At 37.2% G+C, this 57,671-nt stretch carries 50 protein-coding genes, 1 other RNA gene and 1 pseudogene (1 of these 52 running past the window's edge); 26 read left to right on the forward strand and 26 right to left on the reverse strand.

Annotated features, from left to right (window positions below; translation table 11 throughout):
- The 3 genes and pseudogenes from BMW42_RS12175 to rimI form a co-directional block, all read left to right on the forward strand.
- Positions 1 to 264: pseudogene (locus BMW42_RS12175) on the forward strand (elongation factor Tu); the annotation flags it as partial.
- Positions 265 to 472: 208 nt separating this feature from the next.
- Positions 473 to 1,354, forward strand: a complete 882-nt coding sequence (locus BMW42_RS12180) for a metal-dependent hydrolase (protein WP_035267371.1) — start codon at positions 473 to 475, stop codon at positions 1,352 to 1,354.
- Positions 1,355 to 1,458: 104 nt separating this feature from the next.
- Positions 1,459 to 1,917 (forward strand): ribosomal protein S18-alanine N-acetyltransferase, encoded by a 459-nt coding sequence (gene rimI / locus BMW42_RS12185; protein ID WP_092768276.1) that lies wholly within the window; start codon positions 1,459 to 1,461, stop codon positions 1,915 to 1,917.
- 14 nt (positions 1,918 to 1,931) lie between these two features.
- Here the strand turns inward: rimI and BMW42_RS12190 are convergent, their stop codons facing one another.
- The 3 genes from BMW42_RS12190 to trxB all read right to left on the reverse strand — a co-directional run bounded on the left by BMW42_RS12190 (position 1,932) and on the right by trxB (position 4,559).
- On the reverse strand, positions 1,932 to 2,747 hold the full coding sequence (locus BMW42_RS12190; protein WP_092768168.1) for an arginyltransferase: 816 nt from the start codon (positions 2,745 to 2,747) through the stop codon (positions 1,932 to 1,934).
- Positions 2,748 to 2,764: 17 nt separating this feature from the next.
- Positions 2,765 to 3,496, reverse strand: coding sequence for a leucyl/phenylalanyl-tRNA--protein transferase (aat, locus tag BMW42_RS12195; RefSeq protein WP_092768170.1), 732 nt, complete (start codon positions 3,494 to 3,496; stop codon positions 2,765 to 2,767).
- A 115-nt stretch (positions 3,497 to 3,611) separates the two neighbouring features.
- Positions 3,612 to 4,559 (reverse strand): thioredoxin-disulfide reductase, encoded by a 948-nt coding sequence (trxB, locus tag BMW42_RS12200; RefSeq protein WP_035267378.1) that lies wholly within the window; start codon positions 4,557 to 4,559, stop codon positions 3,612 to 3,614.
- Between the two features lie 261 nt (positions 4,560 to 4,820).
- Here trxB and BMW42_RS12205 point away from each other — a divergent pair, with 261 nt between their 5' ends.
- Positions 4,821 to 7,973: a DNA translocase FtsK 4TM domain-containing protein gene (locus tag BMW42_RS12205; protein WP_092768172.1), complete on the forward strand. Its 3,153-nt coding sequence runs from the start codon at positions 4,821 to 4,823 to the stop codon at positions 7,971 to 7,973.
- Between the two features lie 45 nt (positions 7,974 to 8,018).
- On the opposite strand, the gene BMW42_RS12210 is transcribed toward BMW42_RS12205, so the two are convergent.
- Positions 8,019 to 9,116, reverse strand: coding sequence for a helix-turn-helix transcriptional regulator (locus BMW42_RS12210; RefSeq protein WP_092768174.1), 1,098 nt, complete (start codon positions 9,114 to 9,116; stop codon positions 8,019 to 8,021).
- A 239-nt stretch (positions 9,117 to 9,355) separates the two neighbouring features.
- On the opposite strand from BMW42_RS12210, the gene BMW42_RS12215 reads away from it, so the two are divergent.
- Positions 9,356 to 11,716, forward strand: a complete 2,361-nt coding sequence (locus BMW42_RS12215) for a YadA-like family protein (protein WP_171260726.1) — start codon at positions 9,356 to 9,358, stop codon at positions 11,714 to 11,716.
- 112 nt (positions 11,717 to 11,828) lie between these two features.
- Here the strand turns inward: BMW42_RS12215 and BMW42_RS12220 are convergent, their stop codons facing one another.
- From BMW42_RS12220 to BMW42_RS12245, 6 genes are all read right to left on the reverse strand, one after another.
- On the reverse strand, positions 11,829 to 12,116 hold the full coding sequence (locus BMW42_RS12220) for a PA4642 family protein (RefSeq protein ID WP_035267385.1): 288 nt from the start codon (positions 12,114 to 12,116) through the stop codon (positions 11,829 to 11,831).
- Positions 12,117 to 12,304: 188 nt separating this feature from the next.
- Positions 12,305 to 12,577 carry a cell division topological specificity factor MinE gene (minE, locus tag BMW42_RS12225; RefSeq protein WP_035267388.1) on the reverse strand — a complete coding sequence of 91 codons (273 nt, stop codon included), beginning with the start codon at positions 12,575 to 12,577 and terminating at the stop codon, positions 12,305 to 12,307.
- A gap of 2 nt (positions 12,578 to 12,579) precedes the next feature.
- Complete coding sequence (gene minD / locus BMW42_RS12230) at positions 12,580 to 13,392, reverse strand: septum site-determining protein MinD (protein WP_035267390.1); 813 nt, start codon at positions 13,390 to 13,392, stop codon at positions 12,580 to 12,582.
- Positions 13,393 to 13,453: 61 nt separating this feature from the next.
- Positions 13,454 to 14,167 carry a septum site-determining protein MinC gene (minC, locus tag BMW42_RS12235; protein WP_092768178.1) on the reverse strand — a complete coding sequence of 238 codons (714 nt, stop codon included), beginning with the start codon at positions 14,165 to 14,167 and terminating at the stop codon, positions 13,454 to 13,456.
- A gap of 116 nt (positions 14,168 to 14,283) precedes the next feature.
- Entirely contained in the window at positions 14,284 to 15,321 is a 1,038-nt protein-coding gene (locus BMW42_RS12240) for a preprotein translocase subunit SecA (RefSeq protein ID WP_416224329.1), read from the reverse strand.
- Positions 15,322 to 15,356: 35 nt separating this feature from the next.
- Positions 15,357 to 16,286 carry an acyltransferase gene (locus BMW42_RS12245; protein WP_092768182.1) on the reverse strand — a complete coding sequence of 310 codons (930 nt, stop codon included), beginning with the start codon at positions 16,284 to 16,286 and terminating at the stop codon, positions 15,357 to 15,359.
- Between the two features lie 244 nt (positions 16,287 to 16,530).
- On the opposite strand from BMW42_RS12245, the gene BMW42_RS12250 reads away from it, so the two are divergent.
- The 8 genes from BMW42_RS12250 to BMW42_RS12285 all read left to right on the forward strand — a co-directional run bounded on the left by BMW42_RS12250 (position 16,531) and on the right by BMW42_RS12285 (position 24,921).
- Positions 16,531 to 17,184, forward strand: a complete 654-nt coding sequence (locus tag BMW42_RS12250; protein ID WP_092768184.1) for an OmpA family protein — start codon at positions 16,531 to 16,533, stop codon at positions 17,182 to 17,184.
- A gap of 139 nt (positions 17,185 to 17,323) precedes the next feature.
- Positions 17,324 to 19,363: a UvrD-helicase domain-containing protein gene (locus tag BMW42_RS12255; RefSeq protein WP_092768186.1), complete on the forward strand. Its 2,040-nt coding sequence runs from the start codon at positions 17,324 to 17,326 to the stop codon at positions 19,361 to 19,363.
- A gap of 24 nt (positions 19,364 to 19,387) precedes the next feature.
- Positions 19,388 to 19,840, forward strand: a complete 453-nt coding sequence (gene dut / locus BMW42_RS12260) for a dUTP diphosphatase (RefSeq protein ID WP_092768188.1) — start codon at positions 19,388 to 19,390, stop codon at positions 19,838 to 19,840.
- A gap of 195 nt (positions 19,841 to 20,035) precedes the next feature.
- Entirely contained in the window at positions 20,036 to 21,460 is a 1,425-nt protein-coding gene (locus BMW42_RS12265; RefSeq protein WP_092768190.1) for a phosphomannomutase/phosphoglucomutase, read from the forward strand.
- Between the two features lie 22 nt (positions 21,461 to 21,482).
- Entirely contained in the window at positions 21,483 to 22,388 is a 906-nt protein-coding gene (argB, locus tag BMW42_RS12270; protein WP_092768192.1) for an acetylglutamate kinase, read from the forward strand.
- 172 nt (positions 22,389 to 22,560) lie between these two features.
- The gene (locus BMW42_RS12275; RefSeq protein ID WP_092768194.1) at positions 22,561 to 23,409 is read left to right on the forward strand and encodes a class II glutamine amidotransferase; all 849 of its coding nucleotides are present in this window, start codon (positions 22,561 to 22,563) and stop codon (positions 23,407 to 23,409) included.
- 109 nt (positions 23,410 to 23,518) lie between these two features.
- On the forward strand, positions 23,519 to 24,601 hold the full coding sequence (locus BMW42_RS12280) for a hypothetical protein (protein ID WP_213032619.1): 1,083 nt from the start codon (positions 23,519 to 23,521) through the stop codon (positions 24,599 to 24,601).
- On the forward strand, positions 24,598 to 24,921 hold the full coding sequence (locus BMW42_RS12285; RefSeq protein ID WP_092768198.1) for an RnfH family protein: 324 nt from the start codon (positions 24,598 to 24,600) through the stop codon (positions 24,919 to 24,921). The genes BMW42_RS12280 and BMW42_RS12285 overlap by 4 nt, the downstream gene beginning before the upstream one ends.
- A 45-nt stretch (positions 24,922 to 24,966) precedes the next feature.
- Here the strand turns inward: BMW42_RS12285 and BMW42_RS12290 are convergent, their stop codons facing one another.
- Positions 24,967 to 25,365, reverse strand: a complete 399-nt coding sequence (locus BMW42_RS12290) for an outer membrane protein assembly factor BamE (protein ID WP_092768200.1) — start codon at positions 25,363 to 25,365, stop codon at positions 24,967 to 24,969.
- 112 nt (positions 25,366 to 25,477) lie between these two features.
- Between BMW42_RS12290 and fur the strand changes: the two genes are divergently transcribed.
- Complete coding sequence (gene fur / locus BMW42_RS12295; protein ID WP_035267453.1) at positions 25,478 to 25,915, forward strand: ferric iron uptake transcriptional regulator; 438 nt, start codon at positions 25,478 to 25,480, stop codon at positions 25,913 to 25,915.
- A gap of 55 nt (positions 25,916 to 25,970) precedes the next feature.
- Here fur and BMW42_RS12300 read toward each other — a convergent pair whose 3' ends face one another.
- Both BMW42_RS12300 and BMW42_RS12305 read right to left on the reverse strand, forming a co-directional pair.
- The gene (locus tag BMW42_RS12300; protein WP_092768202.1) at positions 25,971 to 27,095 is read right to left on the reverse strand and encodes a PilT/PilU family type 4a pilus ATPase; all 1,125 of its coding nucleotides are present in this window, start codon (positions 27,093 to 27,095) and stop codon (positions 25,971 to 25,973) included.
- A 32-nt stretch (positions 27,096 to 27,127) separates the two neighbouring features.
- Positions 27,128 to 28,165 carry a type IV pilus twitching motility protein PilT gene (locus tag BMW42_RS12305; protein WP_092768204.1) on the reverse strand — a complete coding sequence of 346 codons (1,038 nt, stop codon included), beginning with the start codon at positions 28,163 to 28,165 and terminating at the stop codon, positions 27,128 to 27,130.
- A 122-nt stretch (positions 28,166 to 28,287) separates the two neighbouring features.
- Between BMW42_RS12305 and BMW42_RS12310 the strand changes: the two genes are divergently transcribed.
- Positions 28,288 to 28,974, forward strand: coding sequence for a YggS family pyridoxal phosphate-dependent enzyme (locus BMW42_RS12310; RefSeq protein WP_092768206.1), 687 nt, complete (start codon positions 28,288 to 28,290; stop codon positions 28,972 to 28,974).
- A 116-nt stretch (positions 28,975 to 29,090) separates the two neighbouring features.
- Positions 29,091 to 29,888: a thioesterase family protein gene (locus tag BMW42_RS12315; RefSeq protein ID WP_092768208.1), complete on the forward strand. Its 798-nt coding sequence runs from the start codon at positions 29,091 to 29,093 to the stop codon at positions 29,886 to 29,888.
- Between the two features lie 45 nt (positions 29,889 to 29,933).
- On the opposite strand, the gene BMW42_RS12320 is transcribed toward BMW42_RS12315, so the two are convergent.
- From BMW42_RS12320 to BMW42_RS12330, 3 genes are all read right to left on the reverse strand, one after another.
- Positions 29,934 to 33,530, reverse strand: a complete 3,597-nt coding sequence (locus BMW42_RS12320; RefSeq protein ID WP_092768210.1) for an AAA family ATPase — start codon at positions 33,528 to 33,530, stop codon at positions 29,934 to 29,936.
- A 9-nt stretch (positions 33,531 to 33,539) separates the two neighbouring features.
- On the reverse strand, positions 33,540 to 34,793 hold the full coding sequence (locus tag BMW42_RS12325) for an exonuclease SbcCD subunit D (RefSeq protein WP_092768278.1): 1,254 nt from the start codon (positions 34,791 to 34,793) through the stop codon (positions 33,540 to 33,542).
- A gap of 95 nt (positions 34,794 to 34,888) precedes the next feature.
- Positions 34,889 to 36,022, reverse strand: coding sequence for a hypothetical protein (locus BMW42_RS12330; protein WP_092768212.1), 1,134 nt, complete (start codon positions 36,020 to 36,022; stop codon positions 34,889 to 34,891).
- Between the two features lie 364 nt (positions 36,023 to 36,386).
- Between BMW42_RS12330 and BMW42_RS12335 the strand changes: the two genes are divergently transcribed.
- On the forward strand, positions 36,387 to 36,839 hold the full coding sequence (locus tag BMW42_RS12335; RefSeq protein WP_092768214.1) for an ABZJ_00895 family protein: 453 nt from the start codon (positions 36,387 to 36,389) through the stop codon (positions 36,837 to 36,839).
- Positions 36,840 to 36,903: 64 nt separating this feature from the next.
- On the forward strand, positions 36,904 to 37,815 hold the full coding sequence (locus tag BMW42_RS12340) for a TIGR01777 family oxidoreductase (protein WP_092768216.1): 912 nt from the start codon (positions 36,904 to 36,906) through the stop codon (positions 37,813 to 37,815).
- On the opposite strand, the gene thiO is transcribed toward BMW42_RS12340, so the two are convergent.
- Together thiO and hemB are read right to left on the reverse strand one after the other, a co-directional pair.
- Positions 37,812 to 38,918, reverse strand: coding sequence for a glycine oxidase ThiO (thiO, locus tag BMW42_RS12345; protein ID WP_092768218.1), 1,107 nt, complete (start codon positions 38,916 to 38,918; stop codon positions 37,812 to 37,814). The genes BMW42_RS12340 and thiO overlap by 4 nt on opposite strands.
- 200 nt (positions 38,919 to 39,118) lie before the next feature.
- On the reverse strand, positions 39,119 to 40,129 hold the full coding sequence (gene hemB, locus BMW42_RS12350) for a porphobilinogen synthase (protein WP_092768220.1): 1,011 nt from the start codon (positions 40,127 to 40,129) through the stop codon (positions 39,119 to 39,121).
- Positions 40,130 to 40,237: 108 nt separating this feature from the next.
- On the opposite strand from hemB, the gene BMW42_RS12355 reads away from it, so the two are divergent.
- The gene (locus tag BMW42_RS12355) at positions 40,238 to 40,735 is read left to right on the forward strand and encodes a thioesterase family protein (protein ID WP_035266285.1); all 498 of its coding nucleotides are present in this window, start codon (positions 40,238 to 40,240) and stop codon (positions 40,733 to 40,735) included.
- Between the two features lie 52 nt (positions 40,736 to 40,787).
- On the opposite strand, the gene glpK is transcribed toward BMW42_RS12355, so the two are convergent.
- Positions 40,788 to 42,272, reverse strand: a complete 1,485-nt coding sequence (gene glpK / locus BMW42_RS12360; protein ID WP_092768222.1) for a glycerol kinase GlpK — start codon at positions 42,270 to 42,272, stop codon at positions 40,788 to 40,790.
- Positions 42,273 to 42,404: 132 nt separating this feature from the next.
- On the opposite strand from glpK, the gene ssrA reads away from it, so the two are divergent.
- Positions 42,405 to 42,765: a transfer-messenger RNA gene (gene ssrA, locus BMW42_RS12365) on the forward strand.
- A gap of 171 nt (positions 42,766 to 42,936) precedes the next feature.
- Entirely contained in the window at positions 42,937 to 44,154 is a 1,218-nt protein-coding gene (locus tag BMW42_RS12370) for a tyrosine-type recombinase/integrase (protein WP_171260727.1), read from the forward strand.
- 58 nt (positions 44,155 to 44,212) lie between these two features.
- On the opposite strand, the gene BMW42_RS12375 is transcribed toward BMW42_RS12370, so the two are convergent.
- The 4 genes from BMW42_RS12375 to BMW42_RS12390 are packed head-to-tail and all read right to left on the reverse strand — an operon-like array spanning position 44,213 to position 47,145.
- Complete coding sequence (locus BMW42_RS12375) at positions 44,213 to 44,893, reverse strand: hypothetical protein (protein WP_092768226.1); 681 nt, start codon at positions 44,891 to 44,893, stop codon at positions 44,213 to 44,215.
- Positions 44,886 to 45,800, reverse strand: a complete 915-nt coding sequence (locus BMW42_RS12380) for a hypothetical protein (RefSeq protein ID WP_092768228.1) — start codon at positions 45,798 to 45,800, stop codon at positions 44,886 to 44,888. The genes BMW42_RS12375 and BMW42_RS12380 overlap by 8 nt, the downstream gene beginning before the upstream one ends.
- A gap of 3 nt (positions 45,801 to 45,803) precedes the next feature.
- Positions 45,804 to 46,475 carry a dTMP kinase gene (gene tmk, locus BMW42_RS12385; RefSeq protein ID WP_092768230.1) on the reverse strand — a complete coding sequence of 224 codons (672 nt, stop codon included), beginning with the start codon at positions 46,473 to 46,475 and terminating at the stop codon, positions 45,804 to 45,806.
- A 4-nt stretch (positions 46,476 to 46,479) separates the two neighbouring features.
- Entirely contained in the window at positions 46,480 to 47,145 is a 666-nt protein-coding gene (locus tag BMW42_RS12390) for a helix-turn-helix domain-containing protein (RefSeq protein WP_092768232.1), read from the reverse strand.
- A gap of 1,774 nt (positions 47,146 to 48,919) precedes the next feature.
- Between BMW42_RS12390 and BMW42_RS12395 the strand changes: the two genes are divergently transcribed.
- A complete protein-coding gene (locus BMW42_RS12395) occupies positions 48,920 to 49,909 on the forward strand; it encodes a hypothetical protein (RefSeq protein ID WP_092768234.1) in 990 nt (329 codons plus the stop codon).
- Here BMW42_RS12395 and BMW42_RS12400 read toward each other — a convergent pair.
- Positions 49,896 to 51,254 (reverse strand): LlaJI family restriction endonuclease, encoded by a 1,359-nt coding sequence (locus BMW42_RS12400; RefSeq protein ID WP_092768236.1) that lies wholly within the window; start codon positions 51,252 to 51,254, stop codon positions 49,896 to 49,898. The two genes, BMW42_RS12395 and BMW42_RS12400, sit on opposite strands and share 14 nt — an antisense overlap.
- A gap of 10 nt (positions 51,255 to 51,264) precedes the next feature.
- Positions 51,265 to 52,647: an AAA family ATPase gene (locus BMW42_RS12405; protein WP_092768238.1), complete on the reverse strand. Its 1,383-nt coding sequence runs from the start codon at positions 52,645 to 52,647 to the stop codon at positions 51,265 to 51,267.
- A 79-nt stretch (positions 52,648 to 52,726) separates the two neighbouring features.
- Here BMW42_RS12405 and dcm point away from each other — a divergent pair, with 79 nt between their 5' ends.
- Positions 52,727 to 54,022, forward strand: a complete 1,296-nt coding sequence (gene dcm, locus BMW42_RS12410; protein WP_213032620.1) for a DNA (cytosine-5-)-methyltransferase — start codon at positions 52,727 to 52,729, stop codon at positions 54,020 to 54,022.
- Here dcm and BMW42_RS12415 read toward each other — a convergent pair.
- Complete coding sequence (locus BMW42_RS12415; protein ID WP_092768242.1) at positions 54,014 to 54,979, reverse strand: hypothetical protein; 966 nt, start codon at positions 54,977 to 54,979, stop codon at positions 54,014 to 54,016. The genes dcm and BMW42_RS12415 overlap by 9 nt on opposite strands.
- Before the next feature lie 227 nt (positions 54,980 to 55,206).
- On the opposite strand from BMW42_RS12415, the gene BMW42_RS12420 reads away from it, so the two are divergent.
- From BMW42_RS12420 to BMW42_RS12430, 3 genes are all read left to right on the forward strand, one after another.
- Complete coding sequence (locus BMW42_RS12420; protein WP_092768244.1) at positions 55,207 to 56,250, forward strand: hypothetical protein; 1,044 nt, start codon at positions 55,207 to 55,209, stop codon at positions 56,248 to 56,250.
- Between the two features lie 119 nt (positions 56,251 to 56,369).
- Positions 56,370 to 56,660 (forward strand): helix-turn-helix transcriptional regulator, encoded by a 291-nt coding sequence (locus BMW42_RS12425; protein WP_092768246.1) that lies wholly within the window; start codon positions 56,370 to 56,372, stop codon positions 56,658 to 56,660.
- A gap of 18 nt (positions 56,661 to 56,678) precedes the next feature.
- A protein-coding gene (locus BMW42_RS12430; protein ID WP_092768248.1) for a DUF3987 domain-containing protein crosses the window boundary here: on the forward strand, positions 56,679 to 57,671 show its 5' portion. It continues 459 nt past the right edge of the window; 993 of the gene's 1,452 nt are visible here — the first part of the coding sequence; the start codon lies at positions 56,679 to 56,681; its stop codon lies beyond the right edge, outside the window.

Genomic DNA, 57,671 nt, shown 5'->3' on the forward strand with positions numbered 1-57,671 from the left:
GAAGTATACGTGCTTTCTAAAGAAGAAGGTGGTCGTCACACTCCATTCCTTAACGGTTACCGTCCACAGTTCTACTTCCGTACAACTGACGTAACTGGCGCGATTCAATTAAAAGAAGGCGTTGAAATGGTTATGCCTGGTGACAACGTAGAAATGTCAGTAGAATTAATCCACCCAATCGCAATGGACCCAGGTCTACGTTTTGCGATCCGTGAAGGTGGTCGTACAGTTGGTGCTGGTGTTGTTGCTAAAGTAACTGCATAAGTATTGATTGTGTGAAAGAAACGCCCCTTTGGGGCGTTTTTTTTATGGAATCTATAAAATTGTTAGACAATAAGAGTTGTAAGCTGTCCTTAACTGATAATGATGTGACCTATAAGGCATTTATCATAAAAATAATAAATCACTAAGATGAAGTAATGAAAAGAATCATAAAACTAGATTTGGATAGATCCCGAATAGGAGTCCAGCAATGAATGCTAAAGTAAATATTACAAATCGTGCCGGTGCATCATTTCCAGTACGTCGTATGCAATTTGATTTTGATCACGTACCAGAATATTGGATGAATGGTTCAGCAGGATTAACTCATTTCATGACAGCGTTATCTGCATTATTTCCTGCAGGTGAAAAATTCTTTATCGATTCAGTCCGTGCAGTTCGCCAACATCCAGCCATTAAAGATAATGAAGATCTCCAAAAAGAGATTTCAGCATTTATTGGTCAGGAAGCAATGCATACACATGAGCATGCTGGCTTTAATGCATCAGCACAAAAATTTGGTCATGATGTTGCTGCACTTGAAAAAGCCACAGATACGGTCATTCAAACTTTTCGTAAGTCAGCTAGCACCGTTATGAAACCATTTGGTATTTCACAAGAAATGATCGATCTGATGGGAACGACTGCGCTAGAACATTTTACAGCAACCATTGCCTCAGAATTATTGCGTAACGAACATATTCAAGCATTAATGACTGATGAAACAATGGCGACGATGTGGGCTTGGCATGCCATTGAAGAAAATGAGCATAAGGCTGTCGCATATGATGTATTTGAAGGTGTGTTCGGTAAAGGAATCAAATCTTATCTTGCTCGAACATCTTCTTTAGTGGCAGCAATGGTTGTGCTATTCATGGTGCAGACTTATTTTGTAGCGCGTTTATTGAAAGACGATAAACAGTTAAATATTGCATCTTTGAAAGATATTTATACCTATGGATATAGTCCATCTAAGGGCATTATTTCTGGTATGGGTAAGGAAATGTTGGCTTATTTTAAACCGGGCTTCCATCCGAATGATTTGGATACCGTGGGTTTATTGGCAACATGGAAAGCAAAACTTGGTTTTTAAGTATTTACTTTTGTGCATTCGGGCAGCGTAAGCTGCCTTTTTTTATTTCATTTATTTTCGAACTTTCTATAATGTACTGACTTAAAAAATGCAATGTAATGATTATGATTCGACCGATGCTGACATCAGATGTTGAGGTGGTATATGAAATTGAAAGTTTGGGGCAGACGCATCCTTGGACAAAAAAACAATTTTCAGAAGCGGTTGATTCATATCAATCTACAGTGATTGAATACCAGAATCGTGTTGTTGGTTTTTGTATTTTACAGCCTGTATTGGATGAAGCGAATTTGCTGTTGATGGCAGTTCATCCGAAAATGCGTGGAAAAGGGATGGGATATCAATTGCTTGAAGCTTCAATGGCTCAACTCAATAATGATCCTGTACAAATCTTTTTAGAGGTCCGAGAAAGTAATAAGGCTGCGATTGCACTATATGAGAAATCCGGATTTCATCAAATTGATATGCGTAAAAACTATTATCCAACATTAGATGGTGGAAAAGAGCATGCCATCATTATGGTAAAGGCATGCAGTGATAATTTTGCAGATTTATTCAAGTGACAAAATTCAATACCTTACTTTACAATAAAGTTATTCCATTCAGAGGGAAGTGTCGTCATCAGCATATGACCTAATTGATCGATTTCTTCGTTGCTGAGCATTTTATTCACACGTCGCCATTGACCATCCAGTAATAATTCAAAAGGTGCATATTGGGACTTATAGTTCATCTTGAATGAATGGGGTACCCAATATCCTAAATATACAAAATCTTGATTGTGCTGCTTTACATATTCAATTTGCTTAAGGACTGCAAAAACGCCTAAAGAGCGTTTGGATTCATCTGGATCAAAAAATGTATAGACGGCGGATACTCCATCATCTAATACATCGCAGGTTGAGACACTAATGAGTCGATTATCTTTCCAAAGTTCTATAAAGAAACTATTGCTACAACTGTGAATCAAAAACTTCTCGAATTGATCATAGCTAGGGGGGAACATATCCCCATCTGAATGACGCTCATTGATATAACGTTCATAGAGTTGATAGTGTAAATCAGTAGCATCTTGAGTTTGGGTTATTCTAACTTCTAAGTCTTGATTACGTTTCCAGGCTTTCTTTTGTTGACTGTTCATTTTAAAAACATCAACAGGTACACGACATGAGAGGCATTGTCGACACAAATGACATTCAGGTCGATAGACAAAATCTCCGCTTCTTCGAAATCCTACACGAGACAATTCTGATAAAGTTACAACGTCGATTTTATGAGCAGGATCTAAAAAGACCATCCGTGCTGATTTCTCGGGAAGATAACTGCAGTCATGCGGTGGTGTAATGTAATACTGCAATTCATTTAATAGGGACTGGGGTTGATAAGAATTCATATTGTCCCTCCTATTTCTCAATCCATGAGTCGTTGATCAAATGCTATTGTTTTACTTGAAAATACACCGTCTTTATACTTTTGCCAATCAATCTGAGACTGTTTTATCACATCTTGTAACGAATTAAGGTAGTCTTGGCGAGAAATTGTGCAAGCACCTAAGCTCATGAGATGATCATTCACCAATTGACAGTCAACCCAGGGTGCCTGGTTTTCAAGGCTGATCAACATGAGGGTATAAAAAGCCATTTTTGAAACATCAGTCTCTCGACTAAACATGGATTCACCAAAAATACCCTGACCTATAGAGACACCATATAGCCCGCCGACAATCGAATTTTCTCTGCGTACTTCGACACTATATGCATAGCCTGACTCAAATAATGAACAGTAACCCTGAATGATATCTTCATTAATCCATGTTTCATTGGCATAACTTCGTGGTAATGAGCAAGAACGTATCACATGTTCAAAATCACGGTTAATGGTAATCGTATAATCATGTTTTTTCATGTTACGAATGAGTGATTTACTTGGATGGTATGACGAAGGGTAGATAATGCAGCGAGGTTCTGGACTCCACCAGCAGATCGGCTCACCTTCGGAAAACCAAGGAAATAAACCATGTGTATAAGCTTCAAATAATGTAGAAGGGGAGAGGTCAGCACCTATACAGATTAGTCCTTGACCTTCGGGATCGGATTCAATTGGATTAGGGAAAATAAATTCAGAAGGAGGGAGCATAGGGATTAAGTTCTAAAAATAATAATGAAAAACCGAAGATAAAAATGTTTAAAATGATTATGCCAAGTTGAAAGAATAAAAAAACCACCCGAAGGTGGTTTTTTGGGTTTTTAAATAAATATTAGTTGTCTAAATATTTCTCAGCGTCTAAAGCAGCCATACAACCTGAACCTGCTGATGTAATTGCTTGGCGGTAGATATTGTCTGCAACATCACCTGCAGCAAATACGCCTTCAACAGAAGTCGCAGTTGCATTACCACGTGTACCACTTTGAACTTGGATATAACCATCACGTAGTTCAAGCTGACCTTCAAACATTGCAGTATTAGGTTTGTGACCTATAGCGACGAACAATCCAGTCACTTCAACGTTTTGTGTTGTAGTATCAGTTGTAGATTTCAAGCGAACACTAGTAACGCCATCTTGAGGGTTACCAAGTACTTCTTCAACTTCATGGTTCCAGATGATGCTGATTTTGCCTTCTTTCTCTTTTGCAAAAAGATGATCTTGAAGGATTTTTTCAGAACGTAATTTATCGCGACGATGTACAAGTGTTACATGTGAAGCAATGTTTGATAAATAAAGCGCTTCTTCAACCGCAGTGTTACCACCACCGACAACCATGACTTTTTGATTTTTATAGAAGAAACCATCACAAGTTGCACACGCACTCACACCTTGACCCATATAAGCAGCTTCGGATTCTAATCCTAAGTATTGAGCCGTAGCGCCTGTTGCAATGATCAAAGCATCACACGTGTATTCCTCCATATCACCTTTTAAAACGAATGGACGTACATTTAAGTCAACTTCGTTAATGTGATCGTAAACCAATTCAGTACCAAAACGTTCTGCGTGAGCTTGCATACGCTCCATTAAAGCAGGACCTGTTAAGCCTTCAGGATCACCTGGCCAGTTATCAACTTCTGTAGTTGTGGTGAGCTGACCACCCAATTGCATACCAGCGATCAAAGTTGGTTTTAAATTTGCTCGTGCAGCATATACAGCTGCGCTATAACCTGCAGGACCAGAACCTAAAATAATCAATCTTGAGTGACGAGCGCTCATGTATAAGCATCCTTTTAATTTGATATATCGATTTACTGAAAATTATACGTGAAACTTCACCACAGTTGTGTGGAATGAATGTGGATTATATTGATCAACTAAATCGAATTGAGCTATATAGTTAAAAGTGTTAACAAGGAAACCTTAGAAAGCTGCACCTTTTTTTAATGAACAGGTGCATAATAGTAAGTTTTCTATAATGAAGAAATTGTTCCATTTCAACATTAGAACATTAATGAATAATCGTTTACAGGACAGTATATGACTGCGGTGTCGAGTGTATATGCACAGCGCTTAGTTTTAACATTCTTCTTAATATCATTTGGTATTTATCTGTTTTTAGCAACAGTGACTTATACGCCATTTGATCCGGGTTGGATGCATATTTCGAGTGATACTCAACAAGTTTCAAATGCAAGTGGTGTCGCAGGTGCTTGGATTGCAGATCTCTTATTTGGATTTCTGGGCTGGGCAAGTTTACTGATCCCAATTTATTTATTCATTGAAGCGATTCAAGTGTGGTGGCCAAGAAGTTTTTTGAGTCGTCCATTTCGTTTTGCTGCTCAATTTTTCATTCTACTTACCGTCGCGAGTTTGTTTTATTTACTTTGGTCAGTGCCTGCAGATACGCTTGCTAACGCTTCAGGTGGAATCATTGGTTACGAATTGGGTGAGAGTTTAAAACAGCTTTTGACGATTTATGGCGCCGTTTTTTTTCTGATCGTACTTAGCATCGTTCTAATCACACTGGCTTTTGGTATTCAGTGGAACAAGACATGGTCTACTTTGAAGGCGACACCCGCTTATTTGCAAGATTTATTCTATAAAAATGTACCTGAGACTGAATCAGCTTATGATTTGACGACTCAGCCAAAAGCGAAAAAAGAAATTGAACCTCCTGTAAAAGATTCAGCTCCAGTCCCTCATCAAGCTGAGCTCAATGATGTCGATCATTTAGAAGAGAAAGATCAATTACAAGTGCGTCATGAACGTACTGCTGAAAGACTATTTGAAGATATGCGTTTCCAAGAGTCTCAACAAAATCATCGTTTTGATGAAGATGATGAGGCAGAGCTCGAGCGTACCATCGCGAAAGCGCATGAGTTAGAGCGTGAGAGTCAACGTATTGTTCCAACGGGTGAAGTTTGGAAAGCCTTGCATAGCGATGAAGATCATAAAAGAGAAATTGATGAGCTTTTGCGCGCAGCAGAGGAGGATCAGCTTGATCAACGTACTTCAGAAATTAATGATTTAAGTAAAAACGTTCGAGTAGAGCAGCGCTCAACTGTTCAAGATACTGCTTTGGACTGGAATGATGATCAAATCTTTGATGAATTGCTTGAAGTTGTTCCACAAGGACAGCATGCCAAAGATGTTCATACTCCTTTTCATCATCAAATAAATCCTTCAGGTCAATCTGCTGATGATCAAAATACAGCATCACTAATCCAAAATACCTCTGCTATTGGTGCAAGTGCTGTATACGCAAGTCAATCGAGCGCAGCTGCGGAAGCGATCACTAAAGCAGATCTGTTAGCTTCTGAGCTTGATGGTCTTGCATCACTTGCGGATGAAGCAGAAGCTTTGTCTAATCCAGAGGTCAAGCGTCCAAATTTGGTGACGCCAAATATTAAATTTATGACTTCACCTAAGTCAGATAAAGTCGCGGAATATGAATCAGAGCAAGACACTATTGCCCCATCACCACAAAACATTGTTGAGCAAGAGGGATCATCAATTCCTGTTACTAAAGTGAGTGATGAGGAAAAACAACGTATATCTTCAGATAAAGATGCTTTTAGAGAAGCTTGGCAAGAAACGGTAGGTAAGCCTGAAGTTGAAGAGGATGAGTTTGATTTCGATGCGCCATTAACAGATGCTGCTGGTCGTCCAATGTCTCGTGCAATGCAAGTTGCGGAGCGCCGTAAAGATTTATCACCACTTCCTGGTTTGGATTTACTTGATGAAGTAGACCCAAACAAAAAAGTAAACTTCACTGCAGAACAATTATCAAGATTATCAGAACTGTTAGAAATTAAATTACAAGAATTTAATGTCAAAGCGAAAGTGATTGAAGCTCAACCGGGTCCAGTCGTGACCAGATTTGAACTGGATCTTGCGCCTGGTGTGAAAGCCTCGAAAGTAACTAATATTTCTCGTGACTTAGCACGATCAATGTCGATGGCATCAGTACGTGTTGTTGAGGTGATCCCTGGAAAACCTTACATTGGAATTGAAGTTCCGAATAGCATACGTGAGATGGTGCGCCTGATTGAATTGGTACAAATTCCAAAATTTAAGGATCCAGATGGAATCTTATCCATGGCCATGGGTAAAGACATTTCTGGTAACCCAGTCATTACTGAGTTGGGCAAGGCACCACATATGTTGGTTGCGGGTACCACAGGTTCAGGTAAATCTGTTGCTGTAAACTCGATGATTCTATCGATGCTTTTAAAATATACGCCAGATCAATTGCGCCTTATTTTGATTGATCCTAAACAACTTGAATTGGCGAACTATAACGATATTCCGCATTTACTCACGCCTGTTGTGACTGACATGAAAGATGCAGTCAGTGCTTTAAATTGGTGTGTGAATGAGATGGAGCGTCGTTATAAGCTGATGTCGTTCTTAAAAATACGTAAATTGAGTGACTATAACCGTAAAGTTGAAGAAGCAATTGCCAATGGTGAAGATCTATTTGATCCAACTTGGAAAGCCAGTGAGTCAGTTGCTGGAGAACGTGCACCTAGACTTACACCATTGCCTTCGATTGTGATTGTTGCAGATGAATTCGCAGATATGATCATGCAGGTGGGTAAGAAAGCGGAAGAAATGATCACTCGTTTAGCTCAAAAATCACGTGCTGCTGGCATTCATTTATTACTTGCGACACAGCGTCCATCCGTCGATGTAATCACGGGCTTAATTAAGGCGAATATACCGACGCGTGTTGCGCTACGTGTAAACTCTAAAATTGACTCGCGTACGATTTTGGATGCGGGTGGTGCAGAAGATTTGCTTGGACATGGTGATATGCTGTTCTTAGGACCAGGTAAAATTGAGCCTGAGCGTGTGCATGGTGCATTTATTGCCGATGACGAAGTGAACCGTATTTGTGATGCATGGCGTGAGCGTGGTGCACCAAACTATGTGGATGAAATTCTCACCCCATTTGATGAAGAGCCAGCATCACGTGGCTTTGAGGATGGTGATGGTGCTTCTGACCGTGACGCACTTTATGATCAATGTGTTGCTTTTGTTTTAGAAACCCGCAAAGCATCCACTTCATCTTTACAGCGTAAGTTTAGTCTGGGTTATAATCGTGCCGCACGTATTATTGACCAAATGGAAGAAAACGGTATCGTGAGTGCAATGGGCGCAAATGGTAAACGTGAAATTTTAGTTTAACGAAGACTGACTCAGAAAAAGCAACCATAGGTTGCTTTTTTTTATTTAACTCAAAAAAGTGTTGTTTTTTGGGGTAGTCCATTGGCTGGCAAATGTGATCAGTTCACTCACAGAGTGAACATTCAAGCTTTGATAAACTGACTTGACACAATCTTTAAATACCGCAGGGCTAATGGATAATTTTTGTAAAATTTCACTTTTATTCATGCCTGTAATTAACGAAAAAGCCACTTGGCATTCTCGGGGGGATAGATCAAGTGCTTCTAGTTTTTTTAAAATAATGAGGGAGCGTGGTAATGAGCGCTTTAAGTATAAGGCGATATTTGTATCGGTTGTATTTTGACTACTTAACCATTCAGCACGAAGGGTTAATATTCCATTAGGAATGGTCAAACTAAGCTTGGGGATTTGTTGCCCATATTTAAGCTCATTGATGACTTGATAGCATGATTTTGGCAACGCTTTATATGGTTCCCAAAATTCATAATGTATCGGGAAGAGATTCAGTAAATCCTTTGCAGCATCAGTCATCATGACTAAATCATTTTGAGAATTCACGATTAACAACGCTTGATCTGATTCAATTACATCGTCGCCATCCTCCATTTGATTGTTAAGCGCATATTCGATATAGACACCAGCTTGTTCTAATAAATGATGATCTTGTAATTGGAAGGGGTGTGACATACGCCTATAGAGGGTAATACCTCCTGCAGGAATATGATTGCGTTCTAATCTTAGATCTAGTGTATGGTGAAGACCGCTTTGGCGCACAATCATCTGGTAGGTTAAGCTATGAAAATACGGATCATCTGGGCGTAAAAGATTTCCGACTTTGGGTAACTTAGGGCAGTTGAGCCAGCGGATATGGCTTTCGGTTTTTAAGTTTAAGAATAATTCAGTATTTTCTTGGACATACCTCATCGACTGAGGGTTAAGATTTTTGTAATACAGTATATAAGGTTCACCATTTGGATAGGTCAGTGCCATACCGTAGGCATCATGTGGAATCAAAAAATTCAAATAGTCAAAAATACTGGGCGCAATGGTAAGGAGCGGAAGTTGAGTACAGCAAAGATTTCTCAGGCGATGGAGGGTGCCGAGCCTTGTTCGATCACTTTTACGAAAACTTATTGAATTCATCTTCGATTGAACTGTTTTGATTATAACAAATTCAAATTATAGATTTTTTTAAAAAAATTGAGATAAAAAAGTAAATATTAATCATTTTTTCACAAAAATATTTTTTTCATCCCCCCTTAAAGGGGGGCTTCTAGATTATCAGCTTTATGGTTTGATTTTCCTCATTATAAAAGGTCTTTCTTGCAAACTATGGAAAACCTGCAAGTGACACGACCATGTCAAAAACTAAGGGGAATTACATGAACCATATATACCGAGTTATCCGTAATCGTAATGGAAAATTAGTCGTAACAGGGGAACTTGGACGTACACGTTTTGCACAATCTTTAAAAAATATTGGAATGACGACAGGTTATCTGATTTTAATTGGGGCATTAACCGCAATGACGAGTCAGGTGCAAGCTGATGAATGTGAGGGTTCAACAGGCACAGCGACGAATTCAGACACTACATCTTTCATCTGTGGTGAAAATAACTCAGTGGTTGCACCGAACAGTGTGGTTATGGGACAAAACAATAACGTCAATATTGGGATGAATCATACTGTTTTTGGTTTGAATAATACGGTGACACCAAACGCTGTAACGACAACGCAAAATAATGTGGTCATTGGAAATCAAAACACAACGCATCATACAGGTAATATTGCCATTGGTAATAATCAAGTGGTTAAGGGGGAAGGGAATATTGCGATCGGTAGTTCAAATACTGCTGAAGGTGGCATCACGCTTGGTGTTTCAAATATTAATAAGTCTTTGCACTCTATTGTTATTGGTATGAATAATACTCATGATGTCGCAAGTAATGGCTCGATGATTTTTGGTAGATTTAATGAGGTTGATGCGACGAATTCTTATGTAATTGCCTCCGACAGTAATGTGGATGGTAGCAAAAATGTGGCTGTCGGTGGTTCAATTATTATTCGATCAAGACCAAATGATGATCGACCAGTAATAGAGTCAGTCGCGATAGGTGAGCTGAGTCAGGTTTATGCGAGCAACTCTGTTGCTTTAGGTAGTGCATCGGTTGCAGATCGAGAGAATGTTATTTCAGTCGGTAGTGATCAATTAAAACGCCGAATCATGAACTTAGCGAAAGGTTTAGATACTCATGATGCTATTAATGTTGATCAATTGACACAAGCTTTACAAAGAATAGTAGGTAGTGAAGTGACTATGTTTCAGGGGAGTGTGATGCCCCTTTCATTTCAAATGCAAGGCTCTACATACCAAAACGTAAATCAAACAATTAGAGGGATTGATATTGAATTTACAGCGTTAAAAGACCGTGTCTCTGCACTCGAAAATAATGGTGTTGGTGGTGAAACAGGTACAGGTACCACTGGACCAGCTGGACCAAGTGCGTACGAGGTTGCTGTGAGTAATGGATTTGAGGGCTCTGAAACAGATTGGCTTACATCATTAAAAGGTGAAAAAGGCGATAAGGGAGATAAAGGTGATCAAGGTCCACAAGGATTGAAAGGTGACAAAGGGGATCAAGGTATACCAGGTACAAGCGGTGGACCTGTTGGCGGTGTAGGACCACAAGGTGATAGTGCTTACCAAGTGGCGGTGAATAATGGATTTGTAGGAACAGAGCAAGATTGGCTGACGTCACTCAAAGGAGATAAAGGTGACCAAGGTCCTCAAGGATTGAAAGGTGATAAGGGAGATCAAGGTGATCAAGGACTTCAAGGCTTAAAAGGTGACAAGGGCGATAAAGGTGATCAAGGATTTAGTGCTTTTGAGATTGCTGTACAAAATGGCTTTAATGGCACCGAACAACAGTGGCTAACGTCTTTGGCTAGCGGTGGAACTGTCGCAATATCTGTTGGAACAAATCCTAGTGAAAATGCAATATTACCAAATGCAACAGGTGAAGATGCTCTTGCAATCGGAAGTTCATCAGTAGCATCGGGTCGTGAGAGTATTGTCATTGGGGCTGAATCACAAGTCGCTGGTGAACATGCAACAGCTTTAGGAAATCACAATACGGTTACGGGTGAAAATACGCATTCAGTTGGTAATTTCAACAATATTTCAGGAAATAGTACTGTAGCTCTTGGGAATAATATAACGTCTGACGCAAATAATGCTGTTCTTTTAGGAAATGCTTCGTCTACCGATCGGGACAATACGGTTTCAGTGGGTTCCTCTACGCAACAGCGCCAAATTGTTAATGTGGCAGCAGGTACAGCGGATACCGACGCAGTCAATGTAAAACAAATGCGTCAAGCAGATCAGCAAGTTTTGAGCGATGCACAGGAATATACGAATATACGAACCAATGAAATATTGAATCAGGCCAATGAGTATACTAGTCGACGTGTAAATGCTTTAGAACAGAGTTTTGCCGATGAACGACGTGACACTCGAGCAGCTATTGCAGCATCTTTGGCTGTCGCTTCATTACCCCAGCCAACTTATGCTGGTGCAAGTATGTTCAGTGCAGCTGCTGGTACATGGGATGGTGAGCAAGGAATTGCCATTGGATTTAGTGGGGTTTCTGAAACGAATCGCTTTGTCTATAAAGCATCTGGAACCGCAAGTTCACAAGGTGATGTTGGTGGTGCTATTGCATTGGGTTGGCAATGGAAATAATCTAAGTTTCACCCAAACGTAAAAGTAACCTTAATACGAAACTATTTTTTAACAGGTATAAGATAGATTTAAATCAAAAAAGCCTGCTCAAGCAGGCTTTTTTATCTGTTTTTTAGGCAAATTTTGCTAAAACAGCAAGGAATTCTGCACTTTGGCGTGGGAATTCTGCGATCACATCATGAATACGTTTGCCTTCAGGATTTTGAGCGTTAAGATCACGACCATCTGCTATAAATTTAGTGAGTAAACGCTCATAGTCATTAGCACGCATATGTTTAAAAGCATGATAGAGAACATGAAAATCAGCGTTTACACCTTCAGGAGGTAACTGATTTAAATAGGCAAAAACACGCTCGTCTGACCATTCTTCATTGAACGTGGCTGGCTGTGATAATGCCATCACAATCTCCTTGGTATTTTTAATCAATAAAAAAGGGCAAAATATGAGACTAGATGAGCAAAGCACTGCTTTGTCTAGTCGCAAGACTTGAAGCTCTGCTTCAAGTGGGCGGAATATAGCTAATAGCCTATTTCTGCCACTCTCATATTTTGCCCTGATTCAATTTGCTTGACTAATCAAAAATCAGATTAACGTTCTTCAGGCAAATTGATATTCATTTCTAGCATTTCGATATTTGCTTCTGAGCGAACCGACATTTGTATATGCTGTTCATCTACACCACGCACATAACGATTCACAACTTGCATGATTTCTTTTTTCATTAAATCAATTTTATCTTGGCTTAAACGCTTACCTAGACCATTTTCAGATGCCACGATAACTTTTAAGCGATCTTTAGCTGTTTGTGCACTTGATGGTTTGTCATCACTACTAAAAAGTTTACTCCAGAATCCTGCCATCTTTATGCTCCAAATAAACGTGCTAACCAGCCTTTCGGCTTCACAGAGATGTGACGATATGGACGTTCTTCACCAAGGAAGCGTGCAACAAGATCGTCATAAGCTTGTCCAGCTGCTTCTTCAGTATAAAGAATAACAGGCTTACCTTCATTCGAAGCTTGTAACACGCTTTTACATTCAGGAATTACACCGAGCGTTGGCACGCGAAGGATATCTTTAGAAATATCATCGACTGTTAACATTTCTTGCTTGTCAGCACGTTCAGGGTTGAAGCGTGTGATACAAAGATGCTTACGAATACGACCTTCGTTATTTTCTACTTTCTTCGTTTTACTGTCCAACATACCAATAATACGATCGGAATCTCGGACAGATGAAATTTCAGGGTTCGTTACAATGATTGCTTCATCAGCATGGTACATTGCTAAAATCGCACCACGTTCAATACCTGCAGGAGAGTCACAAATGATGTAGTCGAACTCTTGAGAAAGTTCGTCCATAACACGTGCAACACCTTCATCGGTCAACGCATCTTTATCACGGGTTTGTGATGCAGGTAAAATATATAGATTTTCGATTTCTTTATCGCGAATAAGTGCTTGTTGTAATCTCGCTTCGTTATTTAATACATTCACAAAATCATAAACAACACGGCGCTCACAACCCATGATAAGGTCGAGGTTACGTAAACCTACGTCAAAATCGATTACAACAGTTTTGTGGCCACGAAGGGCTAAACCTGTTGCAAAAGAGGCACTGGTAGTTGTTTTACCTACGCCACCTTTACCTGATGTTACGACAACAATTTTCGCCACCGAATCCACTCCTGTTATGTTTATCCCCAATACTATAGGGGTTCTCATGTTTAGTTATACATTAAAATTCGAGTGCTTCAAAGACAAGCTCTTGAGCATCATTTAAATAGATATGTACTGACTTTTTTAGCATATGTGGTGGAATATCATCTGCAACACAATATGTTCCTGCGATAGATACTAATTCAGCTTCTAAAACATGACAGAAAATTCGTGCTGCTGTATTGCCACCGGCGCCGGCGATGACTCTACCACGAGCAGAGCCATAAATATGTATATTTCCTGAAGCGATGATTTCAGAGCCACTATTAATTCCAGCAGTTAAAATAATATCGCCGTGATCTTGTACCAGACATTGTCCTGTTCTAAGCACTTCATCGTGATACGAAGTTTTATGTGTGGTTGCTGGAGCTATGTGTGTTGGAACCTTCTCAGCTTCAGGTGTATTTGCTGGGGCTTCTACCACTTGTTCTTTTGTTGCTTTGATCCGCTGCAAAGGACGATCAGCCGCAAGAACTGGGAATTGGATCGCACGTGCTTCATCACCCATTAAACCATCAACGACAGCCATTGGCTGTAACCCTAAACTGATGACCAATTGAATGAGTCCAATGAGTTCTTGTTCAACGGTTGTGTCTAGAATGACAAGCGCACCTTCATAAGAGGTTTCACTCATCATGGCACTTAATTGTTGGCGGATAACATTATGATCATTGGTGTCAAAGGTAATTCGGGTAAAATTCACCATTCTACCGGTAATCCGAATATCTGCCATATTCATTCCTTGCTTGCTTCGCGCTTTATAATCGAAGTAAAAATTGTTAATTGTGCAAATGCTAGTTCAATTCTCAAGAATTCTCTAGCGGATATATTAAATTAATAGAGAAATGATCATTCCTTGACTTGATTGTTTTTTGATAACTCTATTTGCCATTGTTTTACTGCCACCTGTTTTCTTAAAGACTCAAGACTTTCATAAACGACAGATTCAACGAGTTGTTCTAATGCATGATTATCGATATTGAGTTGGCTAATTTTTTCAGCAATGAGTTGATAATGCGCATTCGGTTTATCAATGGCTCCAGAAATAAAAGGTTCAACTAAACCGTCGGTAATATTTTCACCTAATCGTTGACCAATGTTGTGGATTTGCTGTTCTATACGACCACCCACCAATGGAATCAGCTTTAAGAGCTGTGTTAGCTCTGGTGTGTCTTCAATTGCTTTAATGACAATGTGACCAACGCCTTGCGAGATATTATCTTTTTGAAGTTTTAATTCGGTTGCTAAAGATTCTTGTAAGACTTGCGCTAATGTCGTGGCAAACATGTCTCGATGGTGATTCACCAGATCATGAATGATTTTTTTATGGGTTGAGCTAGTGTCTAACTCTTTTTTTACACTATCAATGACAGTAATCACCACACGATCAGAGAGCTCTTCCATGATCACGTTATAGTAAAAATTAAGACGTCTGAACCATTTATTAGGAATGACTTTATAGCCTAGCTCATGCAGTCTATAGGCAATCACTCCGACGCGAATTAAACGTAAAAAGCGAAGGTAAGGGATAATGGCTAATATTTCATACCAATGAATGAAGGGAAAGAAAAACCAACGCTGATGATGTTTATTGACGATTGCAATCAGCCATCTTACAGCGAGTTCAACAATTAAAAATGTGATAAACCAACTTTCAGTAATGATGACCCATGGGTGAAGCTCGGATTTATAAAACTCCAGAATTTGAGGTAATTGAACCGTGTCAAATACCCATGAGCCAAAATTACTCATTAAAAATGCATTGGCACATAGACAAAACAAATTGACTAAAATAATGAGCATCATAAAGATGTCATAAATCAGGAACATCTTCCAAAATAACGTGTCATGACGCTGTGGACGGAAAGTTTTACGAGAATTAGTCATGCGATCTGTCATATGCAATAGATTCTGAGGACAGCTTAATTTACAGATTCAGCTTGAAGCTGTTGTTTTAACTGTGTAATTAACTGATCTTTTTCTGTCCAAAGCTCATCAACCCATTTTTGGAAACGAGCGCGATAGTCGGCATCATCCTCATAATTGCCGCCATGAACCCAAGCAGGAATTTCAATTTTTCTTAAATTCACGGCGATTTGAGAAACTTCTCCTAACCAAAAATCTCCATAACCTGGCACACCATCTGGATAGACAATGGTCATATCGACTAGTGCATCAATTTCACTTCCTAGAATATTTAGGGCAAGTGCTAGACCACCCGCTTTAGGCTTGAGTAAATTTTTATATGGAGATTTTTGTTGAGCATGTTTTTCGGGCGTATAGCGCGTACCTTCTAAATAATTTAATAAGGTAAAAGGTTGGCTGAGCAGTTGTTCACACGATTTACGCGCTTCTTCCATATCACGATATTTCAGCGCAGGATTTTTTTCGATTTGCGCTTTGGTATGACGTTTCATCATAGGAAAACCAAGGATCTTGAATGCTTGCCCAACAAAAGGAATAAAAATGAGTTCCCATTTCGTAAAAAAACGTGTGAGCGGCATACGTCTAAGACCAAAATATTGAGTAACAGTTGTATCTACCCAGCTTTGGTGATTACAGGTCATGATGTAACGACCTTGTAGATTGAGATCTAGATCTTCATCAATCGTGATGTGCCATTTAAGCTCAGGGAGAACTTTTTCAATGAGCCAGTTATTCGTACCAATCCAACCATTGGCGATATTGATATTGGTTTCATCGATTTTTGATGATTTTTTTACGAGTTTAGTCAAACCTAATGCAAGAATAGGTGGGCCACGAAAAAATGTACTTCCTGTGATCACAGAACCTACGGTTAAACCCTTAGAAATTTTTTTTAAAATAGGTTGTTTCTGCTTCTCTGCTGCCATTGCACAGTCCTAAAAAGTGATTGCATGTGATTAAAATTTTTAAAACACTATAAATCGAGTCGCTCAAATCACAAAGCCCGTTTTCTTAACTATGTATAAAATATGATGAAGCATTAACGAAAGATGCTACAAAAGATTACATATTGTTAATAAACTGTTTATTATTAACAAAATAGTAATGGTTAAATTGTTTCTAACAAATCATTATTCATCACATACAAAAACATATAAAAGGAGTCATCCCATGCGTGCATTAGCTATTTCAGCTGCAGTGGTTGGGGCAATGGTACTTTCTGGTTGTCAAACAACTGGTAACAATATTGGTGGCGTCGAGTATGACAAAACTGCATTGGGTGCTTTAATTGGTGCAGCAGCTGGTTACGGTGTTTCTAAAGGTAATGCGAACACTAGCCGTCAAAATAACCGTGCAGCAGCGATTGGTGCTGTATTAGGTGGTGCTGCAGGTGTATATCTCGACAATAAAGAGAAAAAATTACGCCAAGCAACTGCTGGTACAGGTATTGATGTAAACCGTAATCCAGATGGCTCTATTAACTTAGTAATGCCAGGTGCTATCACGTTTGATACAAATAAATCAAATATCAAGCCAAACTTCTATGACACTTTAAACCGTGTTGCACAAGTTTTAACTGAAGACAACAAGAGCGGTATCCTTGTAACTGGTTATACTGATAGTTCAGGTAATGATGCGATTAACATCCCATTGTCACAAGCACGTGCTCAATCTGTTGCTAGCTATTTAGCATCTAAGGGTGTTTCTACAGCACGTATTAATGCTCAAGGTTTAGGTTCTTCAAACCCAATTGCTGATAACACAACTGCAGCAGGTAAAGAACAAAACCGTCGTGTAGAGATTGCTGTTTACGCAGTTCAATAATACATGATCTTAAAAAAGCCACCTTCGGGTGGTTTTTTTATGTCTGAAATTTATTCAAATATACCTTCATTAAATTTAACGTTAGTCATATTCGAAGCAGATGACTATAATCGAGCGCTGAAGGAAAAGAGGAAAGAATATGTCATCAGCCAGTCATTTGAACGACAAGCAACTTGAAGCCATGAAATACACTCAAGGACCCTTGTTAGTACTTGCTGGGGCAGGCTCAGGTAAGACCTCTGTAATCACACAGAAAATTGCATATTTAGTCAAAAAATGCGGTATACCAGCACATCGTATTACTGCGATGACTTTTACCAACAAAGCTGCACGAGAGATGAAAGAGCGTGTCGGTAAATTGCTTGGTAAAGAGGATGGAAAGGGTTTATCTGTTTCTACCTTTCACACCTTTGGTTTGAATTTATTAAGACTAGAATTAAAACATACGCCACTTAAAGCAAACTTTTCCATTTTAGATGCTGATGACTGTAAGCGTATTTTAATGGATTTAATGCACCGAGATAATTTGTCTGGTGCAGAAAGTAAAGAGCTGATCGCAAAAGCGATGAAGATGATCTCAGATTGGAAAAACGATCTAATTTTGCCTGAGCAAGCACATACGACTTGTGAAACGGCTGAAGATGTTCAATTTGCGCATCTCTATCAACTTTATGAGCGTAATTTACGTGCCTATAATGCGGTCGATTTTGACGATTTAATCGTAATGCCGACACGCCTTCTTCAAGAAAATGCTGAAGTCCGTGATAAATGGCAAAACCGTGTACGTTATTTATTGGTTGATGAATATCAAGATACCAATACCGCCCAATATATCTTGGTCAAACTGCTTGTTGGTGTCATGGGACAATTTACGGCTGTAGGGGATGATGACCAATCAATTTATGCTTGGCGGGGGGCAAAGCCAGAAAATATGGCCTTATTGAAGGAAGATTTCCCCAATTTAAAAGTCATTAAGCTTGAGCAAAACTATCGTTCAACCAGTCGTATTTTAAAAGCTGCAAACCATGTGATTGAGAATAACCCACATATTTTTGATAAAAAATTGTGGAGTGATAAAGGTCATGGTGAGATGATCCGCATTATTACTTGTCGTAATGATGATGATGAAGCGGAACGCGTTGTTAAAGATTTGCTGACTCATAAATTGATGAATGGTAAAAATTGGAAAGATTACGCCGTGTTATACCGTGGAAACTTCCAAGCACGTGTTTTAGAAACACAACTTCGTCAGATGCAGATTCCTTACAAACTTTCTGGTGGTCAGTCGTTCTTTGGTCGTGCTGAAATCAAGGATATTATGAGCTATCTACGTCTCATTATTAACCCTGAAGATGACAGTGCTTTCTTACGCATTATTAACACACCTAAACGTGCCATAGGACCTGTGACTTTAGAAAAACTAGGTTTATTTGCGCAAGAGAATAATCTTTCTTTACTAGGTGCCGCGAATGATCAGCGCCTAAGTATGGTATTACCGAAGAAGGCGACATCTCAATTGGCTGAGTTTGCTGATTTTATCGAAGGTTTTACGCGTGAACTGTTAGATGATGATGAACCTGTGCCTAAAGTCCGCCAAATGATGGTTGAGGCAGGATATATCGACTACATCAAAGAAACGGCAGCGACGCCAGCACAAGAAAAAACTAAAATTGACAATATTGAAGTGCTTTATAGCAGTATTCAAAGTTTGATCAATCGTGCTGAAGATGTCGATGAAAAAAATATCGAAAGTGTCATTCGTAAGATGGTGTTGCTGGATATGTTGGAGCAACAGCAAGAAGATGAAGATATCGATAAAGTAAACTTACTGACTTTGCATGCTTCTAAAGGCCTGGAATTCCCATTTGTTTATATTATGGGGCTTGAGGAAGAGTTGCTTCCGCACAAGAATTCAATTGTGGCTGATACCATCGAAGAAGAACGTCGACTGATGTACGTTGGTATTACCCGTGCCAAACAAGGGCTGACTTTGACGCTTGCAGAACAGCGTAAAAATGGCGGTCAGATGAAACAAATGACACCAAGTCGCTTCTTGGATGAATTGCCACAAGATGAAGTCGATTGGCTAGGTCGAAAAAAGAAATTGGCTGAAAATATCGATCCAAAATTACAGGCACAGCATTATCTGCAAAATCTGAAAGCTTTACTCAAACGTTAATTACATTTTAAAACAGGATTGAATATGAAAGTTCAAGTGAAAGTACTCGACCAACGACTTGGTCAAGAATGGCCATTACCTACTTATGCAACAACAGGATCGGCAGGTTTAGATTTACGTGCATGTGTAGATGAAGCGATCACTATTGAGCCTGGTCAGACTGTTTTAGTTAAAACAGGTATGGCAATTTATATCGAAGACCCAAGTTATGCGGGTTTGATTTTGCCTCGTTCTGGCTTAGGTCATAAACACGGGATTGTATTAGGAAATCTCGTCGGTCTAATTGATTCAGATTATCATGGTGAATTAATGGTTTCAGTTTGGAACCGCAGTCAAAATGCATTTACATTAGAGCCGGGTGAGCGATTGGCTCAATACGTATTGGTTCCTGTTTTACAAGCTGAATTTGATTTAGTTGACGAATTCAAGGCAAGTGAGCGAGGAGCTGGTGGATTCGGACACACTGGAAAACAATAGTATTTTGGATAAAAGCCTGTAAAATCAGGCTTTTATTTATATGTTGCAAAATATTAACAAAGATTATATAAATTGAAATTGGTACACGTTATATAAAGAATAACGATATTTTTTATTACTCAATATATTCAAAATTTATTTGGATCAACTCTCATCACGCTGTTCTGACTCAGCAGTCAACGGTGTTAATTAAGAATGAATACCCAACCACTTATTTTTCCAAGACAAATTTTCCGCGCTTATGATATTCGCGGAAAAGTCAGTCAATTGGATACAAGAACAATTTATGCGATTGCGCATGGGCTTGCTGCTCAGTATCAATCACGTGGCCAGAAAAGTATTGTGCTAGGTTACGATGCTCGATTGACTGGGCCTACTTTTGCTTGGATTATTGAATCAGTCTTCAAAAACCAAGGGATGAATGTCGAGAACATTGGATGTTGTTCAACCCCACAAATGTATTTTGCTGCTCGACATAAAAATGGCAATGGCATCATGGTGACCGCGAGTCATAACCCTAAACATGATAATGGGATTAAATGGATTATTGAATACGAACCACCTTGTCCAGACATGATTCAAAATGTTGGGGAGTATGCAGAAGGTTTCTATTTTCAACATGATCACTTTCCAACGCCACCTCAACTGACACATCAGATTAAATCAGAGTATTGCTTGGCTTATCAGCATGCTTTGCTCAAGGATATTCAATTAAAGCGTCCACTCAAGGTTGTATTAGATGGTATGCATGGTGCCGCTGGGCGTTGTGCTGATTTAGTACTACAAAAAATGGGATGTGAAGTCATTTCAATACGTTGTCGTGAAAATGGAGAGTTTCCTGATCATCCTCCAGACCCTTCACAAGCGAAGCATTTGACGCAGCTAAAAGAAAAAATTTTGTTGCATCAGGCGGATTTGGGGATTGCTCTTGATGGTGATGGTGATCGTGCCGTCATTTTGGATGAGAATGCTCACATTGTGTCTGCTGATCGCTTGTTAGCATTATTCGCATCATTGTGTTTAACTCAGCATCCGCATCATGAAATTGTTTATGACGTAAAATGTTCAACGATGGTGTCAAAAACCATTGAACAATTACAAGGCATCGCAAAAATGATTCGTACTGGCAGCAGTTTCATGCGCCGTTATATTTCCCAATCCAAAGGTCGAGCTATTTTTGGGGGAGAATATGCGGGTCATTATGTCTTCAATGATGGTCGTGGTTTTGGTTACGATGATGGTATCTATGCAGCATTACGGGTCATGGAGGCATTGAGTCAACTTAATATCACGCTATCTGAATATCTCGCTCAATTCCCAGATCGCTTTGGTACTGAAGATACCTATATTGAAACGCAAGATGCAAATCCGCAAGACGTCCTAGCCTTGATAGAGCAGAATTGTAAAAGTACTGGGGCTAAAATGAGTAAAATCGATGGTATTCGCCTTGATTTTGACTACGGATTTGGCATTATGCGACCATCAAATACTGGTGAATACTTCACGGTACGGTTTGATGCAGATAGCCCATCGAAACTTTATGAAATTCGCCAGCATTTTGTAAAAATTTTAAATGAAAAATATCCTGTGCTTGCTCAAAGTATTTTGAATGCACACTAATGTAGGAATGAAGGAGAGGCGAATGCCACACCAACAAACTGGCATCGACAAAGCTCAAATTTTGACAGAAGCTTTGCCATACATCCAAAGATTTACAGGTAAAACACTTGTAGTGAAATATGGCGGCAATGCAATGACTGATCCTGCATTAGAAAGTTCGTTTGCCCGTGATATCGTGCTATTGAAAACAGTTGGTCTTAATCCGATTGTGGTTCATGGTGGTGGTCCTCAAGTCGATTCATTTTTGAAACAACTTGGGCGTGAATCAGACCGTATTGATGGAATGCGTGTAACTGATCCTGCAACTATGGAAGTTGTAGAAATGGTGTTGGGCGGAAGTGTAAATAAGTCTATTGTGAATTTGATCAATCAACATGGTGGTCGTGCAATTGGATTAACGGGTAAAGACGGTAACTTAATTCGTGCTCAAAAGTTGTTGATGGAAAAAACCCAAGAGGATGGATCTGTTCAACAAATTGATCTTGGGCTAGTGGGTGAAGTGGTCGGTGTAAAAACTGACGTTCTGGAAATGTTCACTCAAAGTGATTTTATTCCAGTGATTGCGCCACTTGGTGTTGATGAGGAAGGTAATACTTACAATATCAATGCAGATTTAGTTGCTGGTAAAGTTGCTGAAGCTTTGGGTGCAGAAAAGTTAATTCTTCTTACGAATATCAGTGGTGTATTGGATGAGAATAAAAACCTACTCACTGGACTAACAACACAAGAAGTCGATCGCTTGATCGATACAGGTGTGATCTACGGCGGTATGATTCCGAAAGTGGGATGTGCGCTTGATGCGGTGAAAGGTGGTGTAGTGAGCGCGCATATTGTGGATGGTCGTGTTCCACATGCGACTTTGTTGGAAATTTTTACGGATCACGGTGTTGGAACATTGATTACCAATCGTTCTAAGTTGGCGCACTAATTCATAATCACATAATAAAAAGTCACTTCGGTGGCTTTTTTTGTTTGATAAGAATAATCGTTTTATGTCCCATATATCCAGCATAAAACATATTCAATTGCCATATTCATATTTGCAACATCTATAAGGCTGATGCACAATAAAACTGATAACTAAAGCAAAATGAAAGATTATGTGCCAACTACTTGGAATGAATTGTGCCACCCCTACGGATATTACGTTTTCTTTTCGTGGTTTTTCTCAGCGCGCTGGAATAACGTCAGATCACTCAGATGGTTTTGGCATCGCTTTCTTTGAGGATAAGGCATGCCGCTTATTTGTTGATAACCAATCTGCAGTCGAGTCTCCAATTGCAGAATTCGTTCGTAATTACCCGATTAAATCCCGTAATGTCATTGCCCATATTCGTAAAGCAACACAGGGAAAAATTACTTTAGAAAATTCTCATCCATTTATTCGTGAATTGTGGGGGAGACAATGGATTTTCGCGCATAATGGCGATCTGCATAATTTTCATCCAAGGTTGTCGGGACAGTTCACACCAGTAGGTAATACAGATAGTGAGCTTGCATTTTGTTATTTATTAGAACATCTCGTACAAAAGTTTGGTTATGTAGAGCCAAGTGTCCAAGATGTATTTCATGCTTTAGAAGAAATTTCGCCAACAATAGCAGAGCATGGGACATTCAATTTTTGTTTATCAAATGGACAGGCTTTGTATAGTTATGCGACCACAAAATTACACTGGATTGTTCGCGAATATCCATTTCAACCTGCACGATTAATTGATATTGATGTTGAAGTCGATTTTAGTCAGGTCACGACACCTGAAGATCGTGTGGCTGTAATTACGACAGAACCATTAACAGATAATGAAGCTTGGTTTGCATATACGCCCGGCGAAATGATTTTATTTCAGGATGGTAAGCCAACACTACGTACCATAACTCACGTTGAGCGATTGGTCAGAGAAGCTCGTGACCCAAGCTTGAAGCGTGTTACTCGCGCGGATCAGTATTAAAAATTTAATGTGAAGTGGCTAAGATCTACACTTATTTTTTTTACACTAGACTTTGATTTTAATGATTGAGCTAGGCAAAATAGCGTAAAACTTTTTAATGGAATACCTCATGCAGGACACCGCTATGTCACGATGGTTATCGCCGCTGATGGCATTTTGTTTGTCATTTATCATTATTGTGGGTCTAGCACCAAGCTTAGGCTTGCAAATTGATCGACAACTCGATTTTTGGTTACTTTGGTTTGCAACGATGTTGTTTTTAGCGTTGCCAATTATTTATTTAGAAATTGGATTGGCGAAACGAGCTCAAACTTCAGCGCTGAACGCATTATCAAAATTGACCCGTGAAGCCGATGCAAACCAACGTTGGAGAGTAGTGGGCTGGCTTGCTGTTATTTTTATTCCATTTTTAGCGGGCGGTATATTACTCAATACTTCTAATGTTGTAGCACAACAAAATGATTTTGGTATTGGTTCAAATATTTTGATGGGTATCGCAGCATTCATTGCATTTGGTTTATCATTTCTTCAACGTTCTGTATTGGTTGTACTTACTGCGATTGCAACGATTGCAAGTTTAATCGCGGCTCAGGTTTTTGGTGTCCAAGTCAATGATTGGCAGCTGACTCCTGTTGAGTTTAAAGAGTGGGGTAATGCAACTATTCTCGCTTTAGTAGCTTCAGGTCTCGGGCTTGGATTATATTGGCAGACAAATCTCAATCAAGAGAAACAAGATGCTGCAACGCCAAAAACTTTACCGATTTGGCTAGCGCAACTGGTGGCTGTGGCTGGATTTGGATATTTTGCAATTAGTGCTGCAATTCCAGCATATATCGTTTTAATCGCGACAATATTTGCAGTAGCTTTACTCCTGCAACTTGGGAAGGAACAACTCGCACATCGTGGATTAGCACAAGCGGTGCAATATTTTTTATTGCTTGCACCACTTTTAATTTGGGTATTCCCTGCAGCCGATCTATTTTTAACTCCGATTTTAATGCTTTGGGGATTAAGCATTTGTTTAATCTATGCAATTTTCGTGGGTTGGATCATGAAAATTAGTCATTTACGTAAAGCGCTGAATTTTAGTAATGAAGCTTTTTATAATATCTGGCGTGTGGCTGTACGTATTGTGACACCTTTAGCAATTGTGGCTGCAATGATTTCTTACTTAGGTCAATTGTTACCATGATCCAAAATGCAAAAGTTTGGGTTGCTTATGCTGCTGTAGACCAGCAGTTTCACATTGAACTTGAATTTGTGGAAGGCATGTCTGTTGCGGATGCTATTACACAAAGTGGTATCGCGTCGTGTACGCAGTTGCCAGACGAGTATGCTGTTGGAATTTTTGGGACGAAAGTACAAGATCAATCGCATGTTCTGCAAGCAGGTGATCGGGTGGAAATCTATCGGGCATTAACGATTAATCCAAAAGATATTCGCCGTAAGCGAGCGGCAGCGAATCCAGTTGGGCGCTATTGTCGTGGCAATCGCTTTAAACAATTGAAATGATATGAAAAACCCCTCTTTGAGGGGTTTTCTTTTATGTCTAATTCTTTATAGTGGTGGCGCGTTCAAAATCGCATCTTTCGAACCTGGTAAACCAGGTTGAGTTTCTGGGATAGTTTCTAAACCTTCGATTTTATTCACGACGCCAGAACCATCGAAATATACTTTTAGATGCTGACCTTGAGTTGCAGGAATATTTGCTTTTTTAGCATATGTACCTGGGGTATAATTGTAGATGTAATCCCAACGTAAAGGATTCAAAGGATCTGAAATGGTTGGGCTACCAAGTAAAAAACGAACTTGTTGGTAAGTCATCCCGACTTGAATTTTTGAAGCTTGCGCTTGGGTTAATGGTGTTCCTTGAGGAATATCAACTTTGTATACACCAAAGACAGAACAACCACCCAGTAAAGAAGCGACGAATAACGTCAGCATGATTTTTTGCATTTTGCTACACTATCCCAAATTAATTATGATGCAATTGATCCAAGGATAGATCATACTGCATCTCAACTCTGTTGCATATTCCAACTTAAAATTTGTTGAGAGACCTTTTTATATGCCTATTTCAAATCAAGATTTACGCAAAGCTGGACTTAAAGTTACCCTTCCACGAATCAAGATTTTGGAATTATTAGAAAATTCAAGACAGCATCATTTGAGCGCGGAAGATATCTATAAGACCTTACTTGAGCAGGGCGAAGATGTCGGTCTAGCAACTGTATATCGTGTGTTAACTCAGTTTGAAGCTGCTGGTATTATCCAACGTCATCATTTCGAGAATAATCACTCTGTATTCGAAATCATGCAAGATGATCACCACGATCATATGGTCTGCCAGAACTGCAACAAAGTTGTTGAATTCCACAATGATTTGATTGAACAAGAACAACATAATGTTGCTGAACAACTTGGTTTTGTTTTAACAGGTCACTCTTTGAATTTATATGGTTATTGCGATGCGCCTGAATGCCAAGAAGCATACCGTAAAAAATAAATCTTGATTAAAGTAAAAAAGGAGCAATGAGTGCTCCTTTTTTATTCACTATTGATTAATCATCTTGACCATCAAAAGTGAGGCGGGGGCCAGAATTCAACAGATAGTTTGGATCTTCTTCAGAGAGTTTGATTTGTAAGCGTAAATCATTGGCAGAGTCAGCATGACGTAATGCTTCGTCATAAGTGATTTTCTCAGCTTTATATAATTCAAATAGCGCTTGATCAAACGTCTGCATTCCAATTTCACGGGAACGCTTCATGACTTCTTTAATTTCATGAACTTCGCCTTTACGCACCAAGTCTGAAATCAGTGGAGAATTGATTAAGATTTCAATTGCAGGATGACGTGATTTTTTATCAGGAGTCGCAATTAACTGTTGTGCAATGATCGCCTTCAAATTAAGTGAGAGGTCCATAAACAGTTGGCTGTGACGATCTGTCTCAAAGAAATGAATAATACGATCTAAGGCTTGGTTGGCATTATTTGCATGTAAAGTCGCAAATACTAAATGACCTGTTTCAGCAAAACTAATCGCATAGTTCATGGTTTCACGAGAGCGGATCTCACCAATAAGAATGACATCAGGTGCTTGACGGAGTGTGTTTTTCAGTGCAATTTCAAAGGAGTCTGTATCAATGCCAACTTCACGTTGAGTAATGATACAGCCTTGATGTTGATGAATAAATTCGATTGGGTCTTCAATGGTAATGATATGACCTTTAGAATTTTGATTACGATGACCGATCATTGCTGCAAGTGAAGTCGATTTACCTGTACCAGTAGCACCTACAAATAAGATGATCCCGCGCTTAGTCATTGCCAGATCTTTAAGGACGGGCGGTAGTTTCAGCTCATCAAGACTTGGAATGACAGTTTCAATCCGACGTAAAACCATACCAGGTTGATCACGTTGCTGAAAAGCACTGACACGAAAACGCGCAGTTTTATCACGATTGGCAATAGCAAAATTACATTCGTGTGTTGCAGCAAATTCGATTCGTTGTCTTTCACTCATAATCGAGTGAATCAATTGACCTATGATTTCACCAGTGAGTTTTGTTTTAACTACAGGCACAATTTCACCATTAATTTTCATTGATGGTTCAATATCCGCACTGATAAATAAATCTGAAGCCTTGCGCGCAATCATCATGTCGAGCAGGTCATTAAAATCCATTTTGATTCCCCTAAATCAAATGACGTCCATTTTTATAAAAATGATTCTGGTTGTTTAGCCGCAGTACGTGCAACTTGCGGGGTAATAATGCCTTTCGCGACAAGATTTTTGAGACTTTGATCGAGAGTGGTCATGCCATAATTTGCACCGGTTTGTATTGCAGAATACATTTGTGCAACTTTGTTCTCACGGATGAGATTTCGAATCGCTGGAATTCCAATCATAATTTCGTGAGCAGCTACCCGACCGCCACCTGTTTTCTTTAAAAGTGTTTGAGAGATGACGGCTTGAAGCGATTCAGAAAGCATGGCACGAACCATGTCTTTCTCATCGGCAGGAAACACGTCGATAATACGGTCAATTGTTTTTGCGGCAGATGTGGTATGCAGTGTTCCAAACACCAAGTGACCAGTTTCTGCAGCAGTGAGTGCAAGTCGAATGGTTTCGAGGTCACGCATTTCACCGACGAGAATAATATCTGGATCTTCACGCAGTGCAGAGCGTAGCGCTTCATTAAAACCGTGTGTATCACGATGCACTTCACGCTGGTTAATCAAACACTTTTTGGATTGGTGCACAAATTCAATTGGATCTTCGACGGTTAAAATATGGTCGTAACGGTTGTCGTTAATGTAATCCATCATCGCCGCAAGCGTAGTCGATTTACCTGAACCCGTTGGTCCTGTGACCAAAACAATTCCTCGTGGATAGGCGCAAATGTCTTTGAAAATTTGCCCCATGCCCAAGTCCTCCATAGAAATCACTTGAGAAGGAATGGTACGGAATACCGCGCCAGCACCACGATTTTGGTTGAATGCGTTGACACGGAAGCGTGCTACACCGGGGACTTCAAATGAGAAATCGGTTTCTAATTTTTCTTCATAATCGCGACGTTGTTTATCATTCATGATGTCGTAGATTAAGCGGTGTACTTCTTTGTGTTCTAAGGCTGGTAAGTTAATACGACGAACTTCACCATCAACACGAATCATCGGTGGCATTCCTGCAGAAAGGTGCAAGTCAGACGCCCCGTTTTTCACTGAAAATGCCAGTAATTCTGTAATATCCATAAATTCCCCGAACGCATTAAAATCGTAATTATTTTGATAGAATAATAAGGCTTTCCTACAGCTTAACCAACAGTTAGCGTGCAAGAAAGTAAAAAAAGATGAATTAACTGAGATAGCTATACATGATGAGTCTAGAGCAAGCGAGAAATAGTGTTATTCGACAAATTGAACAAGCCTGTGAAGTTGCTCAACGACAATCTAACGAGGTTAAACTCCTTGCTGTTTCCAAAACGCATCCAGCGGATATTTTGAGAGAAATGTATCAGACTGGTCAACGAGCATTTGGTGAGAATTACCTGCAAGAAGCATTAGATAAAATCAAAGCGCTGAATGATTTAGACATCGAATGGCATTTTATTGGTCATGTACAACGCAATAAAACCAAACAGTTGGCTGAACAATTTGCATGGGTGCATGGGGTTGACCGCTTTATTATCGCAGAGCGACTCTCTAATCAACGCACAATCGAACAGAAGCCTATCAATATTTGTCTTCAGGTGAATATTGATGCTCAAGAAAGCAAAGATGGTTGTGCAGTTTCAGAGGTCGAAGATCTGGTTGCTCAAATGAGCATATTACCTCGACTTCGATTACGAGGATTAATGGTCATTCCAGCGCCTGGCAATGTAGATGCACTCTATGATGCCAAGACACTTTTTGATCAGATGAAAGAGCATCATGCACATCCTTCTGATTGGGATACCTTAAGTATGGGAATGTCAGGTGATTTACAAGATGCGATTAGTGCTGGATCGACTATGGTTCGAATAGGGACGGCCTTGTTTGGGGCGAGAGATTACTCAAAATGATTGGATTCAGTCTGCACTGAACTTTCGGGTTCAGTCACTGTCATTGTAAATACAACTTTTTATGTATAAAAATAAACCAATATATTTCACATAATCATAAAACAGGGAAGGATTGGATGAGTTCGTATTATCAGCTTTTAGAACGAAAAGTGTGTGATGATGGATCAGTACTGGCTAAGTATAAGTCGACCATACATGCTCAAGGTGCATGGAATGCGCACGAACAGCATATGGCGCCCGCAACAGGGATTATTTGTGCAGAGTTGGATCACTTCTCAGCTCGGTCTGACTTAAGGATTGGACGTATAAGTTTGGATATTTTGGGCCTGATACCCGCTGGGGAGTTTCAAATTGAAACTCGAATTATTCGACCTGGAAAAACCATTGAGTTGATCGAGTCGACCATGTCTGCACATGGTAAAAGCTGCATTCAGGCACGTACTTGGCGAATGATGATGAGTGATACTCAGGCAGTCGCAGGATTAGAAGATCAAAAAGTTGCTGATCCCGATTCGGGAATCTTATGGGAAGAAATTAAAAATTGGCCTGGAGGCTACATTCAATCACTTGAGGCACGCCGTCTAGATCGACGTGCAGGGAAGGGCGTTGTATGGTTAACCAATCCTTATGACATGGTTGAAGGACAAACACATTCAGACTTTGTGAAGTTGATGGGAATGGTCGATACAGCGAATGGAATTGTGACACGACAAGGTTGGCCGTTTAACTATACTTTTCCAAATTTAGATTTACAGATACATCTCTATCGTATGCCAATAGGTAAGTGGCTAGGTCTTGAAACAGTACAACAATATGGTGATGACGGTATCGGGTTAACTTCATCAATTCTTCATGATCTGAACGGACCTTTTGGACGAGCTGAGCAAATTTTAACTTTAAGAAAACTAGCTTAGATTAAAGCCGTCATTTGACGGCTTTAATTTTTTTATCATTAACCATTAACCGACAATGTTGATGGTACTTGCGCCAGAGCCTAAAGGCTTGACTTGAATTTGTACAGGAATTCGCTCGTGCATTTCTTGAATGTGTGAAATCAGCACCACTTTACGACCTTGGCTTTGTAATTGGTCTAAGGCATTCATTACCATATGCAATGAGGATGCATCTAAAGTACCAAAACCTTCATCAATAAACAGTGACTCGATTTTCATTGAGCCAGAAGCCATATTGGCAATCGCTAAAGATAAAGCCAGGGCTGTTAAGAAGGATTCTCCGCCAGAAAGTGAGGAAACGGATCGTGTTTCTCCATCCATATCATGATCGACAATGGCAAGGCTGAGTGAGTTTTCTAAGCGTTTTAAGGTATAACGTTGCGAGAGCATACTCAGTTGCTGATTGGCGTATTCAATCAAAATATCCAAATTATACTGCTGAGCATAATCACGGAATTTTTTACCAGTCGCATCTCCCATTAAGCTCGATATTTTATTCCAACGATGTTCCTCTGTCTGGATTTTTTGGATTTGCTCTGCAAATTGCTGTTGCTTCGCCTGATTGCGTTGATGAACTTCGAGTTTTAGCTTCACGTCATCACGTTGTTCAGTGATTTTTTCTATTTGATGGCTAAGGGTCGATAAGTGTTCTTTAAGTGTTTCAAATTCAATTTCAGGCAAATGAACTAAATGCTGTTCGAGTTGCTCTTGCACGGTTTTCATTGCTGATTTTGCATCGGCAACAAGTTGTTCAGCCGTTTGCAAAGTGAGCTTGATATGCTGTTCTTGCTGATGGGAAATCTGTGAAAGTTGTTGAAGTTGGGCTTCGTCGAAGTCAGTGTGTTGACTAAGCCAATCTTGAATTTTGCTTTTTAAAGTCACGACCTGTGATTCAAGTTGACTGTATTGAGTTTTTAATTGGTTGAATGATATTTGGGTGGTGTCGAAGACTTGACGTATCTCATTAAAACGCTGGCGAGTTTCGTTAAATTGAGTATTTAAATTTTGACGATTCTGTTCAAATGTCGCTAACCATTCATGTGGTTTTTCCACATGACGATGTGTCATTTCATAAATTGCTTGAATCGCTATTTCGCTGTTTTGTTGACCATCACTTACTAATTTTTCGATTCGTGTTTCTGTTGTTTTAATTTTTTCCTGACTAAATTGAAGCGATTGAGTGACTTGCTCTAAATACTGAGCTTTTTTATTCAATACATTGTTCAAGTTATTGAACTGTTTGAGCGTGTTCAGACGATGTTGAAGCTTCACAAGTATGGCTTGAGCGCAGTTCAATGTGTTTTGAGCCCAATCTTGTTGTTGCTGTGGGTTAAGTAGACTCACAATATCCTGAATATTGCCTTCAGCTTGTTGTACTAAGGATAAATGCTGTGAGCGTTGTTGAATAAATTGTACAAGTTCATGGCGTATTCTCTGTGTCTGTTCCAATGTATTGAGCGAATCTTCAATTTGCTTTTGTGTTTGCTGAGTATCGGCAATTCGAGAAGTGATGGCTTGAGTTAATTGTGCATGATCAATTGAAAAGTCGACTGCGATATTTAAATGATTTAATTGCTGTTCAAGTTGAGCCTGAGCGTGTTGAAGTTGTGTTGTTACATTTTCAAGCTGTTTACGATTTGCTTCTAAAGCCGCGACATGTTGAGTATGTGTTTTTTGCACATGCTGCCAAATATTGAAAGCCTGCTGTTCTTTTTCAAGTTCTTGTCGTTCTTGCTGCTCTTGAAGTGTGATTAACTCCTTCGAAAGAGCCTCTTTATTTTCAACATAAGGGTGGTGTGTACTTCCACAAACTAAACAGGCTTCACCTTCAATTAAATTTGCTCTTAAATTTTCTATGTTCTCAGTATGTAATAGACGTTGTTGTTGCAACAAGAGTTGCAATTGTTCACGTAAATTTTTCTGCGTTTGGTATGCTTGTTCAGCGGTTTTTAATTGAGCTTGGCTGTCTTCAATGTGCTGTTTTAAGCTGTTTTGTGCGGTACTTAATTGGATATTTTCCGAATAGATACTTTGGAAACTACGCCATTGTGTTTCTAAAATATTGAGCTGATTCAGCTGATGCAGAAGTTGTTCACGGTTTTGACGCAACGATGAGATATTCTTATTTAAAGCTTCATCTTGTCCATACTGTTGAGTGAGTTGCTCAAGCTGTTGTTGTTTCAGTGTGACTTGTTCATGGGCTGTATGTACATCGCCATAATGCTGTTCAAACTGTGTGTAGCTTTGAATAAAGCGTTGTAATTGATTGAGATAAGCAGAGAGTCCATCATCTAAAGCCGTAAATTGTGCTGACTCATTCAGTTGAACTGTACACTGGGTAATGTTTTGCTTGAGTTGTTCAACTTCATGTTTCGCGTGTTGTTCATCATTTAATAAAGGCGGTTGTTGAGCCTGAAGTATTTTCAGTTCTTCTTTGCTTTGTATCAGTTGCTGACCTAAAACGCGTCGATCTGCAATGCGGCTGCGTACCACATCGATCTGTACTTGATGTTCAATTTCAATTTTTTGTTGTTGTTGAAGTTCATTATCGATTTTTTCAAAGGTGATTTTTTCTGCATTAAATTGCTGTTCAATCGCCGTGAATTGTTGTTCAGCGCGGTCAAGCTGAGGTTGCAACTGTGAAAGTTCAACAGTTAACGCGTTTTGATGATTGACGTCTGGTCGAATTGTTGCAAATGTTTCTAGCTGTTGGAGTTGATGTTTCTGTGCAGCTAGAGTTTCTAATTTTTGTTGTTGGACTTGTAAATATTGTTGACGTGTTTGTACATCTGCTTCGAGTTTTTGCTTTTGTTCAAACCATTGCTGTTGTTTTAAAAGGTGTTGTTTTTCAGCGTCTAATTTTTGTTGTTCTATCAAATAGGTTTGAAATTGTTGGTTGAGTGCTAAAACATCTTCATCGGACAATAGTTCAATATGTCCTAGCATATTTTCAAGCTCTTTTCGTTGATTGGCGATTAGTTTGGTTTTTTCATACGCCAATTGACCAATTTTTCCAAAAATACTTGAGTTTGTTAAATATTCTAAAAGTTCACCACGCTCATTATCTCGTGCTTTTAAGAAAGCGGTAACTTCTGACTGTGCCAGTAAAACTGCACGAGTAAATTGTTCAAAGCTCAGTTGTGTAATTCTTTTAATCCTGTCGTCAACTGCTTTGGTTTTATCAGCGACAACGTTGCCATCGGTTAAGCTTTTTAACGAGCGTTGAACAGTTTGTAATTTACCATTTGGATTTTCACGCGCACGCTTAATTTCCCAGCGTGCTAAATATACTTTCTGATCTTGTGCGATAAATTTAAGTTCTGCAAAACCATGACCCGTACCACGTCTTAAAATCGTTTGAGGTGAGTTGGTTAAAAGCTCTGAGCCATCAACATCAATCAGTTTGCCATCGCTATCTTTTAAGCGAGGAACACGATTAAACAGTGCCAAACACATAGCATCTAAAATGGTAGATTTCCCTGCACCTGTTCTGCCAACGATTGCCACTAAGCCCGCGCTGGCTAAAGGCTCACTTTCAAAATCAATAAAATGTTCACCAGCTAAAGATGCCAAGTTTTTCATATGAATCGATAAAATTTTCATGGCATATCCTTAAGCGCTGAGGTCATCTTCAAGTGATTTTTGAGCTTCATCGACCAAGCTTAAAAAATCTTTAAACACGGTATCATCTGAGTGATACCCTTGTTTATCCCATATTTGTTGAAAGAGCTTTTCCGGAGTAGGTGGTTCTAGGCTGATTTTATTTTGAGGATCATGATCACCTTGTTGATTTAAATATTTACGTGAAATGCGGACTAAACGATAACGATGAGGGGGTAAAGCATCTTCAAATTGTTGGCGTAAATTAGGCTGAGGTGGCGTTTGAGTATGATATTCAATATCGACATATTCACGTTGATTAATGGCTTCAATTTCACCAGATGGCAATGCTTTTAATTGTTCAAACACATGTTGTAATTCACCTGATATTTTATGAAGTTGTACACTACGTGGTATTTCTAAAGCTTGAAATTTAAAACGATTTTCATCGCTAGAATTTGGGTTGATTTCAACTTCAACCACTTGATGTTTGTAGCGAATTTCACTAAAAGATAATGGAATAGGTGAGCCACTATAACGAATATGGGGTTGTCCTACTTTTTGTGGTTTATGTAAATGACCTAAAGCCACGTAATCGATCACATCATCATATAAAGACGTTGAAAGTGCTTCTTCATTGCCAATGATAATGGGACGTTCAGAATCAGAAGTTTCTCCACCTTGCATATGGGCATGTGACATTAAAATAAGGGCTTGATTGGGTTGTTTACGCGCTTTAGCTTCCGCAATAAGTTTTTGATGCAAATAGGCAATCGCATTTTGACTATTGGTTGTTTGGTCATTGAATCCAGTAATTTCTGCTGAACGTAAAAAGGGTAAGGTCAAGCACCAAGCAACAATGTTTTTGTCTTCGTTATAAATCGGCTGTAATAAACGCTCAATATTGAGGGTTTTATCTTCATTCCAAGCAATGACCCCCACAGCTTTGGCATTATATTTTTCTAATAAAGGCTCAACTTGTTCAACGCGATAGCCTGAATCATGATTACCCGCAATCATCAGTGTTTGCATGTGCGGTGCGATTGCATGTGCATCTGTTAAAAATTGATATAACTGTTTTTGAGCGGAAGAAGCAGGGTTAATGACATCAAAAATATCACCAGCGATCAGAAGGGCATGCGGTTGTTTTTGTTTGATTTGTTCGAGTAACCACGTTAAAAATTGCGTGTGTTCATAATCGCGATCATGATTGTGAAAGAATTGCCCCAAATGCCAATCTGAAGTATGAAAAAAACGCACTGCCATTACCGAACCCCAAAACATCTCAATTGTCATCTTATCCAATATCGGACTTTAAAACATCGAAATTTTTAACATCTCTATAAGACAGCTTTTAATCGCTATTTTTTATTCGATTTACTCTTTTTTCGTCTTTTTCTCTTGTTTCTATTTTTGATTCTCGAGTTGATCGAGATTTGCTTATGAGGCGAGGATACATGCTGTTTAGCTGCTGTTGACGAATGATCTATTTTATAATTAAAAAAAGATTGGATGACTAAGGGTACCAATAGAATGCTTAGCCAAATACTCATATTGATGGGAATTATTTGATAGATATAATTTAAAGAATAGACTGAAACCGTAAAAATGAGTGCAAACCAAGCTTCTGTTTTAGAAATTTGATCTTCTGAAAAACGTTTGATATGGATCAGCGTATTTTGTTTGACATCTGAAAAATAAGAACGCGTGTATTTATTGGGAAAATAGCTGAGAAGCAGCATTAAGTTTTGAAAAAGATATAAAGACGATAAACCGAGTAAAAAATATCGAAATAATAAAATTAAACGCTCAACCCAACGATGCTCAGATGTAATATCGCCCTGTGAATAAAGTTCTATAATTTGATCAATAGACAAAATTAAAATTGAACAACAAGTAAAGAAACTCAGTAGAAAACGGCTTAAATGATGATGCTTAATTTCAAAAAAGGCATGTAAAATCGAATAGAGTAAAAATATTAACAAGATTATTGTGATGAATGTCGATAATACTGTATCAACACCAAGCATCTGTTTTTCGAAAAACCAATAGCAAATTCCAAGTGCGAATAAAAAACTAAGCCCTTCACCAAAAGGTGTGGTTAAACTCTGATGATGCTCTAGAGAAAAAACTATTAAGTAAGCACCAAGATAGAAATAGACCCAAATTATTAATGGATTCGAGCTATTACTCTGTATAGAAATAAATGAAAGTGCACTCAAAAATAGGCTTAAAATTGAATAAATTAAGATTTTTTCTTTGTTTCTAATGATTTGATAACTTTGATAAAAAACACCACAGAGTAAACTGATGATTGTAAGCGGTATGTGAAATTGATGATTAATAAATGCTTTAATAAAAACAAAGCAATAGCAAACTAATACGATACTGATAAGAAAGCGAGTGAATGGATAATTCAATACATCCCAAAAGTCTGATTTAAAATTTAGACGTTTTTTTAGACTAATTTTATGTTTAATTTTTTCTTTATACATTGGGACTAGGATTTATTCTGATTGTTATCTCATCTTTATGAATAAAAGTATATTTAGAAAATTTATTAAGTTCAAAAATAAAGCCGACGATTCGAGTGATGTGAAATCGTCGGCCAAAATACTTCAGTCATTCAAATTTAGGCTGCTAAACTAAATTTTCTGCAAGAAGCATGATTTATAGGTCTCATTGGGGTATAAGGTCACCGTGTATCATTGCGGATGCCGGTGCAATGACTACGCGGTTGCTACTGACCTTGTACCTTATATAACGCATAAGGTTGTGATTCGGTTGACAAGAAAATTAAAAATATCTGATTTATTTTCGGTTATGCTTTGTGACAGGAATTTATTGCGTCTGAGAGTTATGGTTTCTTTAAGAAAATATTTTTTATGGTTCTTTTTTCTTTGCTTAGGATTAACGCTGGTTGCAGGTATATTAGCAGCGTTATTGCCTTCAGCAATTGCAGGAATAGTCACTGCGCTTCCATATTTAATAGCGATGATTGTTGTTTTATATAGATTTATTGATCAACAACAACGTGCACCTTCGGATCAAGAACGTAAAAAATTCACATTAGGTTTTACATTGATCTTTTGGGGCTATAACTTTCTTGGTGTTTTTTTAAGTATTTTATTTTTTTCGAGAAAAGACCCTGAAATTTGGCAGAACTTTTTACTCTATGTTCAAAATTCCAGTTTCTTAAGTCTCAGTGCAATTATGATTTTGATGCTGGCGATACCATTATATTTAATTACCTTTTGGTTTTATGGTCCACAAGCGAAGCGCATGGCGAATAAATTGGTGGTAAATAAGTAATCATGAATTGAGCTCAAAGGCATCTTTCACCATGATAGAGAGATCAGATCATAAGAGTATTTCTATGTATCATCCTTGCGTTTTGGTTACTGGTGCAACAGGTTTTATTGGGTCTTATTTGGTTGCATATTTGCTAGATCAAGATTATCAAGTGATTGGTTTAAGCCGACAGTCCAATCCAAAAATGAAGCATCCACGTTTGACATGGGTTCAATCTTTAGATGATATCCAACACGCTCAAATTGACTATGTTATTAACTTAGCGGGTGAAAGTATTGGTGATGGTCGCTGGACGCAAAGGCGAAAACAAAAACTCATCGACAGCCGAGTGAATACGACCGATGCATTATTACATTATCTGCTGACCCATCAGCAACATCCCAAGCGAATTATTTCTGGTTCTGCTGTAGGATATTATGGTATTGATCCTGATCAAGAATGGTCAGAAAAAAACAATGAGCAGGGATCATCTCAACCGATCTTTATGTCCGAACTTTGCCAAGAGTGGGAGAGGTCGGCTCTCCAACACAAAAATCAGTTTGATATTAAGGTCATTCGTTTAGGCGTGGTGTTTGGGCATGGCGGAGGAATTTTACAACAATTACTCTTACCGATTCGATTTAATCTGGTAGGTAAAATTGGTTCAGGTCAGCAGCCCTTAGCATGGATTCATATTCAGGACGTGATTCAGGCGATTGAATTTCTGATGTTGAATGACACTCCAAAAGAAGTTTTTAATTTCGTTGCTCCTGAACAAACGAATCAGGTGTATTTTGTTCGCACCGCAGCAAAAATTTTAAACAAGAAACCGCTTTTAAGTCTGCCTGATTCATTGTTTAAAATCATGTTAGGTGAGCAGTCTCAATTGGTTTTAAATGGACAATACGTTATACCAGAAGCACTTATTCAAGCAGGTTATACATTTCAGTATCCAGAACTCAAAATGGCGTTGGAGCAACTACTTCCATCACATTAAACTTGAAACTTCAAAGATGGGTCATAGGGTCTAGGATCAACGAGGGTGGTCTGATTCAGCATGAGTTGTCGTAGTAACTGCGCTGCAGCTGGCCCCATGCATAAACCATTTCTAAAATGACCAAAATTCGCCCATAAGTTTTTCATTTCAGGCATTAAACCGATATATGGAATTCCATCAGGTGAGCTAGGTCTCAAGCCTGCCCATTGTTGCACAATCGGGAAATTTTTAAGTTCAGGTATGAGTTGAATGCATGCTTGGTAAATGGATTGTTGTGTTTTCAAATTTGGGCGATGTTCAAAACCTAATTCCGCCATACTGGAACCACAGACGATATGGCCATCTCGACGTGGAATCATATACATGACATTGTACATACACATCGTGGGTAGCCAGTTTTCAGGGGTTTTGAATAGGATCATCTGCCCCTGAACAGGTTGAACAGGGATATTGAAATCGAGTTGTGATGACCAATGTGCCGACCAAGCTCCAGTAGCGATAACATACTGATCAGCTTTAATTTGATGTTGATCATGCAGAACAATGGATTGCACTTGCTGATTTTGAATCAGTAATTTTTCTACCCACTTATGCTCGATAATCTTTACTTTTGAATGTGATTTAAGATAAGTCAGAATAGACTTTAAAAGACGAGGATTACGAACATTAGACAATTGTGGAAAATGCAAAGCCTGCTTGAAAGTATTAGAAACTCGTGGATTCAGATTTCTTAATTGAGTCTCGTCGAGTAAATCGCAATGCTGCATCGGCTCGTTATATTGCGCCTTATAACTGAGTCCAATCTCAAAATCATCTTCATCAAAAATTAACATGCCTGAATCGTGAATTTCGAAATCAATGCCACTCAATGGTTGAATTTTTTGATTCCAATATTGATATAACGATTTACCAAGTTGTGCCAATTGATTGACTGCTTTGGGATAACGCCAAGGATACATAGGTGACAAAATACCACCACCTGCCCAAGATGCAGCTTTAGCTGCTTGTTTTTGATCAATGAGGGTAATTTCACAACCTTGTTCGAGTAATTCAAGCGCTGTTAGTAAGCCGCTAATTCCACATCCAATAATGGCAACGTGCATTTTTATCCACCTTCAAAATGACGGTGTGTATTAGACCATATTCAAGCTCTAATCGTGCAAATAATCTCAATGATGTAAAGAGATCGATGAGATGTAAGATGTTAAATGAGTAAGTTAAAAGTTGGGTCTTGAATACAATGATGATGATTTTAGTAGAAAAAAAGCGCTTTATGGAAAAGCGCTTTTGATTCAATAGTGTATTATATATCTTTAAGCATTTTTGCAGCATCTTCAGCAAAATAGGTCCAAATTCCATCTGCACCAGCACGACGACAGCTCATCAGTGATTCTAAAATCACACTTTCAGAAAGCCAGCCGTTTTGGATTGCTGCTGCCAACATGGCATATTCACCACTCACTTGATAAACAAATGTTGGAATGCCAAATGTGTCTTTAACTTCACGTACAATATCTAGATATGGCATCCCTGGTTTTACGATCACCATGTCTGCACCTTCTTGAATATCTAGTGCAATTTCGTGAAGAGCTTCAGCTCGGTTTCCTACATCCATTTGGTAGTTATACTTATTACCACCTTTTAAATTAGATGCTGAACCCACGGCATCACGGAAAGGACCATAGAAGCTTGATGCATATTTGGCAGAATAAGCCATGATATTGGTATAAATATGACCATTTGCTTCAAATGCTTGACGAATCGCAGCAATACGACCATCCATCATATCACTCGGTGCGAAAACATCGGCTCCTGCTTCTGCATGGCTTAAACCTTGTTTAATCAGACACTCAACAGTTTCATCATTCAGGACATAACCTGTTTCATCGATGATGCCATCCTGACCGTGTGTTGTATAAGGGTCTAAAGCGCCATCAGTGATGAGTACCATTTCTGGTAATTCTTTTTTTAGAAGACGGACAGTGCTTTGAACTAAACCATCATCTCTCCATGCTGCTTCAGCAGTTAAACTTTTGTCTTCTTGTGGGGTAACTGGGAATAAAGCTAATTTAGATACACCTAATTCTAAAAGTTTTTCAGCTTTGTTTAACAACAAATCAGCTGAAAGACGGTGAATATTTGGCATACTAGGTATTTCTTGGGTTTGATTTTGACCTGGTAGAACAAATACCGGATAAATGAGATGTTCAGCAGAAAGATGTGTTTCTCTCACCATCGCTCTGAGTTTGTCATTTTTTCGAATACGGCGCATGCGTGTTGCAGGAAAAGCAGGGCGATTAAACGTATAAGTCATCACAATCTCGATGTTTGGTATTTTACTTGGGTCTAATTGTAGCCCCCTTAAGGCGGTTTTTGGGAAAATGCTGATGGTTTTTTCTCATGATGTTAATTTGAGTTTTGTATGAACGATTCCCAAAAAAAATGGATGGGTAACCTCCATTTAGGTGCTAAACCAGATCTTGAAGTGGTATTAAATCAACTCACTCAAGTATTTAATACCTCTCCTTATTTCGCTTATAACGAAATGCAAATGCGTGTCGTAGAAGGTGAAATCCAAGGCTATATTGAGATGAAACCTAATCTCATTGGTAATATTTCTTTCCAAATTTTGCATGGCGGTGTAGCGGCAACATTACTTGATAGTATCGGCGGGATTGTTGCAATGGGCGAGCTTTACAAGCGTGCAGAGCCTGATATGTTGCCTGAAACTTTAAAGAAAGTTTCACGTTTAGCAACAGTGGATATGCGAGTGGATTATTTATCACCAGGGCGCGGAAAGTATTTTATTGCCACTGCTGAAGTACTACGCATGGGTCGCAAAGGTTGTACGATGCGCATGAATATGGTGAATGATGAAGGTAAAGCAATTGCAACAGGTATTGCTTCATACGCATATTGAAAAATCCATGTATCTCTTATAAAAAAACCGCCCTTGTAGGCGGTTTTTTATACTAAACATCTGATCTTGAACGTTTTAACGCACTATTCCATTGATGTAAATGAAATTGACGTTGATCTTCAGACATTGTTGGCTCAAAGGCTTTTTCCAATTTCCATGATGCCGCAATATCAGACGGATTTTTAAATACACCTGCAGTTAAACCTGCCATTGCCGCAGCTCCCCAAGCCGTTGACTCCAAAAGTTGCGGTCTTAATACAGGAACATTCAGTAAGTCGGCTTGAAACTGCATCAACATATCATTTTGACTCGCACCACCATCTACACGTAATTCTTTTAAAGGGTTTCGAATATCAGATTGCATGGCATTCAAAACGTCAGCGACTTGAAATGCGATTGATTCGAGAGCTGCTCGCGCAATATGTGCTTTATTTGTCCCTCTAGACATACCGCATAATAATGCGCGGGCATCCGTATCCCAATGAGGTGCTCCTAAGCCTGTAAAGGCAGGAACAAGTACGACACCATCGGTATTGTTAACTTGACACGCCAATTGTTCAACTTCTTGGCTACTTTGAATAATTCCTAGTCCATCACGTAACCATTGCACAATCGCACCAGCCATAAAAACACTACCTTCAAGCGCATACGAGGTGTGTTCTTTGCATTGCCAAGCTAAAGTGGAGAGAAGCTGATTCTGACTCAGTTGAATTTGATCACCTGTATTGAATAACATAAAGCAGCCAGTACCATAGGTATTTTTAGCTGAGCCTACGTCAAAACATGATTGACCAAATAAGGCTGATTGTTGATCACCTAGAATCCCTGTAATTGGAATTTCTGCACCTAAGAGACCTTTTGCTGTATTGGCAATATGGCAATCAGAAGCCACGATTTTGGGTAGTATTGCTTTTGGGATATTAAATAGTGCGAGTAATTCGTCATCCCATTGCTGGGTATGCAGATTCATTAACATGGTTCTTGAAGCATTCGAGACTTCAATCACGTGTTCAGCACCTTGAGTGAGATTCCAAACTAGCCAGCTATCAATGGTTCCAAAAGCCACTTCGCCTTGTTCCGCACGAGCTCTTAAACCATGAATATTTTCAAGTAACCACACTAATTTTCCAGCACTGAAATAAGGATCAATGCGGAGTCCTGTGGTGTAATTTATCTTGTTTTGTAAGTTTTGTTGAATGAGGGAATAACACCAATCACTTGCTCTGCGATCTTGCCAAATGATCGCAGGGGCTAGAGGCTCACCGGTTTTTTTATCCCAAATCACTGTCGTTTCGCGTTGATTGGTTAGGCCTAAAGCTTTGATATCTTTAGGCAGTAATCGCGCATCAGCAATTGCTTGCTGTACCACTGCGATTTGTGAGCTCCAAATCTCTTGTGCATTTTGCTCTACCCAGCCTGACTTTGGGGTTCGTATTTTAGTTTCTCTTTGAGCTGTTGCATGAACGTTTCCATGTTCATCAAAAATGATCGCACGACTTGACGTCGTCCCTTGATCCAGTGCAAGTAAATAACTCATAAAATATGCAATTTTGAACTTGAAAAAAGGGATTTTATCTCAATTATTGAACTAAGCGCATGTGTATGTTTAATTGTTGTGAAATTAGAGGTCGTATTTTCGAACTTTTATGCTATGATTGCGTCGTACTTTGGGGATGTTCCTGGCTTCGACGCTGGTGATGAAACTCATAGATGCATGCCGAGAGCGCATTTTCTCTCGTAAATAAAATTTGCATTTTAAATAGTCGCAAACGACGAATCTTACGCTCTAGCTGCCTAAGGGCAGCTTGTCCGCATCTCTGAATACTTGTGGTTAGAGATCCCGACTGAAGCGCACGCACACAAGTCCGTATAACATCAAGCCTTGGGGTGTTGTACTAAACTTAAAGGATCGCTCTCTTAACCCTGTTCGTCGGGTCTTTGAGGGTTAAAGCAATAGACGATATCTAAGCATGTAGTAATCTCGAGTGTAGTGCTTGCGGACGCGGGTTCGACTCCCGCCATCTCCACCAAAATTCAATTTCATATGATCTCATATGACATCTAAAGGTATGAAAATTAAAAATTTTCATACCTTTTTTTGTTTCTTATAGTGTCTTACGCTTTCATACAGTCTCATGCGTTGTGTTGGTATAATTGTTGGTATAAAACTATTTCCAAGTTAATTATTGGAATATATAAAAGTGTTAAAAGCTCAACAAATTAAAGATGCCAAGCACTCAGGATTAGGCAAAGCTCCACTCAAGTTGAGTGATGGAAATGGTCTTCAACTTCATGTTTTTGCCAACGGAAGAAAAACATGGATCTATTCTTATCGTTATAACGGGAAACAAAAAAATATTACTTTGGGTAAGTATCCTCAAGTCACTGCCATTGTTGCTCGAAGTAACGCAGCTAATTTAAAAAAGCAATTAGAGGAGAATCCTGATCAAGATCCTTCGATAGGCAGTACAAAGAATAAGAAAGTAGAGTTAGATAATTCTAAGTTATTCAGAAATGTTGCTGAAAAGTGGTTCTTGTTTAAAAAGGACTCTCATGCTTCTACGACATATAACAGAAACTTAGGAGCAATTAGAAAGCATATTTTTCCAATTTTAGGCGATAAATCAATTGATGATATTACTCAAGATGAAATTTTAGATATAGCGAGCAAAATGCAAGCTAACGGTACTATCGAGATGGCTAAAAGAGTAGTTCGTTTGGTTGGTCAAATATATAAATTTGCACGAAGAAAATTAAAGTTGACTAAAAATAATCCAACTGTTGGTTTGGTCGAAGATTTAGATGATCATAAGGTTAAACACATGCCTAGAATATCAATTCTTGAATTACCCCAGTTGATTAAAGATATACAGTGTTATCAAGGTGACTATACATCAGTTTCAGCAATCAAAATGATGATGTTATGCTTTGTTCGAACAGGTGAGCTTAGAGGAATGGAATGGCAAGAGATAGATTGGGAAAATAAATTATGGAGAATTCCAGCAGCGAGAATGAAAGGTAGAAAACCTCACTTAGTGCCTTTATCAGAGGAAGCATTACAAATTTTAAATAACTTAAAATTAATCAATTCTCAAAGTAAGTTTGTATTTTATAGTGCAAGATCGAAAGATAAGACTATAAGTAATAATACGATTCTTGGGGCATTAAAAAGAATGGGTTACTCAGGCAAGATGACAGGACATGGTTTTAGAGGTTTAGCATCTACTTTCTTACATGAGCAGGGTTATTTATCAGATGCTATTGAAAGGCAACTTGCTCATGTAAAAAAAGATAGAGTTTCATCTGCATATGATCACTCTGTTCATCTTGAGGCAAGAAAAGAAATGATGAAATTTTGGAGTGATTACCTAGTCTCCAAGGGGTTTGTAATTAAATCAATTATACTAGCTCAAACTTGAGCAGACAGTTCACCATTTTTCATTGTGTCAGTCAGATTAAAGTTGAGTTTGTACAAGCCTAATCTAATTTATATAAGGTATGAGCTAAATTGAGCTCATTTATCACCTCTTGAATAATTTCTTTCCATTCATTTATGGGAAATTTAACCTTTTCTCTAACAATTTGATCCTCTAAAGTTAAGATACTTAACATATGAGGATCATCCTCTGCAAAATCATAAGTAGAGACTAGCGTACAGACTAATTCAGAATGATCAACATTAGACTCATGAAATACCCTCCGATCAATTTTATAAATTTCTTTACTCTTTATTAAATTACTTTCACTTAATATTGGCAAAAAGAACTTTCCAGTAGGAGCAAGTATTGAGCAATTTTCTTTGTATTCAACTTTATATAATTGATGTTTATCAACACAATCTAAACTAGTATGAGGTATTAATTTATAGTATAAATTTTTTATCTCACCGCAAACAACATAACTATTTAAAGAAAAAATATGATCATGTATTTTTTCTTTTTGCTCAGAATTATGTCTATAATTTTTTGGCCAAATATGTAGACGTAAAGTTCCATTATCATTTTTATAGAGTTGGCAATGAATAAAACCAAGAGCATGCCAACTAGGTGTGAAAGAGTGTGAATTTTCTAATATTAAATTTAATATTTCCTCAATATTTAAAGATGGGTGGAGTCCATTGACCAAATCCCAATATATTTGTTCAAATTTATCAAGCATATGGGTTTTTCCTGTCATTGCAAATTTTTGCTATTTTTTCTAGATCCTCATCTATTAGAGATGGATCGAATAAATCAACTTCGTTCAGAATATTCTTAATATCATCTTTTTTTAGATTACCTAATTCATAGGTATTATTCACTAGCGGCTTAACAGTTTTGCTCTGTTTCTCAATAGTTAATATTTCTGCTTTATAAGATTCATAATAATAACTAGTTGAGCTGCATTTAATTGCTGGTGCTTTTCTATCTTCTTTAGTCACAATGACATATCGATCCGACAAATCCAAACGAAAAGTTGAAAATATTGGAGCTAGACTTAACTTAATGCTCAATAAATTATTTTTTATTTGCAAAATTAATGTTGTGACGATCGTTGCAAACAATTCATTTTGAACTTTTTTAGGAGTCCACTGTTCAGATTCTAATTTTGCAGAAGCTGTACTAGATCGATAATGAGCATGAGCTGTACAAAGTTTAATATCTTGTGGATCTAGAATTATTACTTTGATTTCTCTAGTATGACTATCCGTTCTTGCTCGTCTTACCATTTCTGGTAATGTTTTAGTTCTAAAATAACGACCACATCCACCCGTATACCACCATTTTTTTGTAGTTGGAAATGCTTCATCAAATAATTCACTAAGCTGCCTAGCTTCTGCTATTTCAATTTCAGGATTCGACTTTATCTCAGGAGTAAAATAATAAATAAATAATCCTATGAAAATTGTTGAAATTAACGAAAATGAAATCCCATTACATAAGTCAGTCAGGAATTTTTTCCAAGCAGAGTTTGTAACGTTCTCAGGGATTACTAAATAACTTATTAAAATTAAAACAATAATACTTAATGAGGTGCAGGCTAAAAATACTTTTCTAGTATATTTAGCTCTCAAAACTTCTTGCATATTTTATGCCTTAAATTTAATTTTATTTATTAATTCATTATGAATTTCATTAATACTTCGGATATTTTCATTCTGTACACAGTTTATTCTTTTCCAAGATCTTTTTTCACATAAATCTTGATAAACGTCATATACATTTTCTAAATACTGATAAGAGGATTCATGAATATCTTCTTTATCTGTTGTATAAGATCTAGCTTTTTTCTTCAGCACTAAATTTTTTGAGATATTAAGAGGTACATCTAAAAAAAATGTTAAATCTGGTCTAGGTACACCAAAGACATCATACTCTAATTTTTCTAACCAATTAGCTAAATCTTGTCGCTCGTCATGTTTTAGCTTTGCACATTGATGAGCTATATTTGAATCAACATATCTATCACAAATTACAATATAACCACTATCTAAATCTTTATTAATCAGATTTTTCTTCTCAAAACGATCACCAGCAAATAGAATAGACGCTAATTTGGGATTAACTTGTTCTAGTGACCCAAATTCACCTCTAAGAAATGCACCAACTTCTTTACCAAAAAAGGTTTCTTCATAACAAGGAAAACTATATATTTTAGTAGGAATAGAATGATTATTTAGAGCTTCTAGTAGTAGTTGAGTTTGCGTACCCTTACCACTACCATCAATTCCTTCAATAGTTATTAAAATACCTTTTTTCATAAAATCACCAATTTTTTAAAATGTTTGTGTAAAAAGAATCATCTACACCTAAATTATTAAGAACTCTAGATATTTCCTCTTTTCTCATTTCAGGTGGTAGGTAAATAAGATCATTTAACTGGTTCTCAATTGCAAAAATAACAAGATATGACTTTTCAATTACACTTTTCAAATCGCCTTGGCCTTCTTCTTGCTGATTATTAAATTTTAAAATTGGTTTAAGGTTTTCAGCATCATGACCAGCAAGAAATATTAAACTTCCATTTTCTTTATCTATTTGCTTATATGGAAATCCATTAGCTTCGATTAATGAAAAAACCACGGATATAAAATCTTCAGAATCAAGCTGTTGTAACTCTTTAAATGTGGAGTATTTTCCACTTAAAATTATCTTTTTCAAGATATCTTTATTATGTTGACTGTCCAATTTATATTCCTTCTGGTGACCTAATATTGAATATACTTCTTTAGGGGAATTATTTATCATATTAAGTAAAGTTAGCGCTGAACCATGTGGTACGCGATTACCGCGTTCCCAATGTCTTAAAGTATTTAGGTTTAAACCAAAAGTAAGACAAAACTCTTTTTGAGACATTCGAGTCTTATTTCTGATTTTTTTTACATCTACTAAGTTCAATTCTGTAGAATTTGATTCGTTAAAATCTTTCATGCTACAAATTTTCCTATTGCTGTTCTTATTAGTGTAATCCAATGGATTACTATGGGCAAATAAAAATAAGAAAATGTGAGAAACTAATTTATAAAGAAGAAAGGCTACATCCTAAATGGATGTAGCCTTAAAAGATTTGATAATGCACTTTCTTGTGCAAATTTTTACACCTTATTTGGTTGCTCAATTTTTTCATGCTGACTTAAGCCATATTCCACTTCAAATTTCTAAATCGGGGATTTAGTTTTTTCTCGCCTAAGATGGAAGAGCGAGACACTTATATTTTTCATGTCCGTGTGAACATTAGCTAGATTAAAAAGAACCTAGCAACTCCGTATAAGCAATATTTCTTCAGTGACCAAACTTTAGAATACTCATACTTCATCAATCATGGTCTAGTTTGAGCGACCAAGCTCAAACATAGGAATACGACCAAGTATTCCCTTAACCTTCCTCTAACATATTGCCGAACATATTTTCATATGTGCCGACTCAAGCTTTCGCAGTGAGCAATCTGATCAATCAGACTGTTTTAGGATTCGCTTTAAGCTAGCTATCTCACTTAATACAAATCTTTCTTTGAAGATCTGTATCACAATTTCCACAAGTAAAACCTGCTTTATATGCGCTACTTGCCATCGCTCCCACACTATATAAATTGACAGACCTTTAACCAATTTAAGTCCTTCATACAGTGCTTCCCAAGTTATTTCAAAGTGTCTTAATGTGCAGACCGTTTATCCTCTCGCTTGCATACATACTTCCTGTTTCCCCCAACCGTAGTTCCTTAGTTTTATCGGGATATGATGTATACATAACTTTATAAAGGGTAAAACTCTTACACTCCAATCAGCATCTATCGATTAATGCCGTTACACGTTTAAGCTATCCAGCGACCCATTTAGCTTGCGCCAAATGGTGCCAACTTCTCCACCGTTAGGCTCGAAGTCCTAGTACCTCACGGTACTCTCAGCAGCCATCGTGATTGGAAATGAGCATACTTTTCGCAAGTTGTTCACTTGCCTCGATCAAGCATACACACTCAGCTATTAACGGAGACTATCGCACATCCTATGCTGCTCCTGACTGTATCACCTTGAACAGGGTTTCAATTCAAAACCAAAGTTTTAAATCTAATCTGGCTATTCCTAACCAAATGACCATTTCGGAATAAATTCCTTATAGGCTCCCTTGTCCTTGTCGCCCAACAACTTTATATGCGATGCATATAGGAACTCTTAAATCCAAGTTGAGTGAACGGATAGAAGAAGAGCATTGCAGCTCTCCAGCCCCCGTTGCAACGTACCGAGCGAGGTTTCCCCAGCAGTCCGCTACATCGGCAGTACAAGAATGGTTAGTTCAGGTACTCACGGCAATATGTATCAAAGTTTTGAATGGTGGTCTTAAACCCATCCAGAACTTCAATGAAGAAAATTAAGGATGGATGGTCAGTCCACAATTCGATTGATGACTACATATTAGTACATTTAATTTTATATATCAATATTATTGATAATAAATTTAAAATGATATAAATTTAACTAATGAAGTTTGTGTCGTCATTAGGAACTACTTAATTGCCACCTTACAAAGTGAGGTGATCATTCATAAAGCTATGGCTCTGCCATAGCGGTTTTTGAGCAAAGCTCAAAAGTAAAAACACCTTAATTGAGACAATTTCTATTGTTGACTGACACAAATGCAGAGACGGGATTCCACAGGGAAAAAGTGGATTGTTGATTTACAGCAGAAATGTATTGTTGGATGACAAAAGATGATTGATTACAGCCCTCATACGAAATACACAGCACAGAAAATTCAGGATAAAGTCACGCGTGGTGCTTACTTCTATTCATCATTTAGTATCGATAATGGAATCGGTTCAACTACCAATATTGAGAAGCTGATCAATAAACTGACCATCAGGTATGGTTTGAATTTAACAAGTCGGCAGAGGAATTATCGTCTTAAGACTGGCAAGCCTATTGCAGATCTGATTGTACAAGATGTTATCTATGAAAATAGATGGCAATTCATTTTGCTCATTACCACACCTAACAGCCATAAGCATAGTAAGCAACCTGATGCTTCTAATAATCGATTAGAGCAGACCTGCAAAGAGAAAATTTTTGAAGTGGAGAATATGGCATTTGATAAAGAAGGTGTTCATTCAGAAATCAATTTGATTCATGATTACTTTAAAGATGAAGAGCCTTTCCAATTTGTGATGAACAGACCATATCTTGATTTAGATTTTGCTGGTTGTTCAGCAGAGCTTGTTAGAATGACCCATAAAAAATATAAATCCAATTCCGATAAATTTTATAAAACGCCAAGTAAACCCTTTAGTTGGACTTGGAGGTGGAAGAAAGAAGTTGTAGCTAGAAAGAAGACAGACTTAGTGAATATTATTAACCGCTATGTATCACAGTCTAATAAAGCGAAATCAATTGAAGATGTTGTTAAATGGCAGTCATACTTTCAAACTTTTGCTGTTTTTAGAGGAATGAGACAGCAAGTGGGACGACTTTATACATTGGGGAAGCTGTTTTTATATAGTCGTGGTAAGCAAAGATGGGACGATGCAAATTTGCCTACTTTGAAACTCTATTTTGCTCCACGCTATGAAACATATGCGGAAAGTTACGATGAATATTGTTTGAGAAGGGAGATTTATATTAATTACGATATAGAACTACCTAGGGAGCTAGCTCAAAATCGTAATTGGTTTGAAATTGATAATTTTCTTTCTAGATATACGTGAGATCTATCTTTTGATGATTAGTATATAAATCCATAATTTTTAATGGGCAAACATACTTACACTCAATTTCAGGAAAATCTTTATCTTGGAACTGAATGTAATCTGAATTAATAAAAAAACTTCTAGAAGCAGTAATTTTTTTTGGATCAATAGAGGATACTTCAAATTTAAATGTAGCAAGTTTAGGTATTGGTTTAAGAACTTTAACCATTCTAACTTTATTAAAATGATGGGTAGAACCTGGGAAGATTAATATATTTTTGATTGAATAGTTTGAGTACTTTGGAAGAGTTTTAAGTGCTTTCTCATAGAAAAATTGTTTGACTAAATCACCCCAACCAGGTGCATTGTCGATTGAAGATGCTTGGTAATATTTTGCATCTATAATGGTTGCTGATTTAGCTAATTCATCCACAATACAAATATCTGTTCTCATACCACCTTTAATTGTTGATGTATTTACTGCTCCTTTCGTTATATACATTGGTTTAGGCAGTAAGTAGTTTAGGTCAATCGTATTGTTGAGAGTTTCAGCTAGCATATGTTCCCAAGTATAGTGAAACTTTGTGACACCAATAATTGTACTTTTATTATCTGTCACATAAGAATTTTTTAAAAAATCAATGAGTAGTCTTAATAATCTCATGGATCGGTTGTTATATTGATTTTTTAATTCTGACTTTAATACTTTGATCTTAGTGGCTATATTTAGCTTTGAAGCATTTGCATGCTTAATGTTATAAGGTGTTTTTTTGAGTTTAGGGTCGAAGAATAAGTTATCTTCAAAAATTTGCTGTAGCACACCGACATGAATCTTAGTGACTTCATCATCATATTGATTAATGTTCTTAGAGTAATAGTCTAAATAGATAGGTGAGTTATTCTTGTCTGGGAATATAGAGCCTTTGTTTAGGGTCACTCTCCAATCAATTTTTCCTCTATTTTTCTTTAAAGCATCTTGCTTGGAAAAAAAAAGACCGTGTTCTAAGTAGTCAGCGAGTATCTGTCTACGAAATTCAAGTTGGTCAAGACCAACCATGTCACTAAGTTGGAATTCATCTTCAGGATGAAATACTTTATTTTTTGTATGATTGAAAAATCTATGTAATGCAGAGATAAGGATTTTTGCATAGTTATATACATCATACTTAATAAGGTTGATATCAGAAGATCTAGGGAAAAAGATATATTTTTTCCCTTCTAGAAGAATGACGCCACAAAATGAAACACGTTGGTTTTCCCTAGAGCTTGTGAGCTGATTTTTAACAATAAAATTTTCTATTTGCAGAGGGAGTGATTTAACACTGCATCTATCAAAAAAGACTTCTATATTTTTTAAAGACATTTTATATCAATTATTTAAGTGAATCAGAAAAGCTAGAATTAAATATAATTTCGTCATTATTTAGTTTTGAAATGAGTTGCCCATATGTCTTGATCTCACTACTAAATAGTTCAGATTTTCCTTCATGTCGTAATACGTCATCCCATAAGTACATGAGGATTTTACTTCCTAAAGTATCTTTCGCTTTATCTGATGTAGATATTTCTTCATCTTTTACAAACCAAGGTCCTAAGTGCCGATCCTCTGGTATCTCTAAGTTGGCTAAGAAATCGTTTATATGTTTTGCAAGGGCTTCCCAAGTTACAGTTATATCGCCAATGGACCGTTTAATTAAAAAATTGCCTTTAGCACATGTTGTAAAGTCGATAGGTTTATATACATATTTCCATCGGCGTTTGAAGGCTGTATCCATAGGTTCAACAGCTTGGTCACTTGTATTCATTGTGGCTAAAATACTTAAATTTTTAGGTATTTTGATTAGATTGTTTGTTAAAGGTGTTAATAAGTTTTCTGCAAAAACTTTAAGTAAATCTTGATCATTAATTTTTATTGAGTATTTACTTTCACCATTTTCTCGATCTAATAGTTGAAATATTTCTCCGAAAACTGCAGCACTTTTAGCTCGGTTAATTTCCTCTATTACTAAGTAGTAGTGATGTTCTGGATCATTTAATGCTTTGATAAGCATTTCTGTGAAAGGACCGACTTGAAAGTTATATTCGATTCCATCGTCGCCCATAGTGGGTTTTAGACATCCAACAAAATCTGAATAATAGGTTTCAGCATGAAAAACGGTTCTAACTGAATTATTCTCATCAATCAAATCATCAATTGCTTTACTTTTACCTGTCCCAGGTGCACCAAAGTAGATAATATTTTCACCGAATTCAAGGTGAGGAGTCGTACTCAATGATGGAATAATTTTTTTTGATATGTGAGCAGGAGAAGTTGTCAGAGTAGAAGGATTAGTTAAAGTTGTAATCATGCTCTCAAGTACAGAAATTACGTTATCTATATTTGAAGCTGTTAAGTCCATTTTTTTTTCAATATAAGGTACTTTATTCACCGCACTTATAAACTTACTAATTACCGTATACAAAGGTAAGGTTTGTACAGTAGATAAAGCTTTAGCAGCATCATCAGTTAAGTAGGTTGATAAATTATCTCTCCAATCTTTTTCAATATAATCACTAATAGATTGAAAAATAGATAAATTATGTTTTATATCATCAAAAATAGATTTAAGTACCACAATTGAAATATCGAAAAATTTCAGCCCCCTAGCTCCAGTATTTGAGAATCTTATTGTTGGGGAAATATCTAAGGCACTAATTTCCATATTGCTTTCAAAGCTTTGTATTTCATTTATCAAATTTGTAAGGTTAGTAGTCATTACTTTGCCAGATTTTATATTGCAATTAGTAGTAGACAATGTTTAAATTATCACCGGGTAAAAAAACGGATAAGTTTTGGTGAAATTTGAAACATTGGATATACGATCTTATATCATTGATAAACGAAAGAAAATGGGATTGTCTCCTACGGAGTTCGCTTTACTTCTTGATATGAAAGAAAGTGGAGAAAGAACTGTTAGAGGTTGGGAGTCTGGTGAACATAAACCAACTGCTGCTAAGTGGGAGAAAATCCTAGCATTACCTGATCGAATGCCGTTCAAACAAAAAGAAGATGGTTCTTATAAGTTCACTTTTATTGACTTATTTGCAGGTATTGGCGGTATCCGCTTACCCTTTCAAAAATTAAAAGGTAAATGTGTTTTTAGCTCAGAATGGGATAAGTTTGCACAGAAAACTTACGCTGCAAATTATGGAGAATTACCATCTGGCGATATTACGCAAGTGATTGCTAGTGATATTCCTGATCATGATATTTTGATGGGTGGGTTTCCTTGCCAAGCATTTTCACAGGCAGGTAAAAAACAGGGCTTCCAAGATACTCGTGGAACTATGTTTTTTGAGATTCAACGAATACTTGTTGAAAAAAGACCTAAAGCTTTTTTATTGGAGAATGTTAAACAGCTTCAAAATCACGATAAAGGACGAACGCTTCAGACGATCTTGGAGATTTTGCGTGGAGAATTCTCAGAACAAGCTGATTTAGAAATTGATCTTTCAGAAGAAACAAAAAAAGCACTATCCGAGAAATTAAATTATTGGGTTGATTTTAAAGTACTTAGAGCTGCTGATTTTGGGGTTCCACAAAACAGAGAACGTGTATTCTTGGTTGGTTTTGATCGTGATTATTTTGGTCCTAACTGTGATTTTGATAAGCTGTTTAAATGGCCTGTGCCTCCTAAATTTCCTACACGTTTAGGAGATATTCTTGAAGACTTATCAAATATTTCTCATCAAGATGATTGCTACACAATTTCGGATAAGCTTTGGGAAGGGCATCAGCGTAGAAAATTAGAGCATGGTGTTAAAGGTAATGGTTTTGGGTACACACTCTATAATCATGATAGTCCTTACACAAATACATTAAGTGCTCGCTACTATAAGGATGGTTCAGAAATTTTGATTTCACAAGAAGACTTAGGGAAAAATCCTAGAAAATTAACGCCTAGAGAATGTGCTAGGTTGCAAGGTTTTCCTGAAGACTTCATTGTGGATGCAGTTTCTCAAGGCCAAATCTATAAGCAGTTTGGTAATTCTGTATGTGTAAAAGTCATTGAAGCATTAGCAAAGCAGATGGTTGAGTGTTTAGAAGCAGCCGAGACTATTTCTAAAAACTCACAAATAGAACTACTTTAGGTCTTTAAAGTATTCGTATGGGCATATCTGTGTCGGATATTGCCCATTTTCAAATCCCATGCCAGACCCACCTTGGATCATTGATGATGCTAAATTCTTCTTAAAATTATCTAATTCAATAATTTTCCATGATAAAAAATTACGATCTTTCTGATTATCAATCTGCCTGACTATATAGTAAATGGGGAATCTAGTAGAAGATTTTAATTTGGAAAGATCTGCTATTCTTTCAACATCCATACCAAAACCTTGAGGCGGTCTTTTACTTTTATCCTTCTCTTTGATTTCTAAAAGCGCATATGTTTTCAATTTTTTACTATAGATGATAGCGTCAATATCGCTAGGTATTCCGTGTTCTCTAGAGTAACCAATATAACCATCAAAGATCAGTCGTTGGACATACAAGTCTAATACATGCTTATATTCATAACTCGACATTTTTCTATGCCACTTCTCAATAACTGAAGATGGAATAGCTCTAGAATGTGTTCTATTTTGTTTTAAAGGGAAAAGGTTTAAAAACTCGGAAAAAGGTATAGATATGAATTTAGAATTTATTGGATCAAATTTAAAAACATTAAGATCAGGAACTTGAAGTGTAACACCTTCTAAAACATCTTCGTATGAATGCCATCTAGAAAAACTGACTTCATTATTCCAATTAATAAAATACATTGAGTCACAGGGTAAGTGGTTTAAATAATTATAAATTTGAATATATTCCTGTGGGCTATCAGGACTTATTGTGAAATAGATAGGTTGCTCAATAGATCTAGATCCTACAGTACGAGGTAGTAAGTATCCACCTGTAAAGACAGTGGCAGATCCTCTATAGTTGCTAAGCCACTCTTGAAAGCTAAGTTCACCAATAAAGCCTTTATATCTACTTTCATATTGTTTATCGCCGAGGACGTTTTTGGCAAGGACTGAATGTAATGACTCTAATAAGTTTTTCATTTTTTTTGCTGTTTAAAAGTTCAAGTTATTATTTCTTAAACAATCGATTACATCAAGGTTAGAGAAATGAAATGGGAAGTGTATTCGTCAGTTCACTGATTGGTTTAGCAATTTTTAACTCTATGCTGAAAGTTACTATGAGTACTGTTTACGAAGAGATACTTATATAAACTTTGATTTTGAATTACCAAGAGAAATTATCTTAATAAATGACTGGAATATCATTAATGAATATCTTAAATGACATGGAAAAGCTGTTTAAATGTAATACAAAAAATAAGACAATTTTGTATTTATACTTGTCATTTATATATATACATGTTGATTCTCCCGTGATAGCTGAAAAAATTGATATTGAAGATAATTTTGTAAAAGCAAGAAATATAATTTTCAAGGAATTGATTGATAATTTCTCTTTTAATCATGTGGCGTTAATAATTACAGATAGAAAGGAATGCCCATTCATAGATTTAGGAAAGTCTGGATTAGAAAATATTAATTTTTTTTATGAGAATATTAAATTACTAAAGGAATCTGGCTATAAGCAAATGAACCAAATTTGTAGAAAAATAAGAGAAAATATTTTATGCTTTGAATCCATTTTTTTGTCAGAGATAATTCGTCAATCATATGATATTAAGAAAGGAAATTTATTTAAGTTGTTAGTGTTAGAGTTTGTTATTCAAGCAGTTTATTTATGTGATTATTTATTTGCTCAAAAGAAAACTCATGAAATGAGAGTATTAAATAAAATTTCTATTGATTTCTTTGACGAAATTAAGAGTTTTCTTATTAATTTTGATTATAAAATAAATATAATTTCTTCTAATTATGCTGATTTAACAAAAAATTGTATAAATCAAAGAAAAAAATCAGTTATTGAAGATCGTAAAATGAAATCTTTAAATATAATTAAAGGTGATAAAATAAGAAATTATGAGTCAAATATATATTTATTATCTAATAGAATAAATGAAATGTACGAAGATAATAAAAAGTATCCTGAAGTTGTAAAACTATTTAAAAAAAACTTATGTGATAGAAAAGTAATTACATCAAAAGATTATTTAGATGAAATAATTACTAAGGCAATTGATCAAACTAAAAATCTTTATTGGAACAATAATAAAGAAAATGTTGTTCCATCAGAATTAAGAAAAGTTTTAGAGCAGTGGATAGCTACAGAATTTAAAGGTTTTTGTGAAAGGAAAGGTATTAAATTTCACAATATGATTTCAGTTTTTATTATGCAATGTAAAGCCAAGTTATAAATCATTTAAAAACAGTGGTTTGTATTTTGTTTTTAACGTGACTGTCTATTGATGTCTAGTTAAGACAAAGTTTCTTATGTAGTTTTAGTGAGAACGTTTGGAACTCAAAGAGATGTAAAATGGCTGATAGAAATACATATTCTGAAATAATGAAGTATGAAGATTTATGTAATACTCCTGAAAAAAAACTCAAAGTTTATATTAAAGATGACTTAAATGGCGATTATCGTATTCAGAATGCAAAACCTGCATCAAAAGGTTATTTAAATATAAGTAAAGCAACTCTATTTAGATGGATTAAGGAGGGGAAATTTCCTGAACCAAAAAGATTAAGTCCTAAAGTTGTCGTTTGGTCAAAGTTTGAAATTGATGAATGGCTTGAAAAAAATAATCTTAAGGTTTCTAAATAATTTTTTGGGAATATAGTAATGGAAAATTCTAATCCAAATGATAAATGGAATAAACCAATTCCATTAAAAGCTGATGTTGTTTTAAATCCTGTTCCTTACCCAAAAAAAATGCTACCTGAAGTTATTCATCTAGCAGCTGAAGCAGCTTCTGAGTATGTCCAAGTGCCTTATTTATTAGCAATGCATTGTATTTTGAGTGTAATTTCACATATTGCACAATCTTGTGTTGATGCACCATCATTATTGGACAATGAAAAAGGTATGCCATGTAGTCTATTTTTAATTGCAGAAGGTGGAAGTGGCGTAAGAAAATCTACTTGTTATAACTTAATAGCAAAGCCATTAATGGAAAAGGAAAAGGTTGAAAGCCAGAAGTTTAAAGCCTTAATAAAAGTAACAAGGAAAAAATCAAAAAAATCTGAAAATTTACTTGATGACTTTGAATTAGATATTAAAGATCCAACATGTTTTTTCTCAGATATTACGATTGAAAAATTATTGTCAATGTATATAGAAGATGGACTTGATTTTGCCTCATTAAGTACAGATGAAGCCTCGCAGTTTTTTGAAGGATTCTCGATGAAAAGCGATTCAGCAAGATCAAATTTAGGTGCAATGACTAAAATCTTTGATGCTGGGAAGTGCCAAAAAAAACGTGTAGGAAATAATGGTATTAACACGAGTGATGGTAATGCTTTTGATATACGCCTTACATTTAATTTACTAGGTCAAAGAATAATTTTACAAAATGCTTTACTTAACCCTGTTTTAAGAGATCAAGGTTTCTTACCAAGATTTATATTAAGCATACCCGAATCACTTGAAGGTACTCGTCTCCATACAGTTGAATTTAGGGAAAAACTGAGAACAGCGCATTTAGATCCTAGATTAAATAATTTTTGGAATCGTTGTATGGAGCTTTCTGAAAAATCAAAATCGAATGATGGTTTTGTAGTGCTTCAATTAAGTAAAGATGCTGAAGACATAGATAGGGATTTTTACAATGAATGT

Source organism: Acinetobacter sp. DSM 11652 (assembly GCF_900109815.1).
GTDB lineage: Bacteria > Pseudomonadota > Gammaproteobacteria > Pseudomonadales > Moraxellaceae > Acinetobacter.

Bases quoted from the DNA above. Each gene is read 5' to 3' on its own strand.
- BMW42_RS12205 (WP_092768172.1), top strand. From the start codon at position 4,821: ATGACTGCGGTGTCGAGTGTATATGCACAGCGCTTAGTTTTAACATTC.
- BMW42_RS12305 (WP_092768204.1), bottom strand. From the start codon at position 28,165: ATGGATATTACAGAATTACTGGCATTTTCAGTGAAAAACGGGGCGTCT.
- BMW42_RS12395 (WP_092768234.1), top strand. From the start codon at position 48,920: ATGATTGATTACAGCCCTCATACGAAATACACAGCACAGAAAATTCAG.
- BMW42_RS12375 (WP_092768226.1), bottom strand. From the start codon at position 44,893: ATGCTTGATAAATTTGAACAAATATATTGGGATTTGGTCAATGGACTC.
- BMW42_RS12405 (WP_092768238.1), bottom strand. From the start codon at position 52,647: ATGACTACTAACCTTACAAATTTGATAAATGAAATACAAAGCTTTGAA.
- BMW42_RS12275 (WP_092768194.1), top strand. From the start codon at position 22,561: ATGTGCCAACTACTTGGAATGAATTGTGCCACCCCTACGGATATTACG.
- BMW42_RS12180 (WP_035267371.1), top strand. From the start codon at position 473: ATGAATGCTAAAGTAAATATTACAAATCGTGCCGGTGCATCATTTCCA.
- trxB (WP_035267378.1), bottom strand. From the start codon at position 4,559: ATGAGCGCTCGTCACTCAAGATTGATTATTTTAGGTTCTGGTCCTGCA.
- glpK (WP_092768222.1), bottom strand. From the start codon at position 42,272: ATGAGTTATTTACTTGCACTGGATCAAGGGACGACGTCAAGTCGTGCG.
- BMW42_RS12215 (WP_171260726.1), top strand. From the start codon at position 9,356: ATGAACCATATATACCGAGTTATCCGTAATCGTAATGGAAAATTAGTC.
- BMW42_RS12330 (WP_092768212.1), bottom strand. From the start codon at position 36,022: ATGTATAAAGAAAAAATTAAACATAAAATTAGTCTAAAAAAACGTCTA.
- BMW42_RS12190 (WP_092768168.1), bottom strand. From the start codon at position 2,747: ATGAATTCTTATCAACCCCAGTCCCTATTAAATGAATTGCAGTATTAC.
- BMW42_RS12420 (WP_092768244.1), top strand. From the start codon at position 55,207: ATGAATATCTTAAATGACATGGAAAAGCTGTTTAAATGTAATACAAAA.
- BMW42_RS12250 (WP_092768184.1), top strand. From the start codon at position 16,531: ATGCGTGCATTAGCTATTTCAGCTGCAGTGGTTGGGGCAATGGTACTT.
- BMW42_RS12415 (WP_092768242.1), bottom strand. From the start codon at position 54,979: ATGAAAAACTTATTAGAGTCATTACATTCAGTCCTTGCCAAAAACGTC.
- BMW42_RS12220 (WP_035267385.1), bottom strand. From the start codon at position 12,116: ATGGCATTATCACAGCCAGCCACGTTCAATGAAGAATGGTCAGACGAG.
- minE (WP_035267388.1), bottom strand. From the start codon at position 12,577: ATGGCAGGATTCTGGAGTAAACTTTTTAGTAGTGATGACAAACCATCA.
- BMW42_RS12390 (WP_092768232.1), bottom strand. From the start codon at position 47,145: ATGAAAGATTTTAACGAATCAAATTCTACAGAATTGAACTTAGTAGAT.
- BMW42_RS12300 (WP_092768202.1), bottom strand. From the start codon at position 27,095: ATGGATTTTAATGACCTGCTCGACATGATGATTGCGCGCAAGGCTTCA.
- argB (WP_092768192.1), top strand. From the start codon at position 21,483: ATGCCACACCAACAAACTGGCATCGACAAAGCTCAAATTTTGACAGAA.
- BMW42_RS12380 (WP_092768228.1), bottom strand. From the start codon at position 45,800: ATGCAAGAAGTTTTGAGAGCTAAATATACTAGAAAAGTATTTTTAGCC.
- BMW42_RS12320 (WP_092768210.1), bottom strand. From the start codon at position 33,530: ATGAAAATTTTATCGATTCATATGAAAAACTTGGCATCTTTAGCTGGT.
- hemB (WP_092768220.1), bottom strand. From the start codon at position 40,129: ATGACTTATACGTTTAATCGCCCTGCTTTTCCTGCAACACGCATGCGC.
- BMW42_RS12255 (WP_092768186.1), top strand. From the start codon at position 17,324: ATGTCATCAGCCAGTCATTTGAACGACAAGCAACTTGAAGCCATGAAA.
- thiO (WP_092768218.1), bottom strand. From the start codon at position 38,918: ATGCACGTTGCCATTATTGGATGTGGAATTAGCGGCTTACTAACAGCG.
- BMW42_RS12290 (WP_092768200.1), bottom strand. From the start codon at position 25,365: ATGCAAAAAATCATGCTGACGTTATTCGTCGCTTCTTTACTGGGTGGT.
- BMW42_RS12400 (WP_092768236.1), bottom strand. From the start codon at position 51,254: ATGTCTTTAAAAAATATAGAAGTCTTTTTTGATAGATGCAGTGTTAAA.
- BMW42_RS12280 (WP_213032619.1), top strand. From the start codon at position 23,519: ATGCAGGACACCGCTATGTCACGATGGTTATCGCCGCTGATGGCATTT.
- fur (WP_035267453.1), top strand. From the start codon at position 25,478: ATGCCTATTTCAAATCAAGATTTACGCAAAGCTGGACTTAAAGTTACC.
- BMW42_RS12310 (WP_092768206.1), top strand. From the start codon at position 28,288: ATGATGAGTCTAGAGCAAGCGAGAAATAGTGTTATTCGACAAATTGAA.
- BMW42_RS12240 (WP_416224329.1), bottom strand. From the start codon at position 15,321: ATGACTAATTCTCGTAAAACTTTCCGTCCACAGCGTCATGACACGTTA.
- BMW42_RS12355 (WP_035266285.1), top strand. From the start codon at position 40,238: ATGAACGATTCCCAAAAAAAATGGATGGGTAACCTCCATTTAGGTGCT.
- rimI (WP_092768276.1), top strand. From the start codon at position 1,459: ATGATTCGACCGATGCTGACATCAGATGTTGAGGTGGTATATGAAATT.
- BMW42_RS12210 (WP_092768174.1), bottom strand. From the start codon at position 9,116: ATGAATTCAATAAGTTTTCGTAAAAGTGATCGAACAAGGCTCGGCACC.
- BMW42_RS12335 (WP_092768214.1), top strand. From the start codon at position 36,387: ATGGTTTCTTTAAGAAAATATTTTTTATGGTTCTTTTTTCTTTGCTTA.
- minC (WP_092768178.1), bottom strand. From the start codon at position 14,167: ATGGCAGATATTCGGATTACCGGTAGAATGGTGAATTTTACCCGAATT.
- BMW42_RS12315 (WP_092768208.1), top strand. From the start codon at position 29,091: ATGAGTTCGTATTATCAGCTTTTAGAACGAAAAGTGTGTGATGATGGA.
- BMW42_RS12265 (WP_092768190.1), top strand. From the start codon at position 20,036: ATGAATACCCAACCACTTATTTTTCCAAGACAAATTTTCCGCGCTTAT.
- tmk (WP_092768230.1), bottom strand. From the start codon at position 46,475: ATGAAAAAAGGTATTTTAATAACTATTGAAGGAATTGATGGTAGTGGT.
- dut (WP_092768188.1), top strand. From the start codon at position 19,388: ATGAAAGTTCAAGTGAAAGTACTCGACCAACGACTTGGTCAAGAATGG.
- BMW42_RS12325 (WP_092768278.1), bottom strand. From the start codon at position 34,793: ATGGCAGTGCGTTTTTTTCATACTTCAGATTGGCATTTGGGGCAATTC.
- BMW42_RS12245 (WP_092768182.1), bottom strand. From the start codon at position 16,286: ATGGCAGCAGAGAAGCAGAAACAACCTATTTTAAAAAAAATTTCTAAG.
- BMW42_RS12340 (WP_092768216.1), top strand. From the start codon at position 36,904: ATGTATCATCCTTGCGTTTTGGTTACTGGTGCAACAGGTTTTATTGGG.
- BMW42_RS12425 (WP_092768246.1), top strand. From the start codon at position 56,370: ATGGCTGATAGAAATACATATTCTGAAATAATGAAGTATGAAGATTTA.
- BMW42_RS12285 (WP_092768198.1), top strand. From the start codon at position 24,598: ATGATCCAAAATGCAAAAGTTTGGGTTGCTTATGCTGCTGTAGACCAG.